Genomic DNA, 57,050 nt, shown 5'->3' on the forward strand with positions numbered 1-57,050 from the left:
CACCCTCGCGGCCCTCGTGGACCTCCCCGCCCCCACCCCGTAAGGGCCCTTGACGACACACCCCTGCGCGTGCTGTTTAATTGCGAGTCGTTCGCAACAACAGTTGATCTTCCACAAGGGGTGTGGCGCATGACCACCCGACCCGTCCGACCGATACGCGGCACGGCCGCCGCGGCCCTGGCCACAGCCCTGGCCCTCACCGCGGCGGCCTGCTCGAACCCGGGCGGCTCCGGCTCCGGCGGCTCCGCCGCGGGGGACGGCGTCGTCGTGGGCATCGCCTACGAGCCCGACACGCTCAGCCCCCTCCTCGGCTACGGCAAGGACGGCAATTCCAAGGTGTTCGACGGCCTCCTCGCCTTCGACGCCGACATGAAGCTCAAGCCCGCCCTCGCCGCCGCGCTGCCCGAGGTGAGCGCCGACGGCCTGACGTACACGTACCGGCTCCGCAAGGGCGTGAAGTTCAGCGACGGCGAGCCCTTCACCGCCGAGGACGTCGTCTTCACGTACCGCACCATCCTCGACAAGCGGACCAACAACCCGTCCAAGACGGAGCTGGACGCCCTCAAGGACGTCAAGGCGGTCGGCGACGACACCGTCGTCTTCACCCTCAAGTACCCCTACGCGGCCTTCGCCCAGCGCACCGTCCTCGCCATCGCCCCCGAGCACGTCGCGGCGAAGCAGGACGTGAACAGCGGCCCCTTCACCACCAAGCCCGTCGGCACCGGCCCGTACGTCCTCACCGACTGGTCCAAGGGCGAGAAGCTCACCTTCAAGGCCAACCCCGACTACTGGGGCGGCGCGCCCGAGGTGAAGAAGTTCACCATGGCGATCATCAAGGACGACGACGTCCGCGCCACCCGCCTCCGCTCCGGCGACCTCGACGGCGCGATCCTGCCCCCGAACCTCGCCAAGGGCTTCAAGGACGACAAGGCGAAGAAGACGTACGCGGCGACCAGCTACGACTACCGCCTGGTCACCCTGCCCACCCACAACGAGGTCACCGGCGACACCGCGATCCGCCGCGCCCTCGACGTCGCCGTCGACCGCCAGGCCATGGTCGACAAGATCCTCGAAGGCGCCGGGAAGCCCGCCTACGGCCCGGTGCCCACCGACAGCGAGTGGTTCACCAAGGGCACCGAACGCCCCCACGACCTCGACCGGGCGAAGAAGATCCTCGACGACGCCGGCTGGAAGCCCGGCCCCGACGGCATCCGCGTCAAGGACGGCGTCCGCGCCGCCTTCCCCCTGTGGTACGTCTCCGGCGACAAGCTCCGCCAGGAACACGCCCTCGCCTACGCCTCCGACGCCAAGAAGGCCGGCATCGACATCACGACCCAGGCCGGCACCTGGGAGGTCATCGAGCCGCGCATGAAGCACGACGCGGTCCTCGCCGGCGGCGGCTCGCCCGGCGACCCCGACTTCGACCAGTACCTGCTGCTCAATTCCTCCCTCGGCGGCGACGGCTTCAACAACATGGCCTGGTACGACAACCCCGCCGTCGACAAGGCCCTCGAAGACGGCCGCAGGACCGACGACAAGGCCGCCCGCAAGGCCGCGTACGACACCGTCCAGCGCGAACTGGTGAAGAACCCGGGCTACACCTTCCTCACCCACATCGACCACCTGTACGTGGTCGACGACGACTGGGACGGACTCTCCACCCAGGTCGAGCCGCACGACCACGGCCTCGCCGCGGGCCCCTGGTGGAACATCGAGAACTGGGCCCCCAAGAAGTGACCGTCAAGCAGGCCGGCCGTCGCCTCCCCTGGGGGGCGATGGCCCGGATGGCGGGGCGTCGGGCCCTGTTCGCCGTCCCCGTGCTCCTCCTGGTGACGTTCGGGGTCTTCGCCGTCGCCGCGGCGTCCCCCTTCGACCCCGTCAAGGCGTACGCCGGGACCGCCGGGCTCACCGCCTCGCAGGAGAACCTCGACCAGCTGCGCGCCAACCTGGGCGTCGACCAGCCGCTCGTCCCGCGCTGGTGGGGTTGGCTCACCTCGGCCCTCACCGGCGACCTCGGCGACTCCAGCGTCATGCGCCAGCCCGTCGCCGACGTCATCGCCGAACGCATCGGCTGGTCGGCGCTGCTCGCCGCCACCGCCTTCGCCGTCGCCATCCTGCTCGGCACGGCGCTGGGCGTGCTGGCCGCCCGCCGCCGCGGCGGCTGGCTCGACCGGAGCGTCAGCGCGGCCGCGTACACCCTGGAAGCCGCCCCCGCCTTCTGGCTCGGGCTGCTCGCCATCTGGTTCTTCGCCCTGGAGCTCGGCGTGCTGCCCGCCGGTGGCCTCACCGACACCGCCAGCGAGACCGTCACCTTCGGGCAGGTCGCCTCCCACCTGGTCCTGCCCGCCCTCGTCCTCGGCGTCTCCCAGTTGCCCTGGTTCTTCCTGTACGTGCGCCAGGGCGTCGCCGACGCGCTCGACGAGGACCCCGTGCGCGGTGCGCGCGCGCGTGGCCTGAACGAGCGCACCGTGCTCCTCGGGCACGCCCTGCGGTCCGGGATGCTCCCGATGCTCACCCTCATCGGCTCGCGCGTGCCCGAGCTCATCACGGGCGCCCTGCTCGTGGAGTCCGTCTTCAGCTGGCCCGGGATCGCGGCGGCCACCGTGCAGGCCGCCACGTCGGTGGACTTCCCGCTGCTCGCCGCGCTGACCGTGCTCGCCACGGCGGCCGTGCTGCTCGGCAACCTCCTGTCCGACCTGCTGTACGGACTGGCCGACCCGAGGGTGGGATTCGATGGCTGAGCTCGTGTGGAGGTCCCACGGACGGACCCGCCGCTCCACCCGCGCCGTCCGGGTCGCGGTCTCCGCCGTGATCGTCGCGGCCGTCGTCCTCGCCGTGCTCCTCGTACCGCCACTGGTCCGGCTCGACCAGCAGGCCGTCGACCTGGCGCTGAAACTCCGGCCCCCGTCGTTCGCGCACCCCTTCGGCACCGACGACGTCGGCCGCGACCTGCTGCTGCGCTGCGTCTACGGCCTGCGCGTCTCGCTCCTCGTCGGCCTGGTCGCGGCGCTCGTCGCCACCGTCATCGGTACGGCGGTGGGCGCGGTGGCCGCGGCCTTCGGCGGCTGGGTGGACCGGCTCGTGATGCGGCTGGTCGACACCTTCTCGTCCGTGCCGCACCTGCTGCTCGGCATCTTCGTCGTGGCGATGTTCCGCCCCGGCGTGTGGCCCGTCATCGTGTCCGTCGCGCTCACGCACTGGCTGTCCACCGCCCGGATCGTCCGCTCCGAGGTGCTGTCGCTGCGTTCCCGCCCGTACGTCGACGCGGCGATCTCCGGCGGCGCGTCCCGGTGGCGGGTGACCGTCCGCCACCTGCTTCCGGCGGTGCTGCCGCAGGCCGGTCTCGCGGCCGTCCTCATGGTGCCCCACGCCATGTGGCACGAGTCGGCGCTGTCGTTCCTCGGCCTGGGCCTGCCCCCCCACCAGGCGAGCCTCGGCAACCTGGTCCAGACGGCGCGCGGTTCGCTGCTCGCCGGCGACTGGTGGCCGACGCTCTTCCCCGGCCTGTTCCTGATCGTCCCGACGCTCGCCATCGCGGGCCTGGCCGGTGCCTGGCGGGAACGGATCAACCCGCGCCGTCGATCGGAGCTGATGCTGTGAGCACCGTCGTCCTCTCCGTACGGGAGATGTCCGTACGCTTCCGGATGCGCGGCGACCGCCACATCGCCGCCGTCAGCGGGGTGAGCTTCGACCTCGCGGCGGGGGAGTGCCTCGCCCTCGTCGGCGAGAGCGGCTGCGGCAAGTCGGTCCTCGCCTCCGCGCTGCTCGGCCTCCTGCCGGGCAACGCCCAGACCGCCGGCACGGCGGTGATCGACGGGGTCGACCTGCTGACCGCCGACGAGCGCACCCTCGCCCGTACGGTACGGGGGCGGCGCGTCGGGCTCGTCCCGCAGTCCCCGGCCGCCCACCTCACCCCCGTGCGGACCGTGCGCGCGCAGCTGGAGGAGACCCTGCGCGAACTGGTCGGCACCCCGCGGGCGGAGCTGCGCGCGGCCGCCGTCGCGGCGGCCGAACGGGCCTCGTTCCCCGCCGGGCTCCTCGACCACCACCCGCACGAGCTGTCGGGCGGCCAGGCGCAGCGGGCCGCCACCGCCCTCGCCCTCGTCGGGGACGCGCCGCTGCTGCTCGCGGACGAGCCGACCACCGGCCTCGACCGCGACCTGGTCGAGCGGACCGTCGACGAGCTGCGGCGCCACGCCGACGAGGGCCGGGCGCTGCTGCTGATCACCCACGACCTGGCGGCGGCCGCGCGGATCGCGGACCGGGTCGCCGTCATGTACGCGGGCCGGATCGTCGAAGTGGCCGCCGCCGACCGCTTCTTCGGCGCCGCCGGACCCCGCCACCCGTACGCGCGGGGCCTCCTCGCCGCCCTGCCGGAACGGGACTTCACCCCGATCCCCGGCATGCCCCCGGAGCTGGGCGCCCTGCCGGACGGCTGCGCCTTCGCCGCCCGCTGCGACCACCGTACGGACGCCTGCCGGACGCTGCCGCGGCTCACGGACGGCGTCGCCTGCCACCATCCCGTGCCGGACCGCGTCATGCCGGACCGCGCCGCGTCGGACGGCACCGCACCGGACCGTGCTGCGCTGGACGGCACCGCGCCGGACCACGCCGCGCCGAACCATCCCGCGCCGGACCGCGCCGTGCCGGACGACACCGCCGCCGAGGAGACCGCCCGTGCTTGAACTCGCCTCCCTCACCGCCGGGTACGACCGCCGCCACCCCGTCTTCCGGGACGTCTCGCTGACCGTCGCCCCCGGCGAGGCGGTCGGTCTGCTCGGCCCGAGCGGCTGCGGCAAGTCCACCCTCGCCCGCGTCGCCGCCCTGCTGCACCGCCCCGACGCGGGCCGCGTCACCGTCGACGGCCGCGCGGTGCGCGGCTGGCGCCACCGCGCGCCGCGCGAGCTGCGCACCGCGGTCGGCGTCGTCTTCCAGCAGCCCCGCCTCTCCGCCGACCCCCGGCTGCGCCTGCGCGACCTGATCGCCGAACCCCTGCGCGCCACCGGCCGCCGCGCCGAGGCCGCCGGACGCACCGCCGAACTCGCCCGCCGTGTCGGCCTCACCGACGACCTGCTGGCCCGCCGCCCCCACGAGGTCAGCGACGGGCAGCTCCAGCGCGCCTGCCTCGCCCGCGCCCTGGTGCTGCGCCCGCGCTGGCTGGTGTGCGACGAGATGACCGCCATGCTCGACGCGTCCACCACGGCCGCGCTGGTCGCCGCCGTCGAGGAGTACCGCCGCGAACACGGCGCCGGGCTCCTCGCCGTGGGCCACGACCGGGTCCTGCTGGACCGCTGGTGCGACCGGACCGTGCACTGGGCGTCGCTCACCGCGGCTCCGGTCTCGGATCCGGTTCCGGCCCCGGCTCCGGTTCCGGTGCCCGCGGAGGCGGGTGCGGCCACGGGGACGGGGGCCTGACGGCCGGTCGATTCGTACCCGTTCGGCCCACACGCCGTACGGCCGTCCGGCGCCGTCACTGGGCCAGACTGGCCGCCGAACGCCGCACGCCCCGTGCGGCACCGGGCCGAGGAGGACGACACATGGCCGTAACCGTCTCCGTCGTGTTGCTTCTGTTGATCCTGGCGGTGGTCTTCCTGCGCAACGGCGGCCTCAAGCTCTCCCACGCGCTGGTCTGCGCCCTGCTCGGCTTCTTCCTCGCCGGCACGAGCCTCGCCCCCACCATCTACAACGGGGTCTCCGCCACCGCCGACGCGGTCAGCAGCGTCCAGCCGTAGCACACCGCCCGCCCGTCCGCACGCGGAGGACCGGGCCTCACGGGCGGACGAACACGCCGATCCCGTTGGGGACGGACCGCTCGGCGCCGCCGCTGGGACGGTTCAGCACGCGTACGGCGGTGGCGCCGTTCACGCGGGCCACCAGCGTCGACGACCCGCCGCCGTCCAGGTTGACCCCGTCGGAGGCGCCCAGCTTCCGCAGCAGCGCCGCCAGTTCGGCGACCGTCAGCCCCGGGCGGTACTCCGGGCCGCCGTCCAGCGCGAGGAGCAGCAGCCGCCGCCCGCCGTCCGCGACCCCCGCCGCCGACCGCACCGCGGGGACCACCGCGTCCGTCCCCGCCAACGGCCGCCCGCCGCGCAGGACCGGGTACCCGCCCACCGCGAACCGGAAGGACACGTTCGGGTCCGTGCCGACCGGCACCAGCCGGTGCCGCACCGTCACCCGGTCGCCCACCGCCAGCCCCCGCAGCCACCGCGCGCCCGCCTCGCGGCCCACCAGGACCTGCGTGCCCGCCGCGATCGCCCCGGCCCCGGGCGCGCCCGCCACCGCGACGACCCGGCCGCCGCGCACCCTCACCTCGTACGTCTCCGAACTGCACGGCGCGCCCCGGTCGGTGTCCGTTCCGCACGTGGCCCGCAGCCGCGACACGGTGCCCCAGTCGCGGGTGAAGACGCCCACGGAGCCGACCGGCAGGGCGTACTGGTTGAGTCCGCCCAGCCGCAGCCGCCCGCTCGGCGCCCGCACCTCCCCGTCGAGCGCCAACTCGCCGAGACGCGCCCGCCCGCCGCCGTCGACCCCCAGCACCATGCGGGTGTTCGTGCCGGGCGGCAGCGCCGGGCCGAACCGCTGCCCGCGCGGCACCGCGGCCTTCAGCGCCCGCCCGCCGGCCACCGCCGGGCCGACCGGGGCACCCGTCGCGGGCACACCGGGGTGCTGGGCCTCCGACAGGTTGAAGAAGTCGCCGTTGACCCCCGCGACCGCGCCCGCGCGGTCCGCGAGCACCGACAGCGGCGACCGTGCCGCGACCACGCCCGGGTACAGCAGCCCCGCCGACACCCGCCGGTCACGCAGGTTCACCGACAGCAGGTGGACCCGGGCGGTGCCACGGGGCGAGGAGACGCCCAGTACCCGGTACCCCACCCCCGGCGCGACCGCCCGCGCCTGCGGCGCGACCACCGCGGTCGCCGTCCGTCCGGTCGCCCCGGCGGCGGGCGGCGTCGCGAGTCCCGCCCCGGCCAGCGCGCTCCCCAGCAGCGCGGCGAGCATCCCGGCCCGCCGCCACAGACCTCTCATGTCCACGAACCCCCCACGCGTCGGGACCACACCGGTCCGGGGAAAGCTGCCCCGCCGCGCACCACCGCGAACCGCCCTGCCGAGGACACGTCAGAAAACGGTCGGTGACGGGCGTTTCACCGATTATCCGGTAGCCGAACGATCCGCGGGAGGCGGGAGGTAGCCTGCCGTGCACCGCTTTCGGCGGGGGAACGCACGGGTCGGGGCACGTCGCCGCGCCCGGGGTGCCCCTGCCGGAAGGCCGCTCCCGGCCCGGCCCCTCGCCCCGGCCGCCCGCCGGACGCCCGGCGGCAGCCCCGAAAGGAACCCATGAGCAGCGCCCCGGACATCGACGTCCTCGTCCTCGGAGGCGCGGGTGTCGACACGATCGTGTACGTGCCCGAACTGCCGTTGCCCTTCGCCGACAGCTACACGATCCGGCCCGGCATCGAGACCCGGGCCGGCCAGACCGGCGACTTCGTCGCCCTCGGGCTGAGCGCGCTCGGGTTGCGCACCCACCACCTCGACATGCTCGGTGACGACCCCGAGGGCGACCTCGTCCGCGCCCTCCACCGCGACCACGGCATCCCCCTCACCGAGGTCCCGCAGCCCGCCGGCACCAAACGCGCCGTCAACCTCGTCGGCCCGGACGGGCGCAGGCTCTCCCTGTACGACGGGACGCGGGGCGGCGACGCGGACCGGCTGCCCGAGGACACCGTCCTCGCCCTCGCCTCCGCGAGCCGCCACGCCCACGTCTCGATCACCCAGCCGTGCGCCCTCGCCCTGCCCGTGCTGCGGTCGGCCGGGGTCACCGTCTCGACCGACCTGCACGACTGGGACGGCGAGAACCCGTACCACGCCTCGTTCGCCCACGCCGCGGACGTCGTCTTCCTCTCCGCCGCCGCCCTCGACGACCCCGAGCGGACCATGCGCGGCATCGTGGCGCACGGCCGGGCCCGGGAGGTCGTCGCCACGGCCGGGGCGGACGGCGCCTACCTGCTGGCGGACGGCGAACTGACCCGCGTGCCGGCCGTGGCGCCCCCTTCGCCGGTCGTGGACTCCAACGGCGCGGGCGACGCCTTCGCCGCCGCCTACCTGTTCGGCCGACTGACCGGGGAACCGCCGCGCAGGTCCGCCCTGTACGGGGCGGTCGCCGGCGCCCACGCCTGCACGGTGCCGTCGACCAGGACCGACGGCATCGGCCGCGCCGCGCTGCTCGCCCGCGTCGCCGGGCTGGACGCCGCCTCCTGACCCGAGGGCCGCCCGCCCCTGGCGCGCGCCGGGGACGGGCGGCCCGTTTCCCGCCGTACGGGGTCAGGTCGCCCCCGGGGCGAGGAAGCCCTGGTCCACCAGCCGCTTCGCGTTCGGCCGCCGGCCCGTGCCCGGGTCCGGAGGCGCCGGGTCCCACGTGATCTGCCGGCCGCCGCCCGGCCGCGCGCGGCGGGGCGCTCCTCGCGGACATCGGCGTCGGAGGGCGCCGATGTCCGCGGCGGGCGGGGCCGTCGCGGCCAGGGCCGGCACGGACGGGACGGCACGCAGACGGTTCACGTCGTGTCGCTCCTCGGAGGGGGAACGACCCTCGTGCAGAGCAGTGAAGCGAGCACGGTGGCGCGGCGGTTCTCGGGGGCGGCTCCGGCCGGGACCGCCGCGCGGGGTCACCGGCAGTGGGCGAAGTCCGTCGACACCCCGGGGATCCCGCCCCAGTTGCTGCCGCCGCGGACGTACACGGCGCTGATCCAGCCCTTCGGGCCGCCCGCGTCGACCAGTAGCCACCAGTCGTTCACGTACGCGCCGTCGCGCACGACGTCCCCGCGCTGCTGGCAGAACGCCGTGACGTCCATGCGGCTGACCTTGACGCTCCCGTACGTGGGGCACGAGAACAGGTTGCACGAGCGCATGTTCACGTCGGTGGCCCAGACGTACACGGTCGTCGCGTTCGCGGCGGCCTGCGCCGGGGCGGCGCCGACCAGGGACGCCGCGGCGCCCACGGCGGCGGCTCCGGTCACGGCCATGCGGCGCAGGCGGGTGGTTCGCTCGGTCATCGGTGGCTCCCTCGATCGCGCGCACCGCGCGGGTCTTCCCGGTGCTGTCGGGCGCGGGACGGAAGGCGGGGCGCCGCCGTATGACCGGACGCGGGCGACGTGCCCGGCTCCGCCGGGGGCGGGAGGGGCCGTTTTCGGGCGTGCCGCGCGTCGTCCCCGGACCGGCCGCCTCCGCCGGCGGCGCCGAACCGCCTCGTGGCCGAAGAACCCGCCCGCACCGCTCATACGGGAGCGCCGTCCGCCCCGTCATCCGGGCGAAGGACCCCGGACGACGATTGCGAGGTCACCCTCCCGGACGACGCGTACCCGGCACGCGCCGGCGTTCCCGGACCGGACTGCCCGACCGGCAGCCCGGTGATAGTCGTGCCCGAAGGCCCCCGCCGGTATCGTCTGCACCCGGTACGAGCGCCGTGGACCGGGGGACCATGCTGGAAGTACGCCTACTCGGCCCCGCCGAGGTGTGGGACGGGGACCGCAGGGTCCCCCTGAACGGCTCCAAGCCGACCGCGATACTCGCGGCGCTGGTCGTCCACGCGGGCGAAGTCCTGTCCGTCGACCGTCTGGTGGACCTCGTGTGGGAGGAGCAGGCCCCCGCCACCGCCCGGGCCCTCGTCGCCTCCCACGTCTCCGCGCTGCGCCGCGCCCTGGCCGGGGCCGACGGCGGCGACGCCGCGGTCCGCACGCGCTCCCCGGGCTACGTCGCAGAGCTGCCCCGCGACCGCGTCGACACCTATCTCTTCGAGCAGGCCCTGACGCTCGGCCGGCGCGCGGCCGCCCGCGGCGACCACGCCGGGGCCGCCGCGACCTTCCGGGACGCGCTGGCGCTGTGGCGCGGACCGGACGCGCTGGAGGGCCTCGGCCAGTCCTTCGCCCGGATCGAGGCCGCCCGCCTGGCCGAACTGCGCCGCGCCGGCCTGGAGGCCCGGTTCGCCGCGGAGCTGGCCCTCGGCGGCGGCGCGGAGATCGTCGCCGAGCTGTACGCGCACGTGGCCGCCGACCCGCTGCGGGAGCGGCTGCGCGGCCAGTTGATCACGGCACTGTCCCGCACCGGCCGCGTCCCCGACGCGCTGCGCGTCTACGAGGAAGGCCGCCGCCTCCTCCGGTCCGAACTGGGCATCGACCCAGGGCCCGAGCTGCGCGCCCTGTACCAGGCCCTGCTCACCGGCGACACGGCCGCACCGGGCGCCCCGGTGACCGCTCCCGCCGCCACGGTGCCACCGGCCCGCCCGCCCCGCGACGACCCCGCCCCGGCCTTCCCCCACCAGGCCGCCCGGACCGCCGGGCCCTCCGCTCCCGCCGGGCCCTCCGCTCCCGCCGGGCCCTCCGCTCCCGCCGGGCCCTCCGCTCCCGCCGGGTCTCCCGCTCCTGCCGGGCCCCCGATGCCGTGCCACCTGCCGCCCGACGTGGCGGACTTCGTCGGCCGGGAGGCGGAGATCGCCTGGGCGTCGGCCCTCCTCGGCGGCACCGGCGACCCCGCGCGCACCGCCTCCCCCGTCGGGGTGATCTCCGGCCGCTCCGGCGTCGGCAAGACCGCCCTCGCCGTCCACATCGGCCACCGGCTCGCCGCACGCTTCCCGGACGGGCAGCTCTTCCTCGACCTGCGCGCCTCCGACACCGCCCCCGTCCACACCGCCGACGCCCTCGCCCGCCTGCTGCGGGCCCTCGGCGTCGACCCGGACACCCTGGCCGGCGGCCCCGAGGAACTGGTCGGCGCGTACCGCACCCACATCGCGCGCCGCCGGGTGCTCCTCGTCCTCGACAACGCCGTCGGCGAGACCCACCTGCGCCCGCTGCTGCCGCCCGGCCCCGGCTCGGCCGTCCTGATCACCAGCCGCAGACGGCTCGTCGCCCTCGAAGGAGCCGCCCACCTGGACCTGGCGGCCCCCGCGCAGGACGAGGCGCTGGCGCTCCTGGCCAAGGTCGCCGGGGAGGGGAGGACCGGCACCGAACCGGACAGGACCGCCGAGATCGTCGCCCTGTGCGGCCGTCTGCCCCTCGCCGTGCGCATCGCCGGCGCCCGGCTCGCGGCCCGTCCGCACTGGACGGCCGCCCGACTCGCCACCCGGCTGCGCGACGAGCGGCGCCGCCTCGACGAACTCCAGGCCGGCGACCTCGAAGTGCGCGCCAGCCTCGAACTCGGCTACGCCGAACTGGAGGAGCGGCAGCGCAGGGCCCTGCGCAGACTGGCCCTGATGGAACTGCCGGACTTCGCCGCCTGGGTGGCGGCGCCCCTCCTCGACGTCGTCCCCGAGGACGCGGAGGAGGCCGTCGAGACGCTGGTGGACTGCCACTTCGTGGAGCTGGTCGGCGTCGACGGGACCGGCCAGACCCGCTACCGCATCCACGACCTGGCCCGGGAACACGCCCGTGAGCGGTGCCTGGCCGACGAGACCGCCGAGGAGCGCGCGGCGGCCGTGGAGCGCCTCGTCGCCTGGTGGCTCGCCCTGGGCCGCGCCGCCGCCGCACGCGGCCCCGGCGGAGCGGCCCGGCTGCTGCCCGACCGGCGCCCCGCCCCCCTGGTCGACCCGCTCCTCGCCGAGGAACTGCTGTCCACCCCCGCCGCCTGGTTCGCCGCCGAACAGCCCTGCCTGGTCGCCGCCGTCACCCACTGCGCGGACCACGGCCTGCCCCGCGCGGCCCGTGATCTGGCGGCCGTCCTGATAGCGAGCTCGGCGGCGCTGTACAACCAGTTCGACGCCTGGTCCCGGTCGCACACCGACGCCCTGGCGGCCGTCCGCCGCAGCGGCGACGCCGAGGGCGAGGCGTGGCTCCTCCACGGCCTCGGCCGGCTCCGCCTCGAACAGGACCGCTTCGACGACGCCTTCGCGTACTTCCAGGACGCCCTGCGCCTGTTCGACGAGACCGGCGTGGCGCGCGGCCGCGCCGACGCCCTCGCCGGGATGGGCTACGTCCGCCGCGAGCAGGGCCGCTTCACGGAGGCCCTGGAACTGCTGGAGGACGCGGCCGCCGCGTACGGGGACACCGCCGACGGCGCCGCTCCCGCCCTCGCCCACGTCTGGTACGGCATCGGGGCCGTCCACCGCGACCGCGGCGACCACACCGCGGCCTGGGAGACCCTCACCCGGGCCCTGCGGACGTACCGGGCGGCGGGGGACCGGCACGGCGAGGGACTGACCCTGCGCTCGCTCGCGCTGTGCCACCGGGCCCGCGGCGAACTCGCCGACGCCGAACGGCTGCTGTGCGACGCCCTGCGCCTCTTCGAGGAGACCGGCGACACCTTCGGCGAGATGTACACCAGCCAATCCCTGGCCAAGGTCCGGCTGCGCCAGGGCCTCGTACGGGAGGCGCGGGAGCGGCTCGAACGGTGCCTGGAGGTCACCCGTGAGCGCCGGGACCTCTTCGGTGAGGCGCTCGTCCTGCGCTCCCTCGGCGAGGCCCGGATCGCCGCCCGCGACTGGGACGGCGCGACGCGCGAACTGGAGCGGGCGCTCACCCTGTGGGACCGGATGGGCCTGCCCCTGTGGCGGGCCCGTACGGTGAGGGACCTGGGCACCGCGGCGGCCGGCCGCGGCGACGCGGCAGCCGCGGAGGCGGCGTGGGCCGAGGCGCAGGCGGTCTTCCGCGAACTCGGCAGCAGGGAGGCGCACGAGCCCCCGCGGCGGCCCTGACCCGCCCGCCGGGGCCCCGGCACCGGCCCTGCAAGACGGCGGCAGCCGTTCCGCAGCGCTCCTGCAGAAGATCTGCAGGGCTTCTGCAGGCACCCCGGACATGCTCGGAGCGTGACCGACATCATCCTGCTCTCCGACCGGAGGGTCGCCGGGACCCGCGTGGCCGACACCGGCGAACCCCTCGTCGACCTGCGCGCCACGGACGGGCTGCTCGTCGACCCCCGGCAGGCCGACGACGACGGCTCGTACGCCCACGTCCGCGCCGACGTCGCCCGCAGGCTGCTCCTCGCCCAGCGGTCGCTCCCCGCCGGGATCCGGCTCCTCGTCGTGGAGGGGTTCCGCCCGCCCGCGCTGCAGCGCCGCTACTACGAGGAGTACGCGGCGGTCATGCGGGCCGAGCACCCCGGCGCCCCGCCAGCCCGGATACGCGAACTGACCAGCGCGTACATCTCCCCGCCCGAGGTCGCCCCGCACGTCAGCGGCGGCGCCGTGGACCTCACCCTGTGCACCGACGACGGCGCCGAACTGCCGCTCGGCACCGAGGTGAACGCCACACCGGAGGAGAGCGGCGGACGCTGCCGCACCGCCGCCCCCGGCATCACGGCGGAGGCCCGGGCCAACCGGGACCTCATGGGCCGGGCCCTGACCGCCGCCGGGTTCGTCAACTACCCGACCGAGTGGTGGCACTGGTCGTACGGGGACCGGTACTGGGCCCTGCTCAGCGGCCGGCCCACCGCCCCCTACGGGCCCGCCGAGCCGCCCCGCACCACCTGACCGCCCGTCCGCCGGCAGCCGTCCGTCCGCCCCTACGCATCGACCACCGGGTGAGCGGCGGCGCCCCGGCACCCACCGCGCCGACACCGCACCACAGACCGAACGGGGGAAACACATGCACACCGACCACACGAGCACCACGAGGCCCACTGGCACCGACCACACCACCACCCTCCCCACCACCGTCGTCGACGCCGCCGGTACCGCCGGTACCGCCGACACCGCCGAGCGGTGCGCGCCCGGACCCGCCGCCCGTGCCGACCGGATGAGCCCCGACGAGTTCGACGCGCAGTTCACCACCGCCATGCCCCGGCTGCGCCGCCGGCTCCTCGCGATGACCGGCAACCCGCACGACGCCGACGACCTCCTCCAGGAGACGTACCTGCGGCTCTCCCACCGCGCCCGCGCCCGGACCCTGGCGCGTCAGCGCCACCCGTACGCCTACACGTGCGCCGCCGCGACGAACCTGCTGCGCGACTCCTGGCTGCACCCCTCCCGGCGGGAGCGCTGCACCGACCGGCTGCCCGAGGAGAGCTGGGACGGCGGACTCGCCCGCCGGGAGGCCGAGGCGGCCACCGTCGACCTGCTGAGCGGGCTCTCCCCGAAGGAGGCCGCCGCCGTCATCCTCGTCGACCTGGAGGGCCTCACCCACGACCTGGCCGCCGAACGGCTCGGCGCCCACCGCGGCACCGTGCAGCGCAACCGGATGCGCGGACTCGCCAAAATCCGTGCCGCACTCGCCTCATACGAGACGGCGCCCCGCCCCGTCTCCCCGACGAAGACCCGCGGCGGTGCGGCGCGCACACCCGCCACCGCCCCGCGCACCGCGGCGGCCTGACCACCCGGCACCACCGCACCGGCACCACCGCACCCGGAACGGCCGCCCCCGGGCGGCACCTGAAACAGGGGGAACCAGCACTGATGCGTCGCACGCACCGCACACTCGTCTCGGCAGTCGGGAGCGTCCTCCTCGCGACCGCCCTGGCCACCACCGCGGCGGGCCCCGCCACCGCCGCCCCGCACACGGGGGAGACCTCCGACTGCCGCCCGCTGGCGAGCGCGTCCGCCCAGGCGGCGGCCATCGTCAACGCCGCCTGCTCCCAGATCGGCGTGCCCTACTCCTGGGGCGGCGGCTCGATCCACGGCCCGACGTACGGGCAGGACTACCCCGGCGGCGGGCCGGGCGCCCACGACAGCCAGGTCAAGGGCTTCGACTGCTCGCACCTCGTGCAGTACGCGGCCTGGCAGGGCGCGGGCATCCTGCTCCCCGAGGGTTCCTGGAACCAGGCCCGGTACGGCGGCGCCACGGCCCGCTTCACCCGGGACCAGGGGCTCGGCCCGCTCCACCCCGGCGACCTGCTGCTGTGGGGCTCCGACCCGGGCAACCCGGGCTCCGTCCACCACATCGCCGTCTACCTCGGCAACGGCAAGATGGTCGAGGCCCGCGAGTCCGGCACGCTCGTGATGGTCAGCGACGTACGGCTGAACGCCCAGTACGCGGGCGCCCTGCGCATCGCCGGCGCGGCGACGCAGCCCCCGGCCGGCACCAAGCGCTTCATGACCTGGGGAACCGACGTCGGCCTGCGCCCCGAGCCGGGCACCGGCAAACCGCCCGTGACCCGGCTTCCCGGCCCGACCCCCGTGGACGTGCTGTGCCAGGCGCGCGGCCAGATGGTCCACGCCGAGGGCTACAGCAACGACGCCTGGTCCTACCTGCCCGCCCACAAGGCGTGGATCTCCAACATCTACATCGACGACCCGGCCGCCTGGCTGCCCGGCGTCCCCGCGTGCTGAGCGCGCCCGGCACCCCCACCGTGTTCCGCAACCACCCCCCAAGGAGAGGTCCCATGCAGCTGAAGACGCGCACCAAGTCCCTCGGCGTCCTCGCGGCCGCCGCCGCGGTGGCCGCGCTGGTCCCGTTCACGGCGGTCGCGGCCGAGTCCGCCCCCGCCGGGGCGACCGGCTACGCGGGCGCCTGCCCCGCGGCCGGCCGGGTCACCCAGGGCTACCACTCCGGCCACGACGGGGTCGACATCGCCAACGCCCTGTACACGCCGATCTACTCCACCGGCCCCGGCACGGTCATCGCCTCCGGCACCGCCAGCGGCTACGGCCAGTGGATCCGCATCCGCCACGACGACGGCACGGTCACCGAGTACGGCCACATGAAGGAGCGGCTCGTCTTCGTCAACAACCGCGTCAACGCCGGCACGCTGATCGCCAAGATGGGCAGCGAAGGCCAGTCCACCGGATCCCACCTGCACTTCGAGGCGCACAGCTCCACGTCGAGCACCCGGGGCATGGACCCGTTCGCGTACCTTTCCGCGCGCGGCGTGAGCCTGCCCTGCACACCGGGCGGCGGCGGGGGCACCCCCGCCACCAACTTCACCACCTGGGGGACGGGCGTCAACGTCCGTGCCGACGCCCGGCTGAGCGCCGCCGTCGTGCGCACCCTGAGCGGCCCGACCCCGGTGTACGTCGAGTGCCAGAAGCACGGCGACACGGTCAACGCCGAGGGCTACACCAACAGCGCCTGGTCGTACATCCCCGGCCTGGGCGGCTACGTCTCCAACATCTACATCGACCACCCGGACGCCTGGCTGCCCGGGGTCCGCACGTGCTGACCGGTCTTCGCGCCGGTACGAGGGCGGTGGCGGCGGTCGCGCTGGCCTGCGCCGCCGTCCTCGCCCCCGGCGCCACCGCTCCCGCGCACGCCGCGGACTCGGCGCCCTGCACGCCGTACCCGGGCTACCCCGGCCAGTACAAGTGCCCGATGTGGGGCACGGACGTCAACTTCCGGACGGAGCCCCGCGCGGACGCACCCGTCGCCGCCACCTCGCCCGACAGCGGGTTCATCCGCGCCGTCTGCCAGGTCAGGGGCGGCCGCGCGACGTACGGGCCGTACTGGCACACCTGGTGGATCAAGACCCCCGCGACGGGGATGGTCCCCCCGCTGTACATGAGCGAGATCTTCCTCACCGGCGGCGGGAACGACGAACCGGACACGGGCCTCCCCGTGTGCTGACACCGCCCACCACCACGGGGACGCCCCCGGCACCGCGAACGGGCCGGGGGCGTCCCCGTGCGCGCGGCGAACGTCCCGGACGCCTCATACGGAAGGTGTCGCGGCCCCGTCGAACGGGTGACGGGCCATCGAACCCCTGCCCCGACCGCTGGAGGAGAGACCATGAAGAGGAAGACCACCAGGACCGCCGCCGCTCTGTGCGGCGCCGCGGCCATCCTGGGAGCGCTCGCGACGACCGCCGCGGCCGCCCCCACCCAACAGCCCGCGCCCGCGGTGTTCACCACCTGGGCGACGGACGTCAACGCCCGCGTCGACGTCGACGGTTCGACCGGCTTCCGCTGCCCCGAGCACCCCTCGCCCGCCACCTGCCCCAAGGTGACCGGCCGGTCCCAGCCCGGCGACCGGCTGGAGGTGCTCTGCCAGACCCGGGGCGAGACGGTCGGCGGCAACCCGTACTGGGTGTACGTGCAGAACACCACCCGCGGCTTCCACGGCTGGACCGCCAGCTACTACATCGCCCACCCGGACAACTGGCTGCCGGGCGTGCACCAGTGCTACGGGCCGTGACCCACCCGCCCCTCCCCGCGCCACGTCCGCCCCTCGACCCCTGGAGGCCGTACGCCATGGCTCCCCACCGCTCCCTGCTCTGCGTCCTGACGGGCACGCTCCCCCTGGCCCTGGCGGCGGTGCTGTCCTCCGCCACGGCCGCCACCGCCACCCCCGGCTCCGCGCCGAACGCGGCGCCCCCGCCGGCCCGTGTCGCCTCGGCCCAGGTACCGCCCGGGGTCACCGCCGGTGTCGCCGTCTTCGACCGGCAGACCGGCGCCTTCACCGAACAGGTCAACTCCGCCGTCCCGTTCCGGTCGGCGTCCGTGGTGAAGATCCTCATCGCCCTGGACCTCGTCTGGGACCGGGGCCCCGACACCCTCTCGGCCGCCGACCGGTCCCGCGTCGACGCCATGCTGCGCGGCAGCGACGACAGCGCGGCGAGCCACTTCTGGGCCAACCGCGGGCAGGGCGCCCTGATCGACCGGATGGTCGCCCGCCTCGGCCTGCTCGACACCGCGCGGCCCCCGGCGACCCACCCCGGCTACTGGGGCTACACGGCCCTGTCGGCCCGCGACACGGTCACCGTCTACCGCTACCTGCTGGACACCGCCCCGCCGGCCGTCCGCGACTACGTCATGGGCAACCTGCGGCAGTCGACCCGCTGCGCCACCGACGGCTACGACCAGCACTTCGGCATCGCCGGCGCCTTCAACCGGCCCTGGGCGGTGAAGCAGGGCTGGTCCGGCTTCAGCTCCGGCGGCTGCACGACCACGGCCGCCGCCGGCACCGCGACCGCCGCCGGCACCACGGCGTCCGGCGGCACCACGGAGGGTACGCGCGCCGCCGGCGCCACCGCTGCCGCCGCCGTCGACCTGGCCCGCCCGGCACTGCACACCACGGGTGTCGTGGGCGCGGGCGACCGGTCCGTCGTCGCCGTCCTCACCCTCCATCCGCAGGGCACGCCGTACGGCAAGGCGTACACCGACGTGGGCCGCCTCACCCGCTCGCTGAACGTGCCCGGCGCCACCCGGCCCGCCGGCACCTGGATCGGCACGTGGGGGAGCGGGGTACGGGTCCGCGCCCAGGCCACCACCGCGTCGTCGGCGCTGACGACGCTCCCGGCCGGCGCGGAGGTCCTGGTCTCCTGCCAGACGCGGGGCCAGCAGGTCAGCGTCCCGCCGTACGTCAACGACTGGTGGGCCTATCTGCCGCAGTACCGCGGCTACATGACCAACATCTACCTGAGCTCCCCGGACAACCAGGTTCCCGGCGTCCCGGTCTGCTGACCTGGGGCGGGGCCGATCGCCGCGGCGGGACGGACGCACCCGCCCGGCCGCGGCGGGCGGCGGTCCGGGCCCCGCGGCCCGAGGCCCCCCGGAGGCGCAGCCGTCCGGAGACCCCGGAGGCGCTGCCGGGGCGGCCCCGCCGCAGCCGTCCCGGGCGGGACACTCCGCCCGCCCCGGCGGTGCCCGGGAACCCGGTCGGGGTTTGTGGCGTTCCGTCACCCTTCGCAAAAGTGTCCCGTTTGCCTCACCGTTGTCGGGATCCCTAGGGTGCTGACCCGCTGGGACCTGGTCGTCCTGGATCCGGAAACGGTGTGCGGGGCGGTGGGAAGGCCCCGCGGAGGAGGGAGCCATGGCGGAGGGCGAGCGGCCCCGGCAGGGGACGCCGGCGCAGCGTCTGGGCGGTGCCCTGCGGGCGCTCCAGCAGCGCTCGGGGCGGACGTTGCGCTCCCTGGAACGGGAGGTGCTGATCAGCGACTCGTCGCTGTCGCGGTACTTCCGGGGGAGCACCGTCCCGCCCTGGTCCACGGTCAGGGACCTGTGCCGGGCGCTGGGCGCCGACCCGGCCGAGTACCGGGCGCTGTGGGAGGAGGCCGACCGCGGCCAGACCCGGCCGGAGGGGACGGTGGGCACTGTCCCCGGCGCGCCCGCCACCGCCGTCCCGCCCGGAGCCGGCCCCGCCGCCCCCACCGGCGGACCGGGCGGCGGGACACGGCGGTGGCTCCCCGCCGCCCGCGTCCGGCTGCCGCACGGCTGGGTGCGGGCGGCGGCGGGCGCGGTCCTCGGCGTCGTCCTCGGCGCCCTGCTGATGTACCTCGTCGCCCCCCACGCCCCCGCCCCGGCGGCCGGGTCACCGGCGGCGGAGGCGGCGGGCGGGGACGGCGGGAACACACCGGGCGCGACGGCGGCGCGCGTCCGGCGCGTCTTCGTCAGCCGGCAGACGGGCCGCTGCCTCGACGACAGCCTCGACGAACGGCTGCGCACCTACAAGTGCAACGGCATGAGCTACCAGTGGTGGACCGCGCACCCCCTCGCCGGCGGCTCCCACCGGCTGTCGAACCACGCCACGGGACGGTGCCTGGAGGACACCGCCGCCGGGCTGCGCGCCGCGCGCTGCGGCCCGGACGGCGCCCGGGCCCAGGCGTGGGCCCTGACGGTCCGGGGCGACGAGTCCGTCGAGGTGCGGAGCAGGACGACGGGGGAGTGCCTGGACGACAGCGGCGCCGGGCTGCGGACGCTCCGCTGCGACCGGACCGACCGTCAGAAGTGGGGCTGACCGCCCCGCGGGCGGCCGTCAGCCCACCTCGACGCAGTCGAGTTCGGCGTACCGGTCGCCCTTCGCCAGGCGGATCGTGTTCCACCCCGCGCGCAGCACCACCGGCCGCTCCACGGTCCGCCAGTCGTCCCAGCCCGTGTACGGGTAGGGGACGACGCCCACGTCGGAGCCGTTGACGTACAGGTCGTGCGTCGCGGACGCAGGGGCGCCGGAGGCGTCCAGGGAGCCGTTGCCGTACCGCACGGCCAGGGTGTGCGCCCCGGCCGACGCGGCGAACACCCGGAACTCCACGTGGCTGTCGTCGTGGTCGACGTACCCGACCGCCCGCCCGCCGAGCGCCCCCGCCGCGTCCCGCACGACGGCGCGGTGCACCACGGCGTCCTCCGCCTGGTGCCGCACCCGGCTGCCCCGCACGACGGGCCGGCCGTCCGCGAAACCCAGGTCGGCGGTGTACAGGAAGCGGCGCGCCCGGTCGGCGTCCCAGCCGTGGAAGACGATCCGGTCGCGTCCGTCCGGGCCCGTCACCACGTCCTGCCCGCCCGGGCCGCGCACGGCGCCCGCGAACGACCCGGTGCTCATGAGCGGTTCGGCGGCCTTCGCGTACGGGCCGGTGAGCCGGTCCGCCACGGCGTAGCCCGTCGCGTAGCCGTTGTCGCCGTAGTGGCCGGCCGAGTAGAACAACACGTACCGGCCGGCCCGCTTGACGAGCGTCGGCGCCTCGACGACCTGCCCCTCCCAGGGCAGGTCCTGCCGGAGCAGCCGGACGGCCGGCCCGGTCGTGCGGGTGCCGTCCGCGGAGACGGGCTGGAGGTGCAGCCACGTGTCGAGCCGGCAGCAGTTGCCGTCGCTCTTCCACAGCACGTACCGCCGCCCGTCCTCGGTGTAGGACGCGGCGTCGATGGCGCCGCCCTCCGCCGTCGGGCACACCAGCGGGCCGTCGCCCACGGGACGGAACGGCCCGTCCGGCGAGTCCGCGAGGGCGGCGCCGACGCACTGCCTGCCGCTGGCCCGGTGGTGGGCGGTGTAGTGCAGGGTGAACCCCGCGCCGTTGTCGAACACCTCCGGCGCCCACACCCGCGCCGGCGTCTCCGCCACCCAGGCGCCGGGCACCGGCAGCGCGTCCTTCCCCACGACCGTCCAGTGGGCCAGGTCCCGTGACGTGGCGTGCTGGAGGTGCGCGCCGTTCCCGCTGGTGGCGTACGCGTGGTACGTGTCGCCGACCTTCACGACGTCCGGGTCGGGGAAGTCCACCCCCAGCGCCGGCCCTCCGGCGACGGCGCCCGCCGGGGACGCCGGGGCCAGGCCCGCCGCGGTCAGCAGGGCGGCCAGCACGGCCGGCAGGAGACGGCCTCGGCGGGGCCCGGATCGGTACGGCATGCGGCACTCCTCCACGGTCACCGTCCTTCGTCCACTCGCCGTGACGAACGAAGGGCGGCACCGGGGGTTGCGCGACCGCGCCGTTCCGTCAGGCCGACGCCATCCGTGCGCGGTGGTGCCAGGACGGCCGCCGGCGGGGACCCGCCCGTGCCGTCGCGGCCGAAGCGACAGGCCGAAGCGGCGGGCTCATGCCGAGCGGGACAGCTCCTCCGCCCGTACGGGACCGGCGAACGGCAGTCCCCGCCCGTACCGTTCCAGCTCGTCCAGCGCCGCGTGCGCCATCCGGCCCAGCTCGTTGCCGAGCGAACCGGCCACGTGCGGGGTCAGCAGCACGTTCGGCAGGTCGTACAGCGGGGAGCCGGCCGGCAGCACCTCCGGCTCCGTCACGTCCAGCACGGCGTTCAGCCGCCCCGACACCAGCTCCGCCGTCAGCGCCCCCGTGTCCACCAGCGAGCCGCGTGCCGTGTTGACCAGGGTCGCCCCGTCCGGCAGCAGCGCGAGCCGCGCGCGGTCGAACAGGTGTCGCGTCGCGGGGAGTTCCGGCGCGTGGAGCGTCACCACGTCGCTGGAGCGCGCCAACTCGTCCAGGGGCACTGGCCGGACGCCGAGCCGGGCGGCCTCCCCCTCCGTCACGTACGGGTCGTGCAGCAGCACCAGCAGGTCGAACGGGCGCAGCAGTTCGATCACCCGCCGGCCGATCCGGGACGCCCCGACGACGCCGACGGTACGGCGGTAGTTGCCGGCCCCGGCGAGCAGGGCCAGCGGGTCGAGCCGGCCGCGCCGCTCCCGGTAGGCGCGCTGCGCGTCGAGCACCCGCTTCCCGGTGAACAGGATCGCGGCGACCGTGTACTCGGCGACGGGCAGGGCGTTGGCCGCGGCGGCCGACGCGACGGTGAGCCCGCGCTCCCAGCAGGCGTCGGTGACGTGGTGCTTCACCGAACCCGCGGCGTGCACGACCGTGCGCAGCCGGGGCATCCGCTCCAGCGCGGCCGCCGTCAGCGGCGGACAGCCCCAGCCGGTGAGCAGCGCCTCGGCTCCGGCGAGGGCAACGGCGTGCTCCGCGGCGGCGAAGTCCGCCACCACGACGGCCGGGTCGGTCTCGGCGACGGCGGCGAGCCGGTCCAGCGCCGCCGCGTCGAACAGCGCGTCCCGGACCCGCGGTTCCATGGCGAGGACGGTCCGGGGCCGCCGGAGGGGAGAGGGGGTGGTCATGCGGCGGCTCCCGTGGTCGGCGTGGGCCCGCTCCTGCGGCGGTGACGCGTCCCAGTGGAGCAGACCCTGGCCCCACCGGGCACGGCGACGCGTCGCCCCGGCCCCACCGGGGCACGGGCGGTCGGCCTCAGGCGCCACCCAGGTCCGGGGCGCGCCGTACCTCGACGGCCGCGTCCGCGGCGCCGTCCAGCTCCAGGACGGCGATCTCGTTGCGTCCGGCGCGCAGCAGCGGCCACGGCAGGTACAGCGTCCGCTGCGGGCCGCGCTCCTGCCAGTACCGGCCCAGGCAGAAGCCGTTGACCCAGACGTAGCCCTTGCGCATCCCGGGCAGCGCCAGGTACGCGTCGGCCGGCTCGGCCACCTCCAGGAACCCCCGGTGGAACACCGGCCCCACCGGCCCGGGCGCCCCGCCCCGGCCGGCCGCCGGGTCCCGGGGCGCGTCCCACGGGACGCGTTCCGGCGTCCCGTGCCCCAGCTCCACCGCCTGCGCCGTCCAGCCGTGCAACAGCTGCTGGGCGTGCAGGACCTCCCGGACGCCCTTGCGGTCGCCGAGCCCCACCCCGTAGTTGACCCGGCCCATGGACTCCACCAGCAGCCCCAGCCGCGCCCCGCCCGGCGGTGCCGCGATCCCGTCCAGGGACTCGGCGGCGTCCCGCTCCAGCACCCCCGCCGGCCGCCCGTCGACGAAGACGTGCGCCCGGTCGGCGAGCCCCCGCACCGACAGCGCGTACGGCCCCCGGGGGCCGGGGACGCGGGTCTCGTACAACACCAGGCCGTGCGCGACGCCCAACTCCTCGAAGGACGGCGGGGTTGCCGCGGCGACGGGCGGGGCCGCCAGCGCGTCCAGCGCACCGAGGAGAGCCACCGAATCGACCAGCCGCACGCGGCCGGGGGGCAGCAGCGGCGCGGGCGGCTCCGGCTCGGGCGGCGGCCCGTCCGCGTACCGCTCCAGCACCGCGCGGAAGGCGAGGAACTTCTCCGTCACCGCGCCCCGCTCGTCGACGGGCGCGTCGTAGTCGTACGACGTGACGGTCGGCAGGTAACCGGCGCCGGTGGTGTGGTCGGCGGTGTTGGCCCCGGCCCAGGTCGAGAAGTTCGTCCCGCCGTGCGCCATGTAGATGTTGACCGAGGCGCCCGACTCCAGGACGCCGGCCAGCGCTGCGGCCGCGTCGTCGGGCTCCCGCACGGTGTGCGCGGCGCCCCAGTGGTCGAACCAGCCGCACCAGAACTCCGCGCACATCGGCGGGTCGTCCGGTCGCAGCCGCCGCAGCCCCGCGAACGCCTCGCCGGCCCCGCTCCCGAAGTTGACCGTCGCCAGGGTGCCCGGCAGCGTCCCGCCGGCCAGGAAGAAGTCCTCCGGCCCGTCCGAGGTGAACAGCGGCACGTCGACGCCGCGTGCCCGCAGGCCCGCCGCCAGGTGCTCCAGGTAGCCGGTGTCGGTGCCGTAGGAGCCGTACTCGTTCTCGACCTGCACCATCAACACGTTGCCGCCGCGCGTCACCTGGTGCGCCGCCAGGAGCGGGACCAGCCGGTCGTACCAGCGGTCCACGTGCGCCAGGAACGCCGGGTCCCCGCAGCGCAGCGCCCGCACCTCCCGGTCGGCCAGGAGCCACCAGGGCAGGCCGCCGTTCTCCCACTCGGCGCAGATGTACGGCGAGGGCCGCACGACGGCGTACAGTCCGGCGTCCCGCGCCGCCCGCAGGAACCCGTCCAGGTCCGCCCCGCCGGTGAAGTCGTATGCGCCGGGGTGCGGCTCGTGGAGGTTCCAGGGGACGTACGTCTCGACCGTGTTGAGGCCCATGGCGCGCAGCATCCGCAGCCGGTGGGGCCACTGCTCCGGCAGGACGCGGAAGTAGTGCAGCGCGCCGGACAGCACGCGCAGGGGACGCCCGTCGAGGAGGAACCCCTCGCGGGACACGGTGAACGGCATGCGGGTCCTCTTCCGTGAACGTGCCCGGAGGCCGCTCCGGCCCCGCCGCGTCCGGCGGACGGCGCCCGGTGGACGGCGCCCCGGCCGGGCGGGAGTCTAACCCTGCCCGGCCCCGCCCCGGAACCGGGCGGTCCGCGAAAGGCCCTGCCTTGGAACCGGACAGTCCGCGAAAGGCCCCGCCCGCGGGCCGCGCGCACCGTCACCCGGCCGGGGCCCCGCCGGTGGCCGCGCACCCCGGCTCCGGACAGGCTGGCGTGCGGTGCCGGTCCGGTGCCGTCGGGTCGTCCGAGGAGGCTGGGAATGCGCGTTGCCGTCGTCGGCCAGGGCTACGTCGGCGTGACCGGGGCGGTCGCCCTGGCCAGGCAGGGCCACCACGTGACCGGGGTCGAGAAGGACCCGGCGCGCCTGCGGTCCCTCGCCGGGGGCCGCGCCCCCGTCTGCGAACCCGGCCTCCAGCAGGAGCTCGGCCTCGCCCTGGAGACGGGACGGCTCCGCTTCGCCCCCGACCTGACCCGCACGCACGTCGCCGAGCCCTTCGAGGTCGTGCTCATCACCGTCGGCACCCCGCCCGCCGAGGACGGCGCTGCCGACCTCTCCCAGGTCAAGGCCGCCCTCGGCGAGGTCGCCGAGCTGCTGCCCGCCCCGTACGCGGTGCTGAAGTCGACCGTGCCGCCCGGCACCAGCGAACGCCTCACGGCCGAGCACCCCCGGCTCCGCGACCGGTACGCCTACAATCCCGAGTTCCTGAACCAGGGCAGCGCCCTCGACGACTGGACCGCTCCCTCGCGCGTGGTGGCCGGGGTGTGGGCACCGCCCGTCGTGGACGTCCTCCACGCGCTGTACGGAGCCCTGGCCTGTCCCTGGGTGGTCACCGCGCCCACCACGGCCGAGATGGCCAAGTACGCCAGCAACGCCTTCCTCGCCACGAAGATCAGCTTCGCGAACGAGTGCGCGCGCCTGTGCGCCACCCCCGACCTCAACATCGACCAGGTGATGCAGGCCGTCGGCCTCGACCCGCGCATCGGCCACGCCTTCCTCCAGCCCGGCCTCGGCTTCGGGGACTCCTGCCTCCCCAAGGACACGGCGGCCCTCGCCCGCTGGGCCGCCTCCCGCGGGCTGCCCACCCCGCTGCTGGACGCCGTCATCGACGTCAACCGCGACCAGGCCGCCCTCGTCCGCGACACGCTGCGCCGGGAACTCGGCGCGGACCTCCCGCGCAGCGAGGTCGCCGTGCTCGGCGCCCGCTACGAACCGTGGAGCGACGACGTGCGCGCCGCGCCCAGCCGCACCGTCGTGCCGCAGCTCCTCGCCGAGGCGGCCGGCGTCCGCATCTGGGACCCCGCCACGGACGCCGACGAGCTGGCCCGGCTGTTCCCCGGCGCCCGGCCCTGCGCCGACCTGCGGACGGCCGTCCGGGGCGCCCGCGCGGTGGCCGTCCTCACCGAGTGGCCCGAGGCGGTCGAGGCCGACTGGTCGCTCCTCGCCACCGAGCTCGCCGCCCCGGCCGTCGTCGTCGACGGCAAGAACTGCCTGCTCCCGGAGCGCCTGGCGGGCCTCCCGCTCACGTACCGCAGCGCCGGCAACCGCCTCCCCGCGCGCGCCGCGGCCTCGTTCGGCGACGGCGCGCCGTACGCCGCCCCCAATACCTGACCGGGGCCCGCGTACCCGCTGGTGAGCGCGGTGGAGCCGGGTTTCACCCGCGCGTGTGCCGAGGTTCGCGCGGGGTTCTGTTCTGGGAGGGGCGGTGGCTGCATACTGTTCCTCCTCGCCCCGGTGCCGAAGCGGTCCGTCCGCCCCGCGCGCCTCCAGTGACGCGGACGGTCCCGGCAAGGCGAGCACTCCCCCTCACTCGCGTGCCGCCCTGCCGGCGCGGGAGATCCCCTGCTCCTGGAAGACCCGAGGTTCCGTGCCAGTACCTGTTGTCCTTACTGGGCGCGCCGTGCGCCTGGAGCCGCTGGCCATGCGCCACGCGGAGGGCCTCGCCTGGGCCGGCGCGCAGGATCGCGCCGCGTACGCCTACACCCCGGTGCCTGACGGCCTGGAGGCGGCACACGACTACATCGCCCGCGCGCTGACCGATCAGGCGGCCGGCCGGGCACTCCCGTTCGCCCTGGTCACCGCCGCCGACGGGCGGGTGGTCGGCTCGACCAGATTCCTGGAGCTGGACTACTGGGGCGGCCCCGTGGTGTGGCCCCCGACCACCGGCGTCCCGTACGGCGATCCGCTCACCGCCGTGCCCGACGCCGCCGAGATCGGCAACACCTGGATCGCCGGCTGCGCGCGGGGCACCGGGGCCAACACGGAGGCGAAGCTGCTCATGCTCCGCCACGCCTTCGACACCTGGGGCGTCCGCCGGATCACGCTGCGCGCCGACGCGCGCAACACCCGCTCCCGCGCGGCGATCGAACGCCTCGGAGCCACCTGCGAGGGGGTCCGCCGCGCCCATTCGCGGGGCCTGGACGGCGTGGTCCGCGACACCGCCTTCTACTCGGTCCTCCACGAGGAGTGGCCCACGGTCCGCTCCATCATCGAGCTGCGCCTGTCCGCCACCGCTCACCCGCCGGCGCCGTTCCCCCACCCCCACCGGAACCACGACGACGCGGCCGGGCAGCTTCTCCTCACCTGACGCGAGGTGCACGTGTGACGGTGGGGAAGCCGGGTACATGCGTGTCCCCGGACCGTACGAAAGGAGCCGTGTCGTGCTGATGGCCCACCCCGCCGTCCTGACGAAGCTGATCGAGGAGTACACCGCGCTCAGCAAGCTCGACGCCCACAACGGCGGACCAGAGGTGCGGCAGCGCCTGGAGGACGTCGCCTACACCCTGTGCGTCTCCACGGGCACGCGGGACATCGACGCGGCGCTCGTCGCGGCCCGTCACCGGCTGCCCGGCGCCCGGCCCGAGGACGACTCGCTGCTGGACGCGCACACGGTGCCCGCCGCCCGGGCCTCAGAGGCCGTCGACGGGCAGCGCGAGGTGCAGCAGGCAGATGTCGTCGCGTCGCGTGGGTGACAGCGCCTCCGTCAGTCGCGTGGTGAGGCGCTCCGCACCGGCCGTGCCGCGCACCGCGTCGCCCGCCAGCCGGGCGAGCCGGGCGAGGCCCTCGGCGAGGTCCTCGCCCGGGCGCTCGACCAGCCCGTCGGTGTAGAGGAGCAGGTGGTCGTCGGGGAGGACCGTGAACCGCTGCTCCTCGTACGAGCGGGCCGCGGTGGCGCCCAGCACGATCCCGGCGGGCGGCGTCAGGTACGTGGCCCGGCCGCCGCGGACGAGGAGCGGCGGCAGGTGCCCGGCCTGCGCCCAGGTCATGGTGCGGTCCCAGGGCCGGTACCGGGCCAGGACCAGCGTCGCCGTGGAGTGGCGGCCCTCCGGGGCGTGCATCAGCAGCGCGTTCAGCCGCGCCAGGGCGTCCGGCAGCGGCGAACCCGTGACGATCATGCCCTTGGCGGTGAACCGCAACTGCGCCATCGTCGCGACCGCGTCGATGCCGTGCCCGGCGACGTCGCCGATCACGAAGAGCCCGCTGCCGTCGGGGAGCTCGACGGCGCTGTACCAGTCGCCGCCGACGCTGAGCCCGGCCTGCGAGGGGAGGTAGAACACCTCCGTCCGCAGCCCGGCGACGGTGAGGACCCGGTCCTGCCGGGGCAGCAGGGCCTGCTGGAGGCGCGCGGCCAGTGCCCGTTCCGCCGTCAGCAGGTCCTGCTGGGCGAGGACCTCCCGCTCCGACTCCAGCAGCGCCTGCTCGGCCCGCCGCAATGCGGTGAGGTCCTGGTAGAGGGCGTGGACCTCCACGGCGGCGCCCTCCGCGTCGGTCACGGGCTCCGCGACGAGCCGCAGGTGCCGCACCCCGGACGGCGTCGTGATCCGGAACGTCCGGTCCAGGGAGTGTCCCTCCCGCAGCAGCCGCGTGGCGGCCTCGAAGCGCGGCACGTCCTCCGGTACGACGTGTGCGGGGAGCTCCTCCCAGGTGAGCGGCGCCTCCGCCGGGTCGCGGCCGAAGATCCGGTACGTCTGCCCGGACCACGTCACCTCGCCGGCGCGCACGTCCCATTCCACCCAGCCCAGGCCGCCGAGGCGCTCCATCTGGTGCCGGCGGCGCGCCTCCCGGGCGATCCCGTCGTGCCGGACCCAGGAGACGACGAGCCGCCCGCCCAGCCGCGCGGCGCGCACCGTCCAGGTGGTCCGCCGGGGCACGCCGGCGGCGGCCTCCTCGTACGGGAACGGCCCGCTCTCGTACGGCACGCCCGTGAGCAGCGTGCCGGCGTAGCCGCGCCACAGGTCGGTGTCGGCGACCGCGGGGTACGTCTCCAGGACGCGCCGCCCGACCAGTTCCCCGCCCCGGCGGCCCGCGGAGTCCACGGACCGGGGCGCGGCGGCGTCGATCCGGTAGTCCTCCACCTCGCCCGGGACCGGCGACCACAGTGGGGTCAGCAGCACGGCGGGGACCGGCAGGCCGTCGAACACCGCCTGCACGGCGCCGACGTCCGGCCCGGCCCCGGCCGCGTCCCCCAGGGGCACACGGGCGCGGCCGGCCGACCGCGCGGCCTTGCGCACCAGCGTCCGCGCCGCCGTGTCGAACCCGTCGGGGCCGGCCGGGAGGAACCCGAGGACCGTCCCCGCCGCGCCGCCGCCGGAGACCGGCACCCACGCCGCCGCCGGCCACCCCCCGGGGCCGCCGTCCCCCGCCGGACCGCCCCCCGCCGTCGCCGTCGGACCGCCGTCCGGCCAGACCGGCCGTCCGCTCCGCGCCGCCTCCAGCGGCCCCGTCGCCGTCGGTCCGCCCGACGGCGACGGCGGGGGCAGGCGGGACCAGCGGGCGGCCGCGGCCCCGTCCACCCCGGCGTGGCCGAGCAGGACCAGTCCGCCGTCCGGCGCCGGCCCGTAGACCAGCACCCCGGCGACGGCGGCGGGACCGCGCAGCACCTCCAGGAGGACGCGCGCCGTGGCACCGGGCGCGGGGGCGGCCCCGGAGGGGTGCGCGGCCGGGTGCGTACGGGAGGGCGGAGCGGGCGCGGCGCCCTTCCGGGTGGCGCCCAGGACCGCCCAACACTCGTCCGCCAGGGTGCGGCCCCGCACCTCGGCGCGCCGCACCAGCGCGGCGTCCGCCGCCTGTGCGGACAGGCCCTCCCACGCCATGAGGGCGCCCTTCGCCCGCTCCCTGAGGGTGCTCGTCGCGAGCGTCTCCTCCAGCTCGTCGACCCGGGCGCGCAGCTTCGCGACGGCTCTGGCGAGCGCCACCGCGTCCGAGGCGTCGCCGTCCGTCGGGACACGCGGTTCCTCCACCCCCCGAGCATGGCACAGCGCCTTCGTGGCCGCCCAGGAGCCGGAGCGGCGCCGGCTCGGCGGGGGTTGCGGGGGCGCGGACCGGGCAGGGGACGCGGACCGGGCGGGCGGCCGTCCGGGCCGACGAGGGGCCGGGACCCCGGGGCGGGGGAGCGCCGCCGCGACCGGTTCGGCTCCGGGGCGCGGTCCGCGCGCGGCCGGTCCGCGGGTGTTCCGACGTGGCGCTTCGTCCCGTACGAGGCGTCCCGTACGAGGCGCCTCGTACGTCGCCCGGGGCCGCTCCGGGGCGGCGGACCCGCCGAGCGGGTCCGCCGCCCGGCTCCTCCGGGAAGGAGGGGCCGGGTACCCGCCCGGGGCTCGCGCGCGTGCGCGCGGCACGGCGAGGGTGCCGCCGTACCGCGCGCGGGTCCCGCCGGCGACGCGGTGGCGCCGCCGGCGGGAGGGGACGGTCAGCCGGAGACCGTGATCTGCCGCGCCGGGTCGGTCGTGTCGGTCACCAGGTAGGTGGCCGAGAAGGACGAGGTGGTGGCGCTGGTCGGGCAGCCGAAGCCGCCGACGACCTTGACGGGCACCTGGGCGTTGCTGAACGCCAGGGAGGAGGGGGCGCCGTTGCTCCACGTGCCGCTCGTCGCGGCGGGAGCGGTGGGCGCCGCCGTGACGGTGCAGCTGGCGAGGCCGGACGTCTGGACGACCAGACCGCCGGTGGGGACGGTGAACGACGCGACGATCGGGGAGCCGTGCTGCATGGACACGGTCCACGAGCCGCTGGTGGTGACGGTGGCGCTGACCCCCGGCATGCTGGTGGTGCAGGAGGTGAAGGTCGGCGGGGTGATCGCGCTGACGACGGGACCGGCGGCGTTGTGGTTGCCGGGCGCCGCGGGGACCGTACCGCTGGACGTGGAGACGGAACAGGTGACGGTCACCGATCCCGCCTTGAGGGTCGCCTTGCCGCTCAGCGCGGCCTTGAAGCCGTGGCCGGCGGGGGTGACGGTGGTGGAGCCCGCGAGCGCCGGCGCGGCCTGCGCCGCGGTGGTGGTGACGCCGGCGAAGACCAGGACGCCGGCCGCGGCCAGGCCGGTGCCCAGGGAGAGCGCCGTGCGGGTGGGGGTGCTGAGGGGTGCCATGTGGTGTTCTCCTTCGGGGATGGCGTGACGGGGCGTCACACCGGTGCGGGTGTGGGGGGTCCGGGAAAAGTACGGAGAGCCGTAGTGGTCACGGGAGCGGTGGAGAGGCGGGCGGTGAGGGGCCGGGGGTGCGGCCCCGTCAGGTGTCCGCGGTGCCGGGGGCCGGGGGAGCGGGTTCGGCGGGGCGTGGGGACGCCACCGGCTGCCAGGCGAACATCATGGCGCCGCCCGCGATGCCCAGGAGGGTGCCGAGGAGGAACCCGCCCAGGTTCGACATGACGAGCGCGGCGGCCGCGATCAGGGTGGTGACGACACCGGCGAGCGAGCGGTACTGAGGGGACACCCAGACCGAGATACCTAGCATGATCATGACAATTCCGAGGAGGACGGAGGGGACTCCGGCGATGCCCTGGTGGAGCATCACCTCCAGGGGTGCCAGCGGGATGGCGCAGATCTCCGCTCCGGCCAGGACGGCCAGCAGTCCGCCCCAGAAGGGCCGGCTCCTGCGCCAGCGGCGCCACCTCGCCCGGGGGCCACCGCGGTCTGCGGCGGAGGCGGGGTCCTCCGGGGCTTCGGTCAAGGCTTCGTCCAGGGAGTCGACCGGGAGCCGTCGTGTGGCCCCGTCCGCCGGTGACGCCATGTCAGAAGCATTCCTTCTTGCCCTTGCTGATCTTCATGCTCAGGCCGGACAGCTTGAAGGTGCCGGCGTTGGTCGCCCAGGCGACCTGCTTCAGGTCGGTGATGCGCACGTCGTCGGCCTGCTGGCCGAACAGGTCCTGCATGCCCTGGGCGCCGTCCGGCCCCCTGTCGAGGGTGGACGCGTCGCGGCCGATCTCGATGTTGTTGAAGCCGGCGTCGCCCGACAGTTGTGTGGCGTCCACGAAGAGGTCGGTGGCCTCGACGGGCTTCTTCTTCCCGGCCGTGAGGTACAGGGAGATGTCGCCGACGACCGGGAGCGTCGTGACGACGGACTGGCACAGGTTGTGCAGCTCCGCCTTGCGGATGGCCGTGACGGCCACGGGCAGCAGGTCCTCGCGGGCGTTCGTGTCGATGCCCCCGTACTGCGCGAACCCCTCCCCGGTCAGGGTGTCCGCCGACACCTTGAACTGCTGGCCCGACACGGCGAAGGAGGCCGCGAGGGCCCCGCTCGACAGGGCGACCCCCAGGGCGGCGGTCAGGGCGACCCCCGGTACGGACAGGGCGGCGAAGCGTTTCCACTGGATCCGGCCGACGACGTCGTCCGCGTCGGTCCGGGGTGTGCTTCTCATGAAATATCCCCTCTCTTGGTGTCCACGGCCGCGCGGTGACCGTCGGCCACGGATGTCGGATGGAGCGGGAGACCTGCTCGAAGGCGGGCCGCCGGGGGGACGCGGCGGTGCGCGGGAAAAATGAGCGGAGAACGACCGCGTGCGGTGTGGCGTGCCGCCGTACCTACTCGCGGGTGTTACCGACGGGTTGAATGTAAGAGTGCCAGTGGGTGTTGGCAAGGTTGACGAACGACGCTTTTCGGCCTACTCGACGGATCTTCAGGAGGCGCCATGCCCATCCCCGTGATCCTGGACTGCGACCCGGGGCACGACGACGCCTTCAACATCCTGCTCGCCGCAGCTCACCCGGCTGTCGAGCTGCTCGGGATCACCACCGTGGCCGGCAACCAGACGGTGGAGAAGACCACCCTGAACGCCCGCCGCGTGTGCACGGCGGCCGGGATCGGAGGCGTGCCGATCGCCGCCGGCATGGCCGGACCCTTGCGCGGTCCGCGCATCACCGCACCCGACATCCACGGGGAGTCGGGGCTCGACGGACCCGGCTTCGGCGCCCCCGCCGTACCGGTCGACGGCCGCGACGCGGTCACGTTCCTCCGCGACACGCTCCGCGCCCACCCCGTGCCCGTCACCCTCGTACCGACCGGGCCGCTCACCAACATCGCCGCGTTCCTGCTCGCCCACCCGGAGCTGGCCGACAGGATCGAGCGGATCGTCCTCATGGGCGGATCCACCGGGCGAGGCAACCGGACGCCCGCCGCCGAGTTCAACATCCTCGCCGACCCTGAGGCTGCGGACACCGTCTTCCGCAGCGGGCTGCACCTCACGATGATCGGCCTCAACGTCAGTCACCGGGCGCTCGCCACCCCCGAGGTCGTCGCGCGCGTCCACGCGCTCGGCACGCCGCTGGCCGAGGTGTGCGCCGAGCTGCTGACCTACTTCGGCGACACGTACCGCGAGGTGTTCGGCTTTCCCGCCCCGCCCCTGCACGACCCGCTCACCGTCGCCCACCTCGTCGCCCCGGACCTGGTCGCACTGGTCCACGCGCCCGTCGCGATCGAACTGACCGGCACCCACACGCGCGGCGCCACCGTCGTGGACCTCGACGGCGTCACCGGGGCCCGCCCCAACGCGTACGTCGGCGTGGACGTGGACGTGGAGGCGTACTGGGACCTGATCGTCGACGCCGTGCGCACCCTCGGCTGAACCCGCCGCCCGCCCGGCCCGCGCCCGCCCCGCCGTCCGCGCCGCTCCGGGAGGACCACGGCCCCGACACCCCCGGCCGGCACCCCTACCGCCCACCGCGCCGCCCCGCCCCCGCCCCGGGCGCGCCGTCAACGGCACCGGCCCCGGCGGCCGGACGCTCCCCGAGGACGTCGACGGCGACCTGATCGTCCCCCTGCCGCCCGGCGGCGAGGACGCCGACGGCGGCACGCCCGAGCCCGGCGCCGCCCCCGGACCGGAGCAGCGGACGGCCCGTCGCGTACGGACGGCCCTCAGTCGGTCAGCGGCCGGTAGACGGTCAACGCCTCCGGCAGCTTGTCGAGCGTCAGCCCCCGCGGTGCCGGCACGACCTCCCCGTCGTACGCCATGTGGGCGCCGGCGGGGAGGTTCGTGACGCGCAGCGCGGTCGTGCGGGCGGCGGCGTACAGCCGTGTACGGGCCAGCCCGCCGGCCGCCGTCGCCAGCAGCCGGGGGCGCGCCAGCCGGCCCGCCTGCGCGATCCGCACGTCGAGCAGCCCGTCCGCCACGTCGTGGCGGCGCAGCGGCGCCAGCCCCACGCTGCGGTAGACGCCGTTGCCCGCGAACAGGAACCACATGGAGCGCGGCTTTCCGTTCACCTCCGCGCGCAGCGGGGTCGCCGTGCGCAGTACCCGCGCGGCGCCCAGGAGCGTGGCGGCGGGGCCGCCGATCCGGGGCGACCAGCGCTCCCGGAGCCGCACCAGCTCCGGGTACACGCCCAGGCTGAAGGTGTTGACGAAGTACACCGGCTCCCGGCCCTCCCCGCTCCGGCCGCCGGCCCCGCGGACGCCGTGCGGCCGGACACGGCCCACGTCGGCCCGCACCGCGTGCCCCTCCGCCAGCGCGTGGCAGCCGTCGGCCACCGTGTCCACCCCGAGGTCGGCGGCGAAGTGGTTGAAGGTTCCCCCCGGCAGGACCAGCAGCGGCACCCGGTGCCGCAGCGCGGGCGCCACCGCCGCGTTCACCGTCCCGTCGCCGCCGCACACCCCGAACACCCCGCGCCGCCGGGCCGCTTCGGCCGCGGCGGTCTCCAGAAGGTCCGTCAGCGAATCGACCCCGCGCCGGCACAGCAGCACCTCGGCCTTCGGCAGCAGCGTCGCGATCTGCACCGCCGGGTCCGTGAACTGCGGCCCCGCGCCCGAGGACGGGTTCACCACGACCACCAGCCCGTCCCCGTCCGGCAGCGCCGGCACCCTCGCGCGCGGCCGCGCGGGCACGGGCACGAGGTCGCGCGTCGGCGCCAGCCCGCGCACCGCGAACGCCGCCCCCACCCCCAGCGCCATCCCCACCAGCACGTCACTCGGATAGTGGACCCCGGTGTAGACGCGGGAGAAGGCGACGGACGCCGCCACCGGCACCAGCGCCGCGCCCATGCCCCGCGACTCCAGGGCGACCCCCGTCGTGAACGCCGCCGCGGACGCGGAGTGCCCGGACGGGAACGACGTGGTCAGCGGCTGGCGGGGCAGCCGGCGCGCGAGCGGCACCCGGTCGATGACCGGGCGCTGCCGCCGCACCGCGCCCTTCGCCAACGTGTTCACCGTCGCCGAGGCGAGCGCCAGCGACACGACGCCGCGCACCGCGGCCCGCCGACCCCGCGCCCCGCCCAGCGCCCACATGCCGGCGGCGACACCGCACCACAGCACGCCCCGGTCCGCGGCCCGGCTGAGCCGGGGCAGCACGGGCTCGGCGGCGGGCCAGGCACGCTTCGCCACCTGCGCGAACACCGCGCGGTCCAGTCGGCTGAGCACGCTCCGCGCCCCGGCTGCCTCTCGCATCGGCTCTCCTCCTCCTGCCCGCGAACCCCGGGCCCTCCTACCCGCGAACGCCCGGGCCCGCGTCAACGTGCCCCACCGCGCCAACGTACCCGCCGTCACCGGTACGACGCCTGCCGTGGCCGTGACGACCGTACGGCGGTCCGCGGCGCGTTGCCCCGTTCGGGGGAAGAGGTTGTCCCGCCCGTGACGATCCGTTCTACTGCTGTACGGCGCGCCGCCCACGGGCGCGGGGGGAGAGGGGTCGGGATGCGAACGGAACACGGCGGTCACCGGGAGGCCCGGCCGCGCCACCGGCGACACCGCCTGCGCGGCCGGTCCCTCGCGGGGGGCGCGGTCGGCCTGCTCCTCGCCGTCCTGTGCGCAGGCCTGGCCGCGGCGTGGGGCCACGACCCGGGCACCGGGGCCACTCCGGGCGGGGCGGGCGGGCCGGGGGACTCCGCGCGCGCGGGCGCCGCCACCGCGCTCCCCTTCGACATGCCGGACCGCGCCGCCCTCCGGGCCCGCGGGAAGCTCGTGTTCGCGCACTACTTCACCCCGTACCCGCTCTCCCTCGACAACGAGGAACCGGACCGCGACTACTACGCCCGCCACTACCTGACCCCGGACGGCGAGGGCGGCAAGCACCGCGCGTACGGCGGCCTCCTGCGCGACCGCCCGCTGCCCGTCCGCCCCAAGGAAGGCGACTGGGAGTCGGCCAACCTCCGGCAGGAGGTGCGGACCGCCCGCGCCGCCGGGCTCGACGGGTTCACCCTCGACGTGCTGTCCCTGTCGGGCAGGAACTGGGAGCGCTGCCGGCTCCTCCTGGAGGCCGCCCACGCGGTGGCCCCCGACTTCAAGATCATGCTGATGCCGGACATGGCCTCCCTCACCACCGAGAGCCCCCGCGAGATCGCCGACGCCATCGCCGAGCTCGGCCGGAGCCCGGCCGCGCACCGGCTCGACGACGGGCGGCTCGTCGTCTCCCCGTTCAAGGCCGAGGCCAGGAGCGCCGGCTGGTGGTCCGCCCTCCTCGACGACCTACGGGTACGGCACGGCGTCCGGACCGCCTTCGTGCCGCTCTTCCTCGACTTCGGCGCGCACCACGAGGAGTACGCCCCGATCAGCCACGGCTTCTCCGACTGGGGCAGCCGCAGCTACACCGAACCGGCGGACCCCGGCCGCGACGCGCGCCTCGCGCACCGGCTGGGCAAGGTGTGGATGCAGCCCGTCTCCGTCCAGGACGCCCGGCCCAGCCAGGGCGTGTACGACGAGGCCGGCAACACCGCCACCCTCCGCGCCACCTGGAACCGCGCCATCGAGGGGGGAGCGGACTGGGTCCAGCTCACCACCTGGAACGACCACTCCGAAGGCGGCCACTTCGCCCCGTCGCTCCACAACGGCCACGCCTACCTGGACCTCAGCTCGTACCACCTGGTCCGGTTCAAGACGGGGAGGTGGCCGGAGATCACGCGCGACACGCTGTACCTCACCTCCCGCACCCAGTTCGCCCACGCCGTCCCGACCGGGGGCCAAACCCTGCTGATGTCGCTGCGCGAGGGCAGCGAGGAGGCCCGTGACACGGTGGAGGTGCTGCCGTTCCTCACCCGGCCGGCGACCGTCCGCGTCACCGTCGGTTCCTCCACGACCACCCACGCGGCTCCGGCCGGGGCGCACCCCCTCCTGGTGCCGCTCCGCCCCGGCGGGGTCGCGGCCGCGGTGGTGCGCGACGGCCGCGCCGGGGCCGCCGTGGAACTCCCGTACCGGGTGGTGCGCCACCCCGAGGTGCAGGACCTCCAGTACTACGCCGCGACCAGCGGACGCGACACCCCGGCCTGCTGCCGCTGACCCCCGCCCCGCCGCGGGCGGCCCCCGGGCGCGGACCCCGCCCACGCCCCCACCCGCGCTGTTCCGTCCCGCCCCGGACGCCGGCCGGCCCTCCGGCCGGAGGGCCGCCGGACGTCCCCGACACGGGCGCTTTCCGTTGCCGCACGGCACCGTTCACATGATTGACAACACACAGCGTTACGTTCTGTTCGCGCCCTTCCCTATGATGATTCCCCGTAGTCGGCACGTAGCCGGGGGGACCATGCCATCGACCGGACGGAAGCTGGAGCTGCGGTTACTCGGCCCCATGGAGATCCGCTACGACGGCCGGCCGCACGCGGTGTCGGCGCCGCGCCTGCGCACCGTCCTGGGGACCCTCCTCCTGCGGGCGAACGAGGTGGTCTCCCTCCAGCACCTCGCGGACAGCGTCTGGGAGGAGGCCATGCCGGCCGACCCGGCCAACCAGATCGCCGCCTGCGTCTCCCGGCTGCGCCGGACGTTCCGGCAGATGGGGGTGGAACAGGACGTCCTCGTCACCCAGCAGCCCGGCTACCGCTTCGTCACGGACGGCGTCTGGCTGGACACCCTGGCCTTCCGGGAACTCCGTGAGGAGGCCCGCCGCCACCAGGAGGCGGACGACCCCCGGCGCGCCCTCGCCGCACTGAGGTCCGCGCTCGCCCTCTGGCGCGGCCCCGTCCTGTCCGGCGCCGCGAGCCGGGCGTGGCAGCCGGAGCTGCGGCGGTGGGAGGAGGAACGTATCGCCGCGCACGAGGCCCGCTTCGACACGGAACTGAGCCTCGGCCTGTACGAGGACCTGATCTCGGGGCTGTCCCTGTTCGTCCAGCAGCATCCGCTGCTGGAGCGGCCGCGCGCCCAGTTGATGCTCGCCCTGTCCCGTTCCGGCCGCCGGGCCGACGCGCTCCGGCTCTACCACGACACGGCCCGGCTCCTCAGGGACGAACTGGGCGTGTCCCCCGGGCCGGAACTGCGCCGCGCGCACGAACGGCTGCTCCACGGCGCGGAGGGCCGCGACACCCCCGAACCCGAGCCGCCCGCGGTGCCGGCCGCCTCCCCGGCCCACCACCCGCCCGCACGGCCGGCGCGGCCCGCCGCCGGGCAGCCGAAGGTCCCCTGCCAGTTACCGGGCGACCTCGGGGAGTTCGTCGGCCGCGAGGACGAGACGCGCCACCTCCTGGAGGTGCTCGCCCCCGGCGGCACGACCACGCCCGTGGCGCTGGTCGTGGGCCCCGGCGGCACGGGCAAGACGGCCCTCGCCGTACACGTGGCGCACCGCCTGAGGTCCGTGTTCGACGAGGGGCAGCTCTACGTCGACCTCCGCGGCCTGGACACCCATCCCGTGTCCGCCGAGGAGGCCCTGGCGCGCTTCCTGCGCGAGCTCGGACTCTCGGGCGCCGCCATCCCCGGGTCCCTGGACGAGCGCGCCGCCCTGTTCCGCAGCCTCATCGCCGGCCGGCGCATGCTCCTCGTCCTGGACAACGCCGGCGACGCGCGACAGGTCGTCCCCCTGCTGCCCGGCACGGGAAGCTGCGGTGTGTTGGTCACCAGCCGGTCCAGGATGACGACCGTTCCCAACGCGCGGGTGCTGGAACTGGGCGTCTTCGGCCGGCGGCACGCGCACGAGCTCCTCAGGAGGCTGGTCGGTGACGAACGCCTCGCCGCCGAGCCCCACACCTCCGACGAACTGGTCGAGTACTGCGGCCGACTGCCGCTCGCCGTGCGGATCGTCGGAGCCAAACTGGCCTCGAAGCCCCACTGGCCGCTGCACAAGGCCGCCGCGCGCCTGGCCGACGAGCGGCGCCGGCTCGACGAGCTGACCCACGAGAGCCTGGCGGTGCGCAGCACCCTCGAACTCTCCCACCAGGGGCTGAGCCCGGCCGCGCGGAAGCTGTTCCGCCGACTGGCGCTGCTGGAGGTGCCCGACTTCTCCGACTGGGTCTGCGCGCCCCTCCTGGACGCGCCGCTCACCGAGGCGGAGGACCTCCTCGACGAGCTGCTGGACACGCGGCTCGTGGACGTCATCAGCCCGCCCGGCAGCACACGGCCGCGGTACCGGCTCCACGACCTCGTGCGGCTGTTCGCCCTGGAGTGCCTGCGCGAGGCGGAACCGAAGGTGGAGTGGGAGGCCGCCGTCCAGCGGGTCGCGGAGACCACCCTCGCGCTCGCGGGCATCGCCCACCGCAGGATCTGCGGCGGTGACTTCACCGTCGTCCACGGCACCGCCTCCCTGTCGTCGGTGCCGTCCGACGTCGTCGAGAGGACGACCGGCGACCCCCTCGGGTGGTACGAGGCGGACCGGCCCACCATCACCGCGCTGTGCCTCCAGACGGCGGAGCTCGGACAGGACGAGCTGGCCTGGGACCTGGCGGCCACGTCCCGCTGCCTGTTCAGCGTCCGGTTCCACTTCGACGACTGGCTCCTCACCCACGACGGCGCCCTCGCCGCCGTACGGCGGCAGGGCAACCGGAGGGGCGAGGCGGTCCTGCTCCTCGGCCTCGGCGACCTGTACCTCACGCGGCGCCAGTACGACCGCGCCGTCCCCCTGCTGGAGGAGTCCCGACGGCTGTTCCACCTGGTCGGGGACTGCCACGGGTACGCGCTGGCGCTGCGCAAGGCCGCGTGCGCCGACCGCGTCCTGGGAAGGCCCGAACGGGCCCTCGCCCGCTGGCAGGAGTGCCTCCCGCTCCTCCGCGCCGCCGGAGACCTGGAGGCGCAGGCGCAGGTGGTGCGCTGGATGGCCCAGACGGAGCTCGAACGGGGACGGCGCGAGGAGGCGAGGGCCTTCCTGCGGGACGCCGAGCGCCTCGTGACGTTCTTCCACGGGCGCAGCGCGGCACAGGTGCGCCTCAGCCAGGCCGACCTCCACCTGGCGGAGGAGCGGCTCGGCCCGGCGTACGAGGCGTACGGGAGGGGACTGCGGGACGCCACGGCGCTGGGGGACCTCAGCGGGTGCTGCGCCGCGCTGCTGGGGCTGGGCACGGTGGACGTGCGCCGCGGCGGGCTCCCGCAGGGCGAGGAGCGGCTCCGGCAGGCGCTGGACCTCGCCCGGAGCATCCAGGACCCGCTGCTGGAGTCCGAGGTGCTCCTCAGCCTCGCCGCCGCGCGCAGGGCCGCCGGGGACGCCGCCGGGTCGGTGGCCCTGCTGCGGACCGGGGCGGCCCTGTGCCGCCGGATGCGGGCCCCGCTGCGCCTGCGGCGCTTCCTGGACGCCCTCGCCGGTCACTCCGCGGAGGTGGCCGGCAGCTCCACCACGTAGGTGTCGCGGCCCTCCCGGGCGCGGAGCACCACCCGGTGCCGCTCCCCGTCGTGCCCGGGGACGACCTGCAGGGTCCGTTCGTCGCTCCACCCGCGGAAGCGGAACTCCCCGGCCCCGAGGTGTTGCAGCGCGCAGAAGGGGCGGCCGGCGAGGACCAGCAGGGGGGTCCCCGCACGTACGTCGACCTCCGCCCGCACGGTCGTCCGTCCGGCGGTGCCGGGAAGCCGGTGGCCGGGCTGCTCCCAGTTGGCGAACGTCTCCGGCAGGGGAAAGCGGCACCGGTACGCGCGCAGGCCCTCCGGCGGCAGCGGCACCTCCGGCCGGTGCACGAGGACGCCCGGCCCCGTGAGCAGCCGCCGCAGGGCCCTGGGGAACAGCGCGGCCAGCTCCGCGGTGTGACACACGTCCACCAGGAGCTGGACGGTCTCGTGCCCCTCGTCGTTGACCAGGGCGTGGGCCCGCCAGGCGGCCGAGAACCAGACGGTTCCCGGCGTCCAGGTGAGGGTCTCCCGCGGGAAGACGGTCCGGGTCCCCGGCCCGCCGACGACCGGGAGGTGGAGGCGGCACAGGCCCCACGGCGGACCGAGTTTCGCCGACTGCAGGTGCGTGTACCTCGTACCGGGCGACAGGGCGATGAGCCGCACACCGCGCGGCGGGGCGGGCAGCCGGGCCAGGATGTCCTGGACCGACGGGAGGCAGGGGAGCCACCGGGTCGGCAGGAAGTCCTGGAGGCCGGGGCCGCCGGGGTCGACGCGGCGCACGTCCCCGCCGGGGCTGATCAGCGGCAGCACCCGGCGCCCGACGGCGGCGGACAGCGGGGACCCGTACCGCCTGGTCAGCCGCACGAGCTCGGCGCGCAGCCGGTCGGGGTCGTACCGCTCCGACAGCTCGGCGCTGTTGGGCAGGTCCCTCCCCCCGGGGTCGAAGCCCCGTGCCGCACCCGTCGCACACCTCCCGGTCATACGCCTCACCCGAACTGGTCGAAGCCCAGTTTGACGACCATGCAGGCCACGACCACGAGCAGCACGGTGCGGACGAAACCGGAACCGCGGCGCAGCGCGGTCTTCGCCCCGACGCGCGCGCCCGCGACGTTGCAGACGGCCATGGCCGCTCCGAGGAGCCAGAGCACCTGGCCCTGGGCGGCGAACACGGCGAGCGCCCCGAGGTTCGTGCCGACGTTGACGACCTTCGCCAGCGCCGAGCTCTGGAGGAACTCCAGGGACAGCAGGCTGGTGAACACCATGATGAGGAACGTGCCGGTGCCGGGGCCGAAGATGCCGTCGTAGAAGCCGATCCCGCAGCCGGCGAGGGCGACGACGAACAGTTTCCGGCGCCGGCTGACCGCGTCCGCGTCCTGGAGGGCGCCGAAGCTCGGCTTCGCCGCGACGAAGGCCGCCACCGCGATGAGCAGCGCCATGATGACCGGTCTGAACCAGTCGGCGGGCAGGGAGGAGGCGGACAGCGCCCCGAAGCCGGCGGCCGGCACGGCCAGGCCGGCCGCCGGCAGGGCGACGGAGCGGTCCAGCTTGGTGCGGCGCGCGTACGTGACGGCCGCGACGGTGGTGCCGGTGATGGCGGTGAGCTTGTTCGTGCCCAGCGCCACGGCGGGGGGCAGATGGGGGAAGGCGACCATCAGCGCCGGGATGAGGACGAGCCCGCCCCCGCCCACCACGGCGTCCACCCAGCCCGCGGCCGCCGCCGCGGTCAGCAGCCCGCCCACTCCTACAGCATCCAAGGCCCAACCCCCTGCTCGTTCACTGTCCGTCGCCGCCCGATTCCGCCACCGCTGTCAGAACACCCCGGAGATCTGCGCCAGTTCGGGCAGCACGCGGGGCCGGGGCATCATCCGTTCCGTCCAGCGGGGGATCGCCCGCAGCGAGTAGCAGCGGCGCAGCCAGCGGTCCCGGCCGTCGAAGCGGGGGGTGAACGCCGAGCGGCCGTGCGCCGCGATGTGGTTGTCGACCACCACGAGGTCGCCGGGGGCGAGCACGAACTCCTGGCAGACCTCTTCGAGCGCCTCGGACAGGGCCTTCAGGGCGGCGCGGGCCTCGGGGTCGACGGCGGTGGTGGTGTGCGAGTTGAACCGCATGAAGAGGTCGGGCTCCTCGCCGAAGAGCACCGGGTGAGGGCCGGAGGCCGGCCGCGGGCCGGCGATGTTGCGGGAGAACGACGTCGGGTAGGCGCTGCTGAAGACGGGCATGCGCAGGAGCTCCCGCTGCCGGGAGGTCAGCAGCGGGTACGCGTGGCGTATGGACGCCACCCGGGTCGCCGCGACCCCCTTGTGGTCCTGCCGCAGGCACAGCAGCCCCAGGAAATCCGGACGCAGCGGGTGGTGCACGTTCTCCGTGTGGAAGTCGAAGGCCACCGCGCCGCTGTTCTCGATGCGTTGCTCCTCGCCGGGGACGGGGTGCACCTCGTGGATCAGCGCACCGGACTTCTCGTCCTCGTAACCGATGAGGGTTCCCAGCAGGTCGGCGACCAGCGTCAGCAGCCCGGTCGTGCCGTGCGGCCCCAGCCGCTGGCCCCCGTGCTCCCGGGGGGTGGCGGGCACGTCGCCCACGGGCAGGCCGCGGACGAGCACCACGCCCTGCGGGGACGCGCCGCCCGAGAAATCGATCAGTGTCCTGCGCAGTTCCGCAGGCATGTCGAGCAGCAGGTTCGCGAGGTCCACCGTCGCGGCGCCCTCAAGCCCGGCCGCCTTCGTGGCCAGCTCCCAGATCCGGGTCGCCTCGGCCCCCCGCAGGCGGTACTCGCCGGACGCCTGAGTCTTCACGCTCATCGTTCGCTTCCTTCCCCACGGTCACGTGCCTGGTCGAGTAGGCGGGGAAGACGCTAGGGGCGACCGGTGCCGCTTCGGTGTTCACCCCGTGTCGGAACGATGTCCGCGGCCGACACCCGGCGTCGCGCGAGGGGGCCGGGGCCGTCGGGCGGGGCGACCGGCCGGGCCGTCAGGCGCGCTCGCGCGCGAACAGCTCCAGGTGGCCGCACTGGGGGCAGCGGGCGGCGTCGATCTGCCAGCGGGGGCGGCCCATGCGTTTGGCGCCGCCCAGCATGCCGCGCTCCAGGGGACCGGCGATCCAGCGGGCGTAGCCGTGGGAGTGCTCGCCGTCGTCCTCGATGAATCCGGGTTCCAGGTCGACGGCCCCGCACTGGGTGCACTTCAGGGTGTCCATCCGTCGAGCATAGGATCCCGGGCCGCGCCGGGCGTGCGGCTCGCCCTCGTGCCGCCCGGGCGGCGTACGGCTCGGGTGGCACGGCCGCCGCCGGGGCGCCGGGCGGGCCGGCCGCCGCGGTCGTCGCCACCGCCCCGGGGCCCGCCCCCGTCCCGCCGGAACCGGCGGCGGGCCCGGCGGCGCCCGGCGGGCGCGACCGGCCTAGTCGAGCATGTCGGGGAAGTAGCTGTCGTGGCGGAGCTGGAAGTCGCGCAGCTCCTCGCGACCGCGCTGGGCGAACTCCGCGATCCGTTCGAAGTACTCCTCGCGCGGCGCGCCGGGGGAGAACAGCATCAGCATCGACGCCGGGTCGTCGGAGTCGTTCTTGAAGGCGTGCAGTCCGCCGACCGGCACGTACAGGAAGTCGCCCTGGCGCCCGGTGACCCAGCGGTCCCCGTCGTACAGCCGGACCTCGCCCGACAGGACGTAGAACGACTCGGAGATCGTGCGGTGGAAGTGGGTCCGGGCGCCCGGCGCCTTCGGGCCCATGTCGACCTTGTACAGGCCGAACTCGCCGCCCGTCAGGGCATGGCCGGCGAGGTAGTGGGTGGTGGTGCCCGAGGGGGAGACGACGTCGGGCGCGGTGTCGGCGGACCTGAACACCGCGTTGATCTCTCCGCCGTCACCGAGGTAGCGCGGCTGCGGATAGGACACGGCAACTCCTTCACGAGACGGGGCTCACCGCACTCTCACCCATCGGGGCCGCTCCCGTCACCGTGGTTTTCGGGACGCGCGGTGCGGCGGCCCGCGACCGGCGCCGGGAGCCGGGGCCCGGGCGGGGCGCGGCACCGCGCTGGCGACGGCCGGCCGGGGTGCCGGGCGACCGGTCCGGGTGCCCGGCGGCCGGCCCGTTCACGTACGAGGTCCTTCCCCGTGCGGCGCGGGACGTGGTGCCGGGACGCGGTGCCGGGACGTGGACCTCCCGCAGCTGCTCGGCGGGCGGGGGCGGGACTTCCCGCAGGTGGGAGGGGAAACCTCCTGGGCAATGTCAGTGGCGGTCCCTACCATGGTCGTCAATTCCGAGTCCTTCCCGGTGCCGCGCCCCGCGCGCCACCGAGACCGGGCCGGGCCCATTGCGCATCGTGAGGGGGGGACCCCGCGATCGCCCGACCCGCACCCGCGGCCGCCGTCCGGGGCCGCGCGGCTGCTCCCAGCTGCCCATGAACCTTGCCTCACCCGAAACGCCCGGCTCGCCCGAGCCGTCCGCGCCCTCCGTCAACACCTTCCAGGTGGACCTCCGGGGTCTTGTGGACCTGCTGTCGCACCACCTGTACTCCAGCCCCCGCGTCTACGTCCGCGAGCTGCTGCAGAACGCCGTGGACGCCGTCACCGCGCGGCTCGCCCACGACCCGTCGGCGCCCACCCGCATCCGGCTCACGGCCACCGGCGACGCCGTCGTCATGGAGGACACCGGCGTCGGGCTCACCGCCGAGGAGGTGCACACGCTCCTCGCCACCATCGGCCGCAGCTCCAAGCGCGACGCGCTCGACAGCGCCCGACAGGAGTTCCTCGGCCAGTTCGGCATCGGGCTGCTCGCCTGCTTCGTCGTCGCCCGGCAGATCCGCGTCGTGTCCCGGTCGGCCCGCAAGCCCGACGAGCCGCCTGTGGAGTGGCTGGCCGGCGACGACGGCTCGTACACCGTGCGGACCCTCCCCGACGAGGCGCGCCCCGAACCCGGCACCACCGTCCGCCTGGAGCCCCGGCCCGGCGCCGAGGAGTGGACCGACCCCCAGCGCGTCGCCGAACTGGTCGGGGACTTCGGGTCGCTGCTGCCGTACGAGGTCACCTTCACCGGCCCGGACGCCACCGACCGGCCGCTGACCGAGCGGCCCGCCGTGTGGGACCGGCCGTACCCGACGCCCACCGCCCGCCGCGTCGCCCTCGCCGGGCACTGCGCGCGCGTCTTCGGGTTCACCCCGCTCGACTCCGTCGACCTGGACCTGCCCGTCGCCGGCGTACGGGGCGTGGCGTACGTCCTGCCGTCCGCCACCAGCCCCGCCGGCCGTGCCGCCCACCGGGTCTACCTCAAGGGCATGCTCCTCACCGACCGGGCGGACAACCTGCTGCCCGACTGGGCGTTCTTCGTCCGCGTCGTCCTCGACACCGACACGCTGCGTCCCACCGCGTCCCGCGAGAACCTGTACGACGACGAGACCCTCGCCGCCGTGCGCGACGCGCTGGGCGGCCGCATCCGCGAGTGGCTGGCCGAGCTCGCCGCCGGTGACCCCGACCGGCTGGCGGCCTTCCTCTCCGTCCACCACCTCGGCGTGAAGTCGATGGCGCGGCACGACGCCGAGCTGTTCCGGTTGATGCTGCCGTGGCTGCCGTTCGAGACCAGTGACGGCCAGGTCACCCTGGACGAGTTCGTCCGTGCCCACCCCCACGTGCACTTCACCCGCACCGTGGAGGAGTTCCGCCAGGTCTCGCCCATCGCCGCGGCGCACGGCCTCGGCGTCGTCAACGGCGGCTACACGTACGACACGGACCTCATCGCCCTGCTCCCGCAGGTCAGGGAGGGCGTCACCGTCGGCGAGCTCGACGCCGGAGCCGTCACGGCCCACCTCGACCCCGTCGACCCCCGGCGGGAGCTGGCCCTCTCCGGGTTCCTCGCCACCGCCCGGGCCCGGCTCGACGCCCTCGGCTGCGACGTCGCCCTGCGCGCCTACCAGCCGGTCACCGTCCCGGCGCTCTACCTCGACGACCGTGAGGCCCGGCACGAACGCGACCGCGCCGCCGCCGAAGAGGGCGCCGACCCGCTGTGGAGCGACATCCTCGGCGCCCTGCGCGGCGCCGCCCCGCGCGCCCGCCTCGTCCTCAACCACAACAACCCCCTGGTCCGCCGCATCGCGGCGATCACCGACGCCGAACTGGCCGGCACGGCCGTCGAGTCCCTGTACGGGCAGGCCCTGCTCATGGCGCAGCGCCCCCTGCGCCCCGCCGACACGTCCCTGCTCAACCGGGCCTTCCTCGGGCTCCTGGAATGGGCGACGCACCCGACCACCACCGCCCGCGACCCCCAGGAGGACGACCAGTGACCGCCGCCGAGCACTCGCCCGAGGCCGTACGCCGAGCCCTGTGGGAGAACGACCGCGCCCCGAACGGCCTCCTCCGCAACGCCCGCGCCGAGGAACTGGTCGCCGCCGCCGAGGCCACCGGCGACCGCGACCTGCTGCGCCACGCCCTGTTCGGCGTCATCCGGGCGTACGAGTACAGCACCGAACGCGGCAGGATGCTCGTCCCGTTTGCCCGCCTCCTCCAGGAGTGGGACCGCGACCCGTCCGCCTTCGACAGCGGTGACACCCACACGTTCCACTGGATGTTCAAGTGGGTCAGCTCCGGCATGCTGACGCTCCCGGAGGTCCCGCTGGCCACCATGGAGCAGTGGCTCGCTGAGATGGAGCGCCGCTACCGCACCGCCGGGTACACCGAGCGGGCCGTCCGCCAGGCCGAGTTCGAACTCGCCGACGACACGGGCGACACGGGCAGGGCGGCGCGCGCGTTCGCCGCGTGGACGGCGGCCGACCGCGACCCGATGGCCAACTGCCACGCCTGCGAACTCAACGACCAGGGCTCCTACTGGCTGAGCCGGGGCGACGACGACAAGGCGCTGCGCACCTGGGCGCCCGTCCTCGACGGCACGAAGAGCTGCATGGAGGAACCGCACCGCGTCCTCGCCAAGTCCCTGCTGCCGCTGGTGCGCACGGGCCGCGTCGACCAGGCGCGCGCGAACCACCTGCGCGGCTACCGCATGGTCCGCGGCAACGAGAGCCTCCTGCCGTCGACCGGCCTGCACATCGAGTTCTGCGCCCTCACCGGCAACGAGGCCCGCGGCCTCGAACTGCTCGCCGAGCACGCCTCCCACCTCGCCTCGGACGGCAACCCGTGGGCCCGGCTTCACCTGCTGACGGGCACGCTCGTCCTGCTCCGCCGGCTGCTCGCCCTCGACACAGGCGACCAGCCGGCCGTCCCGTACGCCGGGCGGCAGTGCACCGTGCGGGACCTGCACGACCTCCTCGACGCGGAGGCCGCGGCGATCGCCGCCCGCTTCGACGCGCGCAACGGCAGCACCGTGGTCTCCGGCCGGCTGAAGGCCCGGCTGGAGCAGGGGCCCCTGCTGGCAGCCCTGCCGCTCGGCGTGCGGGCGGCGCGCCCGGTGCCCGCGGTCGCGGCGCCAGTCCCGGCCACGGCGCCCGGCCCCGTACGGGAGGACGGGGCCGCGCTGCCCGATCTGGTCGCCGAGGCGCGGCGGCTGCGTACCGACGGGCATCCGCGCGCCGACGCCGTCTGGGAGCGGGTGGCCGCCCTCGTCGCACGGTCGGGCGCCACGCCCGACCCGCTGCTCGCCGCGGACCTCCTGGACCAGCGGGCCCTCGCCGCCGGACGCGCCGACGACGCGTCGGCCCGTGAGCTGTTCGAGCGGGTCGCCGCCGCCTACCGGGCCGCGGGCGCACCGGGCCGGGCCGTGCTGGCCGAACTCCGCGCCGTCACCGCGGCGATACGGGCCGGCGCGGAACCCGAGGAGGCGCGCGCCCTCCTCGCGACCGCCGCCGCCTCCGCGGAGGCGCTCGACCCGGCCGACCCGGTGCGGATCCGCCGCGTCGCCGCGGCCGCGCTCCTGCGCGCGAAGCTGGAGGCGATGCTGGACCACGACGCGGACGACCACGGCGCCGCCCGTCTCGACGCCGGCCTCGCCGCGTTCGAGGAGCGGTTCGCGCCGTACCTCGACGCGCCGGGCGACGGCGTGGAGGACCTGCTCGCCGAGGCGGACGAGACCCGCGCCGACCTGGCGTGGCGGGCGGGCGACCCGGCGACCGCCGACGAACTGCTGACCCGGGCCGCGCGGCGCACCCTCGCGGCCGGCCACCCCTGGGAGGCCGTCGCCCCCCTCACCACCCGGGCCCGACTCCTGCTGAGAGTCGGCCGGGCCGCGGAGGCGGAGGAGTCCGCGCGGGAGGCGTACGCGTACGGCGCCGAGCTCACCGCCCCGCACGAACTGGCGGGGGTCCGCCTCACCCTGGCCGAGGCGCTGTACGCGCAGGACGGCAAGGAGGCGGAGGCCGCCGGATACGCCCTGGAGGCGGCGCACTGGTACGACGCGGCGGGCGACTCCGCCGGCGCCGGGGCGTACGCGCGGCTGGTGCTCGCGGAGTCCCTCGGCGAGGCGGGGCGGTCCGCCGAGGCCGCCGAGGTGCTGGAGTCGGCCCTGCCCGACCTGCTGGAGCACGGCGACGAGCAGGCCGTACGGGCCCGCGACGTCCTGGCGCGGAACCTGCGGGCGCTCGGTGACCACCGGGCGGCGGCGGAGCAGTACCTCCTCGCGGCCGAGGTCGCCCGGGGCTGGGACCACCAGGGGGCGCACGCCCAACTGGCGACGCTCGCCGCCGAGTGCCTGGCGCAGACGGGCGGTCTGCGCGACGAGGCGGTCGCCGCGTACCACCGGGCCGTCGAACTGTGGGCGGCCGTGGGCGACCCGGCCCCGCTGGCCCGGGCGCTGCGTTCCGCGGCCTGGCTGGAAGCGGGGCGCGGCGACCGGGAGGCGGCGAGGGAGCTGATGGCCCGGGCGCTGGCGGCCGTGGAGGGCGAGGAGCCGGTGCTGCTCGCGGAGCGCGCCCACACCTGGGCGCAGACGGCGCGACTGCTGCTGGACGGACTCGACGAAGACGCCGAAGACGACGCAGACGACGCAGGCGGGGACGGCGGGGAGTCGGCCGGTGCGGTGCGCCGCGAGGCGGTGGACCTGCTGCGCAGGGCGGAGGAGGCATTCGCCGCCCTCGGCCCGGACGCGGTCGGGGAACGCGTCCGCTGCGCCGTCCACGCGGCGTGGCTCGACCGGGACCTGGGCCGCGCGCCCGAGGCCACGACGCGTCTGCGCGCCCTCGTGGCGGAGCTCGACACCGTTGACACGGAGGAGGCCCGCCAGGTGCTGACACGACTGCGCCGCGCCCTCGACGCGTTCGTACGGGAGGACTGAAGGCGGGGCGCCCGGCCCGGTGGGGCCGGGCGCCCACACCCGACGCCGGGGGAGCGGCAGGGCCCGGGGACGGCCGGGCCCCGCCGCGGTCACAGGGGGGAGGGTTCCGGCTCCGGCGGTCTGACCGGCTCGGCGAGCATCGCGCTGTGGCGTTCCGACCAGTTCTCCAGGGCCGTGCGGCAGGCGTGGTCGAGGTGGTGGAGACCCGAGAGGTCCAGTTCGACCGGACGGTCGTGGGGGAGGGACTCCAGGGTGTCCAGGATCTTCGGCAGGCGCAGGAAGGTCGCGTTGCCGGACAGACGGGCCCGGACGGGGCCGACGCCCTCGTCGACGACCGCCACCCTGATGTGCGACGCGTCCCACGCGGCCTTCGCGACGGACAGGGCGAGGCCGATGAGCACGCCCTCGAACATGTTCACCGCGACGATCGCCACCGCCGTCACCACCAGGATCAGCGCCTCCCCGCGGTGCGCGCGCCACAGCGAGACGACGGCGCGCAGCGGGATCAGCTTCCAGCCCGCGTGGACGAGGATGCCCGCGAGTGCCGCCAGGGGGATGAGCCCCAGGGCGGCCGGCAGCAGCGCCGCGAACAGCAGCAGCCAGACGCCGTGCAGCACCCGGGACGCCTTCGTCCGCGCGCCCGCCTGCACATTGGCCGAGCTGCGGACGATCACCGCGGTCATCGGCAGCGCGCCGAGCACGCCGCAGACCGCGTTGCCCGTGCCCTGGGCGATCAGCTCCTTGTCGTACTGGGTGCGCGGCCCGTCGTGCAGCCGGTCCACGGCCGCCGCGCTGAACAGCGACTCCGCCGACGCGATCAGCGCGAACGCCAGGACGGTGCCGAGCAGGGCGACGTCGCCCAGCTTCCCGAAGGCGTCGAGGCCGGGCGGCTGGACGGCGTCCAGCAACCCGGCCACCTCCACGGTCGCCACCGGCAGCGCGAACAGCTGCGTGGCGGCGGTGGCCAGGACGACCGCGGCGAGCGCGCCCGGCACCGTACGGACCCGCTTCGGCAGGCGCTGCCACAGCACGATCACGGCGATGGTGCCCGCGCCGACGGCGAGCGAGACCAGCGCCGAACCGCTGCCGGCGACCTCCACGACCGCGCCGGGCAGGCCGGTGATCTTGTCCAGTCCGGAGGCGGGCGCCTCCACCCCGGCGGCCGCGTACAACTGGCCGGCGATGATGACGAGTCCGATGCCGGCGAGCATGCCCTCCACGACGGACACCGAGATGGCCCGGAACCAGCGGCCCCACCCCAGCACGCCCAGAGCGATCTGGAGGGCGCCCGCCAGCAGCACGATCACGCCGAGGGCGGGCAGGCCGAACTCGTGGACGGCCTCGAAGACGAGCACGGTCATGCCCGCGGCCGGGCCGGACACCTGGATGCTGCTGCCGCGCATCAGGCCGGTGACGAGGCCGCCCACGATGCCGGTGACCAGGCCGAGCTCGGCGGGCACACCGGAGGCGACGGCGACGCCCAGGCACAGCGGGACGGCGACGAGGAACACGACGAGGGAGGCGGCGAAGTCCTGCCGCAGGTGGGGGAAACGGGACAGCACGGTGATCTCCCGCTTCACAGGGACTCGAAGGCGTCGGTGTCCGCGCGGTGCTCCCGCACGGCCCCCGTGTGCACCTCGTAGTACCAGCCGCGCAGTCTGAGCCGACCGTCCTCCAGGCGCCGCGCGACGCACGGGTACGAGCGCAGCCGCAGCAGTTGGGCCAGCACGTGGTGCTGTACGGCCTCGGCGACGGCCGGGTCGTCGGCCGGTCCCGGCGCCGGCTCGGGCGCGGCGTGCGCCAGCCACTCGCGCACCGCCGGTACGGAGCCGAGGTCGTCGCCCCGGACCAGCGCGCCGACGGCACCGCAGTGGGAGTGGCCGCAGACCACCACGTCGCGCACGCCGAGGACCTCGACGGCGTACTCGATCGTGGCCGCCTCGCCGGTGGGCCGGCCGGTGGCGTACGGGGGAACGATGTTGCCCGCGGTGCGCAGCTCGAAGAGCTGGCCGGGGCGGGCGCCCGTGATCAGGGCGGGGACGACCCGCGAGTCGGAGCAGGTGACGAAGAGGACCTCGGGCGACTGGCCTTCGGCGAGCTTGGCGAACTCCTCAGGGCGCCGTCCGAACGTACGGGCGTTGTCGATGAGGGGCTGCATCAGGTGATTCCTCCTGGCGCGCCGCGATGGCGCGTCGGACCGACGGAGACAGGACCGGGTGGACGGCGCCGCTCAGCAGCGGAAGACCTGGAGGTCGGCCTGGGTGGGCGCGGTGCGGGGTCTCTCCCGGTGCGGCAGGGGGCCGGGGCCGGCCCACCGGTGGCGTTCCGGCGAGGCCGCCGCGGAGGACGGGTGGGCGGCCACCGGGAGGAGGAGCGCGTGGGCGCCGGCGCGGTGCCGGTCGCGTCCGCGCGTCGCGCCGTTGACGGAGGCTCCGGACTGCTCGCACTCCCTCGACCCGGTGAGCGCCTGCTGCCCGGCTGCCGGGGCGTGGGCGCGGTGCGTCTCGGCCCCGGCGTACGGGCCCGCGGCACGGGCCTGCGCCGGGGCGGCGAGGGCCAGCAGGTGCACGACGGCGAGGGCGAGGGCCGCCAGGGGCAGGACGAGGAGGGCCAGGACGGCGGGCGGGGCCGTCCTGACCGGCTTCGACGACCGCATGCGCCCTCCCTCCCTTCCTCGGTCACGGACTCCGGCTTCACCAAGGCCATCTAAAGCCATGGTCAATGGAGAGTAATGTCGGCTGAGGGGGTGGAGCCGTGAAGACACGGTGAACGGAGGGAATTTCCGACGGGAAAGCGCCGCGGGTTGGCGGAAAACTAGATCAGGCTCCAGCGGACGGCGCAGGCCACGGCCTGGGCGCGGGTACGGGCCTGGAGGCGGCCCATCAGCTCGTACACGGTGTTCTTCACCGTGTGCGGCGAGCACGACAGGGTCTGGGCTATCACCGCGTTGCCGTGGCCCTCCGCCATCAGGGACAGCACCGAGTGCTGCCGCGGGGTCAGGCGCGGCGGGTCCGCGGCGGTCGCCCCGCCGAGCAACTGGACCAGCGCGGCGTACGGTACGCGGCTGTCGCCGTGCCAGGCGCCGTACACGGCGGCCGCCAACTGCGCGGGCGTCAGGTCCGACGAGCGGAGCACCGCCCGGACGCCGGATTGCAACGCGTCCCGCAGGCCGGACGCCGACACCGTGTCACAGACCGCCAGGAGCCGGTGGCCGGGGCCGGGGCACAGGGCCACGGCCTCCTCGACGGTCGCGGCGACCGCCACGGTGACCGTGCCGGGCCCGGCGGACGGTTCGATGCCCGCCTGGCGCAGCATCGCCCCGACCCGCCCGGTCGCCGCCGAACGGCCCGTGGCCGGCACCACGCTCACCCGCACGCCCGCCACCGTCGTCGCCGCTGTCACTGCTGTCACTGCTGTCACTGCTGTCATTGCTGTCATTGCTGTCGCCACCGTCGCTGTCGCCGCCGCCGGGGCCGGCGGTGTGGCCTGGGCGAGCGCCGCCGTCACAGCAGCCCCGTCCGCAGCGCGTAGGCGACGGCGTGCGCACGGTTGCGCAGCCGGAACCGCCGCGTGATGTCGTGCACGACGGCCGTCACCGTACGGGGCGAGTAGCACAGGCGCCGGGCGATCTCGTTCGTCTCGTGGCCGTCCGCGACCAGGCGCAGCACCGACCGCTCCCGGTCGTCCAGGCTCGCCCCCGCCCACGCGGGGGAGGACCCGCCGGCGCCCGCGCCACCGGCCTCCGCGTGCTTGAGCAGGCGGTCCAGCAGGTCGGGCGGCAGGGTGCAGTCGCCGCGCGCGGCCGCCAGCGCGGCCCGGGTGAGCCGAGCGGCGTCCGCCTCGCAGCGGCGCAGCAGGCCCCGCGCCCCGGCCGCCAGGGCGTGCAGGGCGTCCCCGGGGGCCAGCCGACTGGCGACGAGGACCACCTCCGGCTGGGACGGGGCCTCACGTACCGACCGCAGGGCGTCCAGCTCGGAGGGGGACACCTGATCGACGGTCATCACGACGACCCGCGGCTCGTCCGCCGCGGTGGTGAGGGCGATCTCCGGACACGCCGACAGAGTGCTCCGGATGCCGGCCTCCAGCACCGGGTCCAGGGCGACGACGCTGACGAGCACGGGTTCTCCCACCGAGTCCTCCAAACATGCGACGTGGTTGCGGCACTGGTCCCAGCGTCCGGCCGGGCCCCGCGCCGGACATCGGGCTCCCGCCCCCACATTTCCGCCCGCCTCCCCACCCCGGAGGACCGGGACGGGGAAGCGGGTACGGCAGGGGCGGGCGGGGAGGACGCCGCGGCGGCGCGAAGACGGTGCCGGGCCCCGCCGCAAAGCCGCCCCGGGGCCGCCGCGGGGCGGGACGGCGGGCGGGTCGGCGGGGCGGACGGGGTGCCGCGGCGGGCGCCGGGAAGCCCGTGCGCGGACGGGCCACCGGGCGTCGTCCCCCACCCCCGTACGCGGCCTGGGGGCGCCTCCGCGGAATATGGGGGAGAGGCCCCCATGCGCCCGCCGCCGGGCTCTGGGAGTTTCGTTGCCGTGACTGACACCGCCCTCGCCCGAGAAACCCGGCTCGGCCCGCTGCCTTCCGCCTGGTGGGCCCCCGGCCTCACCCTGCGGGAACGGCTGACCGCGCCGGACGCCCCCGCACCGGTCGCCGCGCCCGGCGCGGACACCCCGGTGCCGTGGTCCGTCGGGGACGCCGCGGGTTTCACCGGCCGCCTGGCCGCCCTCGGCGTCGGCGAGGACGTGGCCCTCGGACTCGCCGCGGAACCGGCCGGCCGCCTCGCGGCGCGCGCCGCCAAGCCGGAGTGGGCCCGCTTCGTCGAGGGCGCCCTGGCCGCCGGAGCCCGTGCGCCGCACCCGACACGGGACGACGCGGCGCCCGCCGAGGGGCCCGCCGTGTTCCTGCCGGTGCTCCGGCCGCTCGTCACGGCGGCCTGGGCCGTCGCCGCCGCACGGCTCCGCACCTCCCCCGGCGACACCGCCGCGGCCCGCACGGCGTTCACCGCGCTGCTGGGCGACCGGCTGGCCCGCCAGGCGGCCCGCACCCTCGTCACGGAGCTGCACCACGCCCGTGCCGGCGGCCGGCTGACCGGCGCCACCCCGCGGGACAGGTTCGCCGCCTTCCTCGACGGCCTGCGCACCCCCGGCGCGCTGGCCGCGCTGCTCGCCCGCTACCCGGTCCTCGCCCGCATGCTGGGCGAGACCTGCCTCAACACGGCGGCGGCCACGGCCGAGTTGCTGGAGCGCTACGCCGAGGACCGCCCCGCCGTCGTGGCGGAGCTGTGCGGCGGCACCGACCCGGGCCCGCTCGTCCGCGTCGACCTCGGCCGCGGCGACGCCCACCAGGGCGGCCGGTCCGTCGCCCTCCTCCACTTCGCCCGCGGGCGCACCGTCGTCTACAAGCCCCGCCCCCTCGACCAGCACGCGCTGCTGGACCGGGCCGTGGCCTGGCTCAACGGGAAGACGCCCGGCCTGGGACTGCGCACCCCCCGCTCCGTCCGCCGGGCCGACCACGGCTGGATGGAGTTCATCGAGCACCGCTGGTGCCGCGGCCCCCTCGAACTCGACCGGTTCTACCGCCGCCAGGGCGCGCTGCTCGCCCTGCTGTACGCGCTCGACGGCGTGGACATGCACTACGAGAACGTCATCGCCTGCGGCGACCAGCCCCTCCTCGTCGACGCCGAGACCCTGCTCCACGCCGACCTGCCACAGGCGGCGACCGCCGGCCCGGACCCGGCCGCGGAGGCCCTGCGGACCTCCGTCCACCGCACCTGCCTGCTGCCCAGCCTGCTCATCGGCGACAACGGCGCCCTCGACATCTCCGGGCTCGGCGGCGCCGACGGGGAGGCGTATCCCAGCGACGGCATGCGCTGGGAGGGTTCCGGCACGGACGGGATGCGCATGGTGCGCGGCCCGGTCCGCAGCGCCGCCGCCCAGAACCGGCCCGTCCCGGACGCCCGGCCGGTCCGGCACGCCGACCACCGCGCCGCCCTCCTGGAGGGGTTCCGGGACGCCTACGGGACGATCACCGCCCACCGCGGGGAACTCCTCGCCGGCCTCCTCGACCGCTGGGCGGACGGCAGGGGCCGGCTCATCGCCCGCTCCACCCGCCTCTACGCCGCCCTCCTGGAGGAGTCCACCCACCCCGGCGTCCTCGGTGACGCCCTCGCGCGGGAGTCGGTGTTCTCCCTGCTGTGGACCGAGTCCGCCCACGACCCCGTCCGGCAGCGGCTCGTCGAGCACGAGATCGCCGACCTGTGGGCCGGTGACGTGCCCTTCTTCGGCCACCGCCCCGCGCAGGCGGCCGTGTGGACGGCCCGCGGCGCACGCCTCGACGGGGTGCTCCCGCGGCCCGCCCTCGACGCCGCGCGCGGCAAGATCGCGGCGATGGGCGAGGTCGACCGCTACGACCAGGAGTGGATCGTCAACGCGACGCTCGCCGTCGCCCAGGCCAACTCCGGCGCGTCCGGCCCGCGTTCCGAACTGTCCGTGCACCCCGCGGCGCCCGTCGCGCCCGACGCCTCCCGCATGCTGAGCGCGGCCTGCGGCCTCGCCGACGAGATCGCGGCCCGCGCCGTGCACGGCGGCGGACGCGTCAACTGGCTGGGCCTGGAGGAGGTGGCCCCCGGCCACTGGGCGGTACTGCCGATGGGCGGTGGGCTGGCGCAGGGCTACTGCGGTGTCGCCCTCTTCCTCGCCCAGCTCGGCGCCCTCGCCGGCGCGCAGCGCTACACCGACCTCGCCCGGCAGGCCGTACGCCCCCTCCCCGGCCTGCTGGCCGCGCTCGCCGGCGACCCCGCGCTGGGCGCCGCCGCGGGCCCGGGCGCCCTGCACGGGCTCGGCGGCATCGTCTACGCCGTCGCCCGGCTGGCCCCGCTGCTCGACGACGGACTGCTCGCCCACCTGCCCACCGCGCTCGACGCCCTCGAACACGCCGCGTGCGGCGACGACCCGGACGGTCCCCCGGACGGACCGCCCGCCGGTCTCGCCGACGGCCTCGCCGGAGCGCTGGCCGCCGCCCTCGCCGCCCACCGCACCGGCGCGGCACCCGGCGCGGCCGGCCTGGCCCAACGGCTCGCCGACCGGCTCCTCGGCCCGGCGGGGAAGCCCTCCGGCGACCCCGGCTTCGCCCACGGCGACGCCGGTGTGGGCTGGGCCCTGCTGCGGTACGCGGCGGCGTTCCCCACCGACCCCGCCGGAGCGCCGGGGCCCGCCCCGGAGCCGTGCGCCGCGGCCGGCGCCGCCCTGCTGCGCTCCGCCCTCGCGGCCGACCGGGGCGACCCCGGCTCCGCCCGCGGCGACGCGAGCCTCGGCTGGTACGCGGGCCTGCCCGGCACCGCCCTGGCCGCCCTGGACGCCCTGCCGCCCGGCGAGGGGCCGCCCACGGCCGCGGACGCCGACCGGTGGGTGCGCCTCGTCGGCGGCCCCGTCCGACCCGGCGACCTGAGCCTCCGTCACGGCACCCCGGGCGCCCTGGAACTGCTGGCCGCGCTCGCCGCGCGCGGACACGACGGGGCCCGGGAGGCGCTGACCCGCCGGGCCGGCGAAGTGCTCGGCGGCCTCGAACAGTACGGCCACCGCTGCGGCACCCCCGGCCACGTCCCGTCCCCGGGCCTGCTCACCGGCCTCTCCGGCATCGGCCACCAGCTGATCAGGCTCGCCTTCCCGGACGAGGTCCCCTCCGTCCTGCTCCTCGACACCCACCGGCGCGGCTGACCACCGGCCGCCCGGCGCACCGCACCACGACCCCGCACCTCCCTCTCCCGCCCGCCTCGCGAAAGGTGACCACTGCCATGCGGAAGACCCCCGCCACCGCCCCGTCCGCCACCTCCGCCCCGTCCGCCGCCGAGGAGACCACCGCCACCGAGCAGACCGCCGCCGCTCCCGCCGCCGACCCCGCCGGCGGCCTCGCCCTCTCCGGCCGCAACCGGGCCTGCGCCCGCGCCCGCGCCCTGTCCGGCATGGTCCTCACCAGCGGCATCGTCATCACGCTCAGCTCCTTCG

Annotated in this window: 48 protein-coding genes (2 of these 48 cut by a window edge); 27 read left to right on the forward strand and 21 right to left on the reverse strand. The window is 76.0% G+C overall.

The features are described 5' to 3' along the window. The 7 genes from AC07D6_RS23825 to AC07D6_RS23855 form a co-directional block, all read left to right on the forward strand. Positions 1-43, forward strand: the 3' end of a protein-coding gene (locus AC07D6_RS23825) for an acyl-CoA dehydrogenase family protein (RefSeq protein WP_479047437.1). 1,037 nt of this gene lie to the left of the window's left edge; the window shows 43 of its 1,080 coding nt (coding positions 1,038-1,080); its start codon lies off the left edge, out of view; its stop codon occupies positions 41-43. A gap of 86 nt (positions 44-129) precedes the next feature. After that, a complete protein-coding gene (locus AC07D6_RS23830; RefSeq protein ID WP_479047440.1) occupies positions 130-1,737 on the forward strand; it encodes an ABC transporter substrate-binding protein in 1,608 nt (535 codons plus the stop codon). A gap of 38 nt (positions 1,738-1,775) precedes the next feature. After that, complete coding sequence (locus AC07D6_RS23835) at positions 1,776-2,741, forward strand: ABC transporter permease (protein ID WP_315880201.1); 966 nt, start codon at positions 1,776-1,778, stop codon at positions 2,739-2,741. After that, complete coding sequence (locus AC07D6_RS23840) at positions 2,734-3,600, forward strand: ABC transporter permease (protein WP_315880179.1); 867 nt, start codon at positions 2,734-2,736, stop codon at positions 3,598-3,600. Before AC07D6_RS23835 ends, AC07D6_RS23840 begins: the two co-directional genes overlap by 8 nt. Then, positions 3,597-4,685 (forward strand): ABC transporter ATP-binding protein, encoded by a 1,089-nt coding sequence (locus AC07D6_RS23845; RefSeq protein WP_479047445.1) that lies wholly within the window; start codon positions 3,597-3,599, stop codon positions 4,683-4,685. Before AC07D6_RS23840 ends, AC07D6_RS23845 begins: the two co-directional genes overlap by 4 nt. Continuing rightward, positions 4,678-5,415 carry an ABC transporter ATP-binding protein gene (locus AC07D6_RS23850; protein ID WP_315880181.1) on the forward strand — a complete coding sequence of 246 codons (738 nt, stop codon included), beginning with the start codon at positions 4,678-4,680 and terminating at the stop codon, positions 5,413-5,415. The genes AC07D6_RS23845 and AC07D6_RS23850 overlap by 8 nt, the downstream gene beginning before the upstream one ends. A gap of 122 nt (positions 5,416-5,537) precedes the next feature. Beyond that, positions 5,538-5,732, forward strand: coding sequence for a hypothetical protein (locus tag AC07D6_RS23855; protein ID WP_315880182.1), 195 nt, complete (start codon positions 5,538-5,540; stop codon positions 5,730-5,732). A gap of 37 nt (positions 5,733-5,769) precedes the next feature. Here AC07D6_RS23855 and AC07D6_RS23860 read toward each other — a convergent pair whose 3' ends face one another. Then, on the reverse strand, positions 5,770-7,026 hold the full coding sequence (locus tag AC07D6_RS23860) for a phosphodiester glycosidase family protein (protein WP_479047653.1): 1,257 nt from the start codon (positions 7,024-7,026) through the stop codon (positions 5,770-5,772). Positions 7,027-7,335: 309 nt separating this feature from the next. Here AC07D6_RS23860 and AC07D6_RS23865 point away from each other — a divergent pair, with 309 nt between their 5' ends. Further along, a complete protein-coding gene (locus AC07D6_RS23865; RefSeq protein WP_479047449.1) occupies positions 7,336-8,256 on the forward strand; it encodes an adenosine kinase in 921 nt (306 codons plus the stop codon). A gap of 63 nt (positions 8,257-8,319) precedes the next feature. On the opposite strand, the gene AC07D6_RS23870 is transcribed toward AC07D6_RS23865, so the two are convergent. Both AC07D6_RS23870 and AC07D6_RS23875 read right to left on the reverse strand, forming a co-directional pair. Continuing rightward, the gene (locus AC07D6_RS23870) at positions 8,320-8,553 is read right to left on the reverse strand and encodes a hypothetical protein (RefSeq protein WP_479047451.1); all 234 of its coding nucleotides are present in this window, start codon (positions 8,551-8,553) and stop codon (positions 8,320-8,322) included. A 107-nt stretch (positions 8,554-8,660) separates the two neighbouring features. Further along, the gene (locus tag AC07D6_RS23875) at positions 8,661-9,047 is read right to left on the reverse strand and encodes a peptidase M23 (RefSeq protein ID WP_479047454.1); all 387 of its coding nucleotides are present in this window, start codon (positions 9,045-9,047) and stop codon (positions 8,661-8,663) included. 425 nt (positions 9,048-9,472) lie between these two features. Here AC07D6_RS23875 and AC07D6_RS23880 point away from each other — a divergent pair, with 425 nt between their 5' ends. The 9 genes from AC07D6_RS23880 to AC07D6_RS23920 all read left to right on the forward strand — a co-directional run bounded on the left by AC07D6_RS23880 (position 9,473) and on the right by AC07D6_RS23920 (position 19,583). After that, positions 9,473-12,676: an AfsR/SARP family transcriptional regulator gene (locus AC07D6_RS23880; RefSeq protein WP_479047457.1), complete on the forward strand. Its 3,204-nt coding sequence runs from the start codon at positions 9,473-9,475 to the stop codon at positions 12,674-12,676. 111 nt (positions 12,677-12,787) lie between these two features. Next, entirely contained in the window at positions 12,788-13,450 is a 663-nt protein-coding gene (locus AC07D6_RS23885) for a M15 family metallopeptidase (protein ID WP_479047460.1), read from the forward strand. Between the two features lie 115 nt (positions 13,451-13,565). Then, on the forward strand, positions 13,566-14,288 hold the full coding sequence (locus AC07D6_RS23890; protein WP_479047463.1) for an RNA polymerase sigma factor: 723 nt from the start codon (positions 13,566-13,568) through the stop codon (positions 14,286-14,288). Positions 14,289-14,371: 83 nt separating this feature from the next. Continuing rightward, positions 14,372-15,244 carry an NlpC/P60 family protein gene (locus tag AC07D6_RS23895; RefSeq protein WP_479047466.1) on the forward strand — a complete coding sequence of 291 codons (873 nt, stop codon included), beginning with the start codon at positions 14,372-14,374 and terminating at the stop codon, positions 15,242-15,244. Between the two features lie 53 nt (positions 15,245-15,297). Continuing rightward, entirely contained in the window at positions 15,298-16,074 is a 777-nt protein-coding gene (locus tag AC07D6_RS23900) for a M23 family metallopeptidase (RefSeq protein ID WP_479047469.1), read from the forward strand. Next, a complete protein-coding gene (locus AC07D6_RS23905; protein WP_315880191.1) occupies positions 16,068-16,475 on the forward strand; it encodes a hypothetical protein in 408 nt (135 codons plus the stop codon). Before AC07D6_RS23900 ends, AC07D6_RS23905 begins: the two co-directional genes overlap by 7 nt. 162 nt (positions 16,476-16,637) lie before the next feature. Then, positions 16,638-17,042, forward strand: a complete 405-nt coding sequence (locus tag AC07D6_RS23910; protein ID WP_479047472.1) for a hypothetical protein — start codon at positions 16,638-16,640, stop codon at positions 17,040-17,042. A 56-nt stretch (positions 17,043-17,098) separates the two neighbouring features. Continuing rightward, a complete protein-coding gene (locus tag AC07D6_RS23915; RefSeq protein ID WP_479047475.1) occupies positions 17,099-18,310 on the forward strand; it encodes a serine hydrolase in 1,212 nt (403 codons plus the stop codon). 349 nt (positions 18,311-18,659) lie between these two features. After that, positions 18,660-19,583: a helix-turn-helix domain-containing protein gene (locus AC07D6_RS23920; protein ID WP_479047478.1), complete on the forward strand. Its 924-nt coding sequence runs from the start codon at positions 18,660-18,662 to the stop codon at positions 19,581-19,583. Between the two features lie 18 nt (positions 19,584-19,601). Here AC07D6_RS23920 and AC07D6_RS23925 read toward each other — a convergent pair whose 3' ends face one another. The 3 genes from AC07D6_RS23925 to AC07D6_RS23935 all read right to left on the reverse strand — a co-directional run bounded on the left by AC07D6_RS23925 (position 19,602) and on the right by AC07D6_RS23935 (position 24,102). Next, the gene (locus tag AC07D6_RS23925) at positions 19,602-20,960 is read right to left on the reverse strand and encodes a family 43 glycosylhydrolase (protein WP_479047481.1); all 1,359 of its coding nucleotides are present in this window, start codon (positions 20,958-20,960) and stop codon (positions 19,602-19,604) included. 186 nt (positions 20,961-21,146) lie between these two features. Continuing rightward, positions 21,147-22,172 carry a hydroxyacid dehydrogenase gene (locus tag AC07D6_RS23930; RefSeq protein WP_479047484.1) on the reverse strand — a complete coding sequence of 342 codons (1,026 nt, stop codon included), beginning with the start codon at positions 22,170-22,172 and terminating at the stop codon, positions 21,147-21,149. Between the two features lie 127 nt (positions 22,173-22,299). Further along, positions 22,300-24,102, reverse strand: coding sequence for a glycoside hydrolase family 35 protein (locus AC07D6_RS23935; protein WP_479047487.1), 1,803 nt, complete (start codon positions 24,100-24,102; stop codon positions 22,300-22,302). A 300-nt stretch (positions 24,103-24,402) separates the two neighbouring features. Between AC07D6_RS23935 and AC07D6_RS23940 the strand changes: the two genes are divergently transcribed. From AC07D6_RS23940 to AC07D6_RS23950, 3 genes are all read left to right on the forward strand, one after another. Further along, a complete protein-coding gene (locus AC07D6_RS23940) occupies positions 24,403-25,752 on the forward strand; it encodes a UDP-glucose dehydrogenase family protein (RefSeq protein WP_479047490.1) in 1,350 nt (449 codons plus the stop codon). Positions 25,753-26,008: 256 nt separating this feature from the next. Then, positions 26,009-26,728: a GNAT family N-acetyltransferase gene (locus AC07D6_RS23945; RefSeq protein ID WP_479047493.1), complete on the forward strand. Its 720-nt coding sequence runs from the start codon at positions 26,009-26,011 to the stop codon at positions 26,726-26,728. Between the two features lie 73 nt (positions 26,729-26,801). Further along, entirely contained in the window at positions 26,802-27,113 is a 312-nt protein-coding gene (locus tag AC07D6_RS23950; protein WP_315880199.1) for a DUF5133 domain-containing protein, read from the forward strand. On the opposite strand, the gene AC07D6_RS23955 is transcribed toward AC07D6_RS23950, so the two are convergent. From AC07D6_RS23955 to AC07D6_RS23970, 4 genes are all read right to left on the reverse strand, one after another. Next, complete coding sequence (locus tag AC07D6_RS23955; protein WP_479047496.1) at positions 27,051-29,381, reverse strand: SpoIIE family protein phosphatase; 2,331 nt, start codon at positions 29,379-29,381, stop codon at positions 27,051-27,053. The two genes, AC07D6_RS23950 and AC07D6_RS23955, sit on opposite strands and share 63 nt — an antisense overlap. A 449-nt stretch (positions 29,382-29,830) precedes the next feature. Beyond that, positions 29,831-30,505, reverse strand: a complete 675-nt coding sequence (locus AC07D6_RS23960; protein ID WP_315881707.1) for a hypothetical protein — start codon at positions 30,503-30,505, stop codon at positions 29,831-29,833. A 139-nt stretch (positions 30,506-30,644) separates the two neighbouring features. Further along, on the reverse strand, positions 30,645-31,145 hold the full coding sequence (locus AC07D6_RS23965; protein ID WP_479047499.1) for a DUF6114 domain-containing protein: 501 nt from the start codon (positions 31,143-31,145) through the stop codon (positions 30,645-30,647). Between the two features lies 1 nt (position 31,146). After that, a complete protein-coding gene (locus tag AC07D6_RS23970; protein ID WP_315881705.1) occupies positions 31,147-31,773 on the reverse strand; it encodes a DUF6230 family protein in 627 nt (208 codons plus the stop codon). Positions 31,774-32,043: 270 nt separating this feature from the next. On the opposite strand from AC07D6_RS23970, the gene AC07D6_RS23975 reads away from it, so the two are divergent. Continuing rightward, positions 32,044-32,976 (forward strand): nucleoside hydrolase, encoded by a 933-nt coding sequence (locus tag AC07D6_RS23975; RefSeq protein ID WP_479047501.1) that lies wholly within the window; start codon positions 32,044-32,046, stop codon positions 32,974-32,976. Positions 32,977-33,266: 290 nt separating this feature from the next. On the opposite strand, the gene AC07D6_RS23980 is transcribed toward AC07D6_RS23975, so the two are convergent. After that, entirely contained in the window at positions 33,267-34,787 is a 1,521-nt protein-coding gene (locus tag AC07D6_RS23980) for a phosphatase PAP2 family protein (protein WP_479047504.1), read from the reverse strand. Between the two features lie 246 nt (positions 34,788-35,033). Here AC07D6_RS23980 and AC07D6_RS23985 point away from each other — a divergent pair, with 246 nt between their 5' ends. After that, positions 35,034-36,611 carry a glycoside hydrolase family 71 protein gene (locus tag AC07D6_RS23985; protein WP_315881702.1) on the forward strand — a complete coding sequence of 526 codons (1,578 nt, stop codon included), beginning with the start codon at positions 35,034-35,036 and terminating at the stop codon, positions 36,609-36,611. A gap of 241 nt (positions 36,612-36,852) precedes the next feature. After that, positions 36,853-39,864, forward strand: coding sequence for an AfsR/SARP family transcriptional regulator (locus AC07D6_RS23990; RefSeq protein ID WP_479047507.1), 3,012 nt, complete (start codon positions 36,853-36,855; stop codon positions 39,862-39,864). On the opposite strand, the gene AC07D6_RS23995 is transcribed toward AC07D6_RS23990, so the two are convergent. From AC07D6_RS23995 to AC07D6_RS24015, 5 genes are all read right to left on the reverse strand, one after another. After that, entirely contained in the window at positions 39,828-40,826 is a 999-nt protein-coding gene (locus tag AC07D6_RS23995) for a hypothetical protein (protein WP_479047510.1), read from the reverse strand. The genes AC07D6_RS23990 and AC07D6_RS23995 overlap by 37 nt on opposite strands. 5 nt (positions 40,827-40,831) lie before the next feature. Next, positions 40,832-41,599: a TSUP family transporter gene (locus AC07D6_RS24000; protein ID WP_479047513.1), complete on the reverse strand. Its 768-nt coding sequence runs from the start codon at positions 41,597-41,599 to the stop codon at positions 40,832-40,834. Between the two features lie 54 nt (positions 41,600-41,653). After that, positions 41,654-42,643, reverse strand: coding sequence for a TauD/TfdA family dioxygenase (locus AC07D6_RS24005; RefSeq protein WP_479047515.1), 990 nt, complete (start codon positions 42,641-42,643; stop codon positions 41,654-41,656). Positions 42,644-42,812: 169 nt separating this feature from the next. Continuing rightward, positions 42,813-43,037, reverse strand: coding sequence for a hypothetical protein (locus AC07D6_RS24010; protein WP_479047518.1), 225 nt, complete (start codon positions 43,035-43,037; stop codon positions 42,813-42,815). Between the two features lie 201 nt (positions 43,038-43,238). Next, positions 43,239-43,730: a cupin domain-containing protein gene (locus AC07D6_RS24015; RefSeq protein WP_315881007.1), complete on the reverse strand. Its 492-nt coding sequence runs from the start codon at positions 43,728-43,730 to the stop codon at positions 43,239-43,241. A 506-nt stretch (positions 43,731-44,236) separates the two neighbouring features. Between AC07D6_RS24015 and AC07D6_RS24020 the strand changes: the two genes are divergently transcribed. Together AC07D6_RS24020 and AC07D6_RS24025 are read left to right on the forward strand one after the other, a co-directional pair. Further along, positions 44,237-46,111 (forward strand): HSP90 family protein, encoded by a 1,875-nt coding sequence (locus tag AC07D6_RS24020; RefSeq protein ID WP_479047521.1) that lies wholly within the window; start codon positions 44,237-44,239, stop codon positions 46,109-46,111. After that, positions 46,108-49,047: a tetratricopeptide repeat protein gene (locus AC07D6_RS24025; protein WP_479047524.1), complete on the forward strand. Its 2,940-nt coding sequence runs from the start codon at positions 46,108-46,110 to the stop codon at positions 49,045-49,047. Before AC07D6_RS24020 ends, AC07D6_RS24025 begins: the two co-directional genes overlap by 4 nt. 89 nt (positions 49,048-49,136) lie before the next feature. On the opposite strand, the gene AC07D6_RS24030 is transcribed toward AC07D6_RS24025, so the two are convergent. From AC07D6_RS24030 to AC07D6_RS24050, 5 genes are all read right to left on the reverse strand, one after another. Then, complete coding sequence (locus AC07D6_RS24030; protein ID WP_479047526.1) at positions 49,137-50,609, reverse strand: SulP family inorganic anion transporter; 1,473 nt, start codon at positions 50,607-50,609, stop codon at positions 49,137-49,139. 14 nt (positions 50,610-50,623) lie between these two features. Beyond that, a complete protein-coding gene (locus tag AC07D6_RS24035; RefSeq protein WP_479047528.1) occupies positions 50,624-51,205 on the reverse strand; it encodes a carbonic anhydrase in 582 nt (193 codons plus the stop codon). Positions 51,206-51,277: 72 nt separating this feature from the next. After that, a complete protein-coding gene (locus tag AC07D6_RS24040; RefSeq protein WP_479047530.1) occupies positions 51,278-51,703 on the reverse strand; it encodes a hypothetical protein in 426 nt (141 codons plus the stop codon). Between the two features lie 158 nt (positions 51,704-51,861). Then, complete coding sequence (locus AC07D6_RS24045) at positions 51,862-52,458, reverse strand: LuxR C-terminal-related transcriptional regulator (RefSeq protein ID WP_479047531.1); 597 nt, start codon at positions 52,456-52,458, stop codon at positions 51,862-51,864. 92 nt (positions 52,459-52,550) lie between these two features. Next, a complete protein-coding gene (locus AC07D6_RS24050) occupies positions 52,551-53,177 on the reverse strand; it encodes a helix-turn-helix transcriptional regulator (RefSeq protein WP_479047533.1) in 627 nt (208 codons plus the stop codon). A gap of 402 nt (positions 53,178-53,579) precedes the next feature. On the opposite strand from AC07D6_RS24050, the gene AC07D6_RS24055 reads away from it, so the two are divergent. Next, positions 53,580-56,762: a type 2 lanthipeptide synthetase LanM family protein gene (locus AC07D6_RS24055; protein WP_479047535.1), complete on the forward strand. Its 3,183-nt coding sequence runs from the start codon at positions 53,580-53,582 to the stop codon at positions 56,760-56,762. Between the two features lie 77 nt (positions 56,763-56,839). After that, positions 56,840-57,050 carry the 5' portion of a hypothetical protein gene (locus tag AC07D6_RS24060; protein ID WP_479047536.1) on the forward strand. 35 nt of this gene lie beyond the right edge of the window, so 211 of the gene's 246 nt are visible here — the first part of the coding sequence; the start codon lies at positions 56,840-56,842; the stop codon falls past the right edge of the window.

It is taken from the genome of Streptomyces sp. NPDC045287 (genome assembly GCF_056432325.1).

Excerpts from the sequence above, each read along its gene's own strand:
- AC07D6_RS24020 (WP_479047521.1), top strand. The coding sequence starts at position 44,237 with ATGAACCTTGCCTCACCCGAAACGCCCGGCTCGCCCGAGCCGTCCGCG.
- AC07D6_RS23920 (WP_479047478.1), top strand. The coding sequence starts at position 18,660 with ATGGCGGAGGGCGAGCGGCCCCGGCAGGGGACGCCGGCGCAGCGTCTG.
- AC07D6_RS23925 (WP_479047481.1), bottom strand. The coding sequence starts at position 20,960 with ATGCCGTACCGATCCGGGCCCCGCCGAGGCCGTCTCCTGCCGGCCGTG.
- AC07D6_RS23840 (WP_315880179.1), top strand. The coding sequence starts at position 2,734 with ATGGCTGAGCTCGTGTGGAGGTCCCACGGACGGACCCGCCGCTCCACC.
- AC07D6_RS24005 (WP_479047515.1), bottom strand. The coding sequence starts at position 42,643 with ATGAGCGTGAAGACTCAGGCGTCCGGCGAGTACCGCCTGCGGGGGGCC.
- AC07D6_RS23935 (WP_479047487.1), bottom strand. The coding sequence starts at position 24,102 with ATGCCGTTCACCGTGTCCCGCGAGGGGTTCCTCCTCGACGGGCGTCCC.
- AC07D6_RS23895 (WP_479047466.1), top strand. The coding sequence starts at position 14,372 with ATGCGTCGCACGCACCGCACACTCGTCTCGGCAGTCGGGAGCGTCCTC.
- AC07D6_RS23830 (WP_479047440.1), top strand. The coding sequence starts at position 130 with ATGACCACCCGACCCGTCCGACCGATACGCGGCACGGCCGCCGCGGCC.
- AC07D6_RS23835 (WP_315880201.1), top strand. The coding sequence starts at position 1,776 with ATGGCCCGGATGGCGGGGCGTCGGGCCCTGTTCGCCGTCCCCGTGCTC.
- AC07D6_RS23915 (WP_479047475.1), top strand. The coding sequence starts at position 17,099 with ATGGCTCCCCACCGCTCCCTGCTCTGCGTCCTGACGGGCACGCTCCCC.
- AC07D6_RS23860 (WP_479047653.1), bottom strand. The coding sequence starts at position 7,026 with ATGAGAGGTCTGTGGCGGCGGGCCGGGATGCTCGCCGCGCTGCTGGGG.
- AC07D6_RS23995 (WP_479047510.1), bottom strand. The coding sequence starts at position 40,826 with ATGACCGGGAGGTGTGCGACGGGTGCGGCACGGGGCTTCGACCCCGGG.
- AC07D6_RS23980 (WP_479047504.1), bottom strand. The coding sequence starts at position 34,787 with ATGCGAGAGGCAGCCGGGGCGCGGAGCGTGCTCAGCCGACTGGACCGC.
- AC07D6_RS23930 (WP_479047484.1), bottom strand. The coding sequence starts at position 22,172 with ATGACCACCCCCTCTCCCCTCCGGCGGCCCCGGACCGTCCTCGCCATG.
- AC07D6_RS23890 (WP_479047463.1), top strand. The coding sequence starts at position 13,566 with ATGCACACCGACCACACGAGCACCACGAGGCCCACTGGCACCGACCAC.
- AC07D6_RS23940 (WP_479047490.1), top strand. The coding sequence starts at position 24,403 with ATGCGCGTTGCCGTCGTCGGCCAGGGCTACGTCGGCGTGACCGGGGCG.
- AC07D6_RS23910 (WP_479047472.1), top strand. The coding sequence starts at position 16,638 with ATGAAGAGGAAGACCACCAGGACCGCCGCCGCTCTGTGCGGCGCCGCG.
- AC07D6_RS23985 (WP_315881702.1), top strand. The coding sequence starts at position 35,034 with ATGCGAACGGAACACGGCGGTCACCGGGAGGCCCGGCCGCGCCACCGG.
- AC07D6_RS23970 (WP_315881705.1), bottom strand. The coding sequence starts at position 31,773 with ATGAGAAGCACACCCCGGACCGACGCGGACGACGTCGTCGGCCGGATC.
- AC07D6_RS23865 (WP_479047449.1), top strand. The coding sequence starts at position 7,336 with ATGAGCAGCGCCCCGGACATCGACGTCCTCGTCCTCGGAGGCGCGGGT.
- AC07D6_RS23900 (WP_479047469.1), top strand. The coding sequence starts at position 15,298 with ATGCAGCTGAAGACGCGCACCAAGTCCCTCGGCGTCCTCGCGGCCGCC.
- AC07D6_RS23965 (WP_479047499.1), bottom strand. The coding sequence starts at position 31,145 with ATGGCGTCACCGGCGGACGGGGCCACACGACGGCTCCCGGTCGACTCC.
- AC07D6_RS23975 (WP_479047501.1), top strand. The coding sequence starts at position 32,044 with ATGCCCATCCCCGTGATCCTGGACTGCGACCCGGGGCACGACGACGCC.
- AC07D6_RS24010 (WP_479047518.1), bottom strand. The coding sequence starts at position 43,037 with ATGGACACCCTGAAGTGCACCCAGTGCGGGGCCGTCGACCTGGAACCC.
- AC07D6_RS23855 (WP_315880182.1), top strand. The coding sequence starts at position 5,538 with ATGGCCGTAACCGTCTCCGTCGTGTTGCTTCTGTTGATCCTGGCGGTG.
- AC07D6_RS23880 (WP_479047457.1), top strand. The coding sequence starts at position 9,473 with ATGCTGGAAGTACGCCTACTCGGCCCCGCCGAGGTGTGGGACGGGGAC.
- AC07D6_RS24040 (WP_479047530.1), bottom strand. The coding sequence starts at position 51,703 with ATGCGGTCGTCGAAGCCGGTCAGGACGGCCCCGCCCGCCGTCCTGGCC.
- AC07D6_RS24035 (WP_479047528.1), bottom strand. The coding sequence starts at position 51,205 with ATGCAGCCCCTCATCGACAACGCCCGTACGTTCGGACGGCGCCCTGAG.
- AC07D6_RS23875 (WP_479047454.1), bottom strand. The coding sequence starts at position 9,047 with ATGACCGAGCGAACCACCCGCCTGCGCCGCATGGCCGTGACCGGAGCC.
- AC07D6_RS23990 (WP_479047507.1), top strand. The coding sequence starts at position 36,853 with ATGCCATCGACCGGACGGAAGCTGGAGCTGCGGTTACTCGGCCCCATG.
- AC07D6_RS23960 (WP_315881707.1), bottom strand. The coding sequence starts at position 30,505 with ATGGCACCCCTCAGCACCCCCACCCGCACGGCGCTCTCCCTGGGCACC.